This window comes from Kitasatospora sp. NPDC059722 (assembly GCF_042733235.1).
In the GTDB taxonomy this organism is placed as follows: Bacteria; Actinomycetota; Actinomycetes; order Streptomycetales; family Streptomycetaceae; genus Kitasatospora.
In genome coordinates, this window is sequence record NZ_JBHWGD010000008.1 from 11,110 (window position 1) to 68,780 (window position 57,671).

Annotated in this window: 46 protein-coding genes and 2 tRNA genes (1 of these 48 running past the window's edge); 15 read left to right on the forward strand and 33 right to left on the reverse strand. The window is 71.7% G+C overall.

Annotated features, from left to right (window positions below):
* Nucleotides 1-130 precede the first annotated feature (130 nt).
* The 6 genes from pdxS to pgsA form a co-directional block, all read right to left on the reverse strand.
* Nucleotides 131-1,042, reverse strand: coding sequence for a pyridoxal 5'-phosphate synthase lyase subunit PdxS (pdxS, locus tag ACFV4F_RS07005; RefSeq protein WP_360230125.1), 912 nt, complete (start codon nt 1,040-1,042; stop codon nt 131-133).
* 124 nt (nt 1,043-1,166) lie between these two features.
* Entirely contained in the window at nt 1,167-1,712 is a 546-nt protein-coding gene (locus ACFV4F_RS07010) for a hypothetical protein (protein WP_380438016.1), read from the reverse strand.
* A gap of 49 nt (nt 1,713-1,761) precedes the next feature.
* Nucleotides 1,762-2,124 (reverse strand): 5-carboxymethyl-2-hydroxymuconate Delta-isomerase, encoded by a 363-nt coding sequence (locus ACFV4F_RS07015; RefSeq protein WP_380438018.1) that lies wholly within the window; start codon nt 2,122-2,124, stop codon nt 1,762-1,764.
* A 60-nt stretch (nt 2,125-2,184) separates the two neighbouring features.
* Nucleotides 2,185-3,369: a glycosyltransferase family 4 protein gene (locus ACFV4F_RS07020; protein WP_363648673.1), complete on the reverse strand. Its 1,185-nt coding sequence runs from the start codon at nt 3,367-3,369 to the stop codon at nt 2,185-2,187.
* Between the two features lie 51 nt (nt 3,370-3,420).
* Nucleotides 3,421-4,419 carry a phosphatidylinositol mannoside acyltransferase gene (locus tag ACFV4F_RS07025; RefSeq protein ID WP_380500703.1) on the reverse strand — a complete coding sequence of 333 codons (999 nt, stop codon included), beginning with the start codon at nt 4,417-4,419 and terminating at the stop codon, nt 3,421-3,423.
* A gap of 16 nt (nt 4,420-4,435) precedes the next feature.
* The gene (gene pgsA / locus ACFV4F_RS07030) at nt 4,436-5,083 is read right to left on the reverse strand and encodes a phosphatidylinositol phosphate synthase (protein WP_329925087.1); all 648 of its coding nucleotides are present in this window, start codon (nt 5,081-5,083) and stop codon (nt 4,436-4,438) included.
* Between the two features lie 255 nt (nt 5,084-5,338).
* Here pgsA and ACFV4F_RS07035 point away from each other — a divergent pair, with 255 nt between their 5' ends.
* Nucleotides 5,339-7,387 carry an elongation factor G-like protein EF-G2 gene (locus ACFV4F_RS07035; protein ID WP_380500704.1) on the forward strand — a complete coding sequence of 683 codons (2,049 nt, stop codon included), beginning with the start codon at nt 5,339-5,341 and terminating at the stop codon, nt 7,385-7,387.
* On the opposite strand, the gene ACFV4F_RS07040 is transcribed toward ACFV4F_RS07035, so the two are convergent.
* Nucleotides 7,375-7,818 carry a thiol-disulfide oxidoreductase DCC family protein gene (locus ACFV4F_RS07040; RefSeq protein ID WP_380438113.1) on the reverse strand — a complete coding sequence of 148 codons (444 nt, stop codon included), beginning with the start codon at nt 7,816-7,818 and terminating at the stop codon, nt 7,375-7,377. The genes ACFV4F_RS07035 and ACFV4F_RS07040 overlap by 13 nt on opposite strands.
* A 199-nt stretch (nt 7,819-8,017) precedes the next feature.
* Here ACFV4F_RS07040 and ACFV4F_RS07045 point away from each other — a divergent pair, with 199 nt between their 5' ends.
* Nucleotides 8,018-9,667, forward strand: coding sequence for a hypothetical protein (locus ACFV4F_RS07045; protein ID WP_380438026.1), 1,650 nt, complete (start codon nt 8,018-8,020; stop codon nt 9,665-9,667).
* Between the two features lie 79 nt (nt 9,668-9,746).
* Here ACFV4F_RS07045 and ACFV4F_RS07050 read toward each other — a convergent pair whose 3' ends face one another.
* The 4 genes from ACFV4F_RS07050 to ACFV4F_RS07065 all read right to left on the reverse strand — a co-directional run bounded on the left by ACFV4F_RS07050 (nt 9,747) and on the right by ACFV4F_RS07065 (nt 14,220).
* On the reverse strand, nt 9,747-10,307 hold the full coding sequence (locus ACFV4F_RS07050; protein ID WP_380438028.1) for an HIT family protein: 561 nt from the start codon (nt 10,305-10,307) through the stop codon (nt 9,747-9,749).
* An 83-nt stretch (nt 10,308-10,390) separates the two neighbouring features.
* Entirely contained in the window at nt 10,391-12,370 is a 1,980-nt protein-coding gene (gene thrS, locus ACFV4F_RS07055) for a threonine--tRNA ligase (RefSeq protein ID WP_380500705.1), read from the reverse strand.
* Nucleotides 12,371-12,466: 96 nt separating this feature from the next.
* Nucleotides 12,467-13,633: a hypothetical protein gene (locus ACFV4F_RS07060; protein ID WP_380500706.1), complete on the reverse strand. Its 1,167-nt coding sequence runs from the start codon at nt 13,631-13,633 to the stop codon at nt 12,467-12,469.
* 32 nt (nt 13,634-13,665) lie between these two features.
* Nucleotides 13,666-14,220 (reverse strand): DUF4365 domain-containing protein, encoded by a 555-nt coding sequence (locus tag ACFV4F_RS07065; RefSeq protein WP_359973248.1) that lies wholly within the window; start codon nt 14,218-14,220, stop codon nt 13,666-13,668.
* Nucleotides 14,221-14,360: 140 nt separating this feature from the next.
* On the opposite strand from ACFV4F_RS07065, the gene ACFV4F_RS07070 reads away from it, so the two are divergent.
* On the forward strand, nt 14,361-15,128 hold the full coding sequence (locus ACFV4F_RS07070) for an exonuclease domain-containing protein (protein WP_380438034.1): 768 nt from the start codon (nt 14,361-14,363) through the stop codon (nt 15,126-15,128).
* A gap of 65 nt (nt 15,129-15,193) precedes the next feature.
* On the opposite strand, the gene ACFV4F_RS07075 is transcribed toward ACFV4F_RS07070, so the two are convergent.
* From ACFV4F_RS07075 to ACFV4F_RS07085, 3 genes are all read right to left on the reverse strand, one after another.
* Nucleotides 15,194-15,265: transfer RNA gene (locus ACFV4F_RS07075), tRNA-Val, on the reverse strand.
* A 212-nt stretch (nt 15,266-15,477) separates the two neighbouring features.
* Nucleotides 15,478-15,549, reverse strand: a tRNA-Val gene (locus tag ACFV4F_RS07080).
* 78 nt (nt 15,550-15,627) lie between these two features.
* Nucleotides 15,628-16,098, reverse strand: a complete 471-nt coding sequence (locus ACFV4F_RS07085) for a TIGR02611 family protein (RefSeq protein WP_380500707.1) — start codon at nt 16,096-16,098, stop codon at nt 15,628-15,630.
* Nucleotides 16,099-16,293: 195 nt separating this feature from the next.
* Between ACFV4F_RS07085 and ACFV4F_RS07090 the strand changes: the two genes are divergently transcribed.
* Nucleotides 16,294-16,707, forward strand: coding sequence for an SsgA family sporulation/cell division regulator (locus ACFV4F_RS07090; RefSeq protein ID WP_030056266.1), 414 nt, complete (start codon nt 16,294-16,296; stop codon nt 16,705-16,707).
* A 160-nt stretch (nt 16,708-16,867) separates the two neighbouring features.
* Here the strand turns inward: ACFV4F_RS07090 and ACFV4F_RS07095 are convergent, their stop codons facing one another.
* The gene (locus tag ACFV4F_RS07095) at nt 16,868-17,992 is read right to left on the reverse strand and encodes an LLM class flavin-dependent oxidoreductase (protein WP_380438038.1); all 1,125 of its coding nucleotides are present in this window, start codon (nt 17,990-17,992) and stop codon (nt 16,868-16,870) included.
* 336 nt (nt 17,993-18,328) lie between these two features.
* Between ACFV4F_RS07095 and ACFV4F_RS07100 the strand changes: the two genes are divergently transcribed.
* The 5 genes from ACFV4F_RS07100 (at nt 18,329) to ACFV4F_RS07120 (ending at nt 22,943) form a co-directional block, all read left to right on the forward strand.
* Nucleotides 18,329-20,365, forward strand: a complete 2,037-nt coding sequence (locus ACFV4F_RS07100; protein ID WP_380438040.1) for a radical SAM protein — start codon at nt 18,329-18,331, stop codon at nt 20,363-20,365.
* Nucleotides 20,366-20,565: 200 nt separating this feature from the next.
* Nucleotides 20,566-20,961: a winged helix-turn-helix transcriptional regulator gene (locus tag ACFV4F_RS07105; protein ID WP_380438042.1), complete on the forward strand. Its 396-nt coding sequence runs from the start codon at nt 20,566-20,568 to the stop codon at nt 20,959-20,961.
* A 104-nt stretch (nt 20,962-21,065) separates the two neighbouring features.
* The gene (locus tag ACFV4F_RS07110) at nt 21,066-21,428 is read left to right on the forward strand and encodes a DUF1304 domain-containing protein (RefSeq protein ID WP_380438044.1); all 363 of its coding nucleotides are present in this window, start codon (nt 21,066-21,068) and stop codon (nt 21,426-21,428) included.
* 223 nt (nt 21,429-21,651) lie between these two features.
* Nucleotides 21,652-22,317: a hypothetical protein gene (locus ACFV4F_RS07115; protein ID WP_380438046.1), complete on the forward strand. Its 666-nt coding sequence runs from the start codon at nt 21,652-21,654 to the stop codon at nt 22,315-22,317.
* A gap of 176 nt (nt 22,318-22,493) precedes the next feature.
* Nucleotides 22,494-22,943, forward strand: a complete 450-nt coding sequence (locus ACFV4F_RS07120; protein ID WP_380500708.1) for a barstar family protein — start codon at nt 22,494-22,496, stop codon at nt 22,941-22,943.
* Nucleotides 22,944-22,954: 11 nt separating this feature from the next.
* Here the strand turns inward: ACFV4F_RS07120 and ACFV4F_RS07125 are convergent, their stop codons facing one another.
* From ACFV4F_RS07125 to ACFV4F_RS07175, 11 genes are all read right to left on the reverse strand, one after another.
* Nucleotides 22,955-25,348: an ATP-binding protein gene (locus ACFV4F_RS07125; RefSeq protein ID WP_380500709.1), complete on the reverse strand. Its 2,394-nt coding sequence runs from the start codon at nt 25,346-25,348 to the stop codon at nt 22,955-22,957.
* 165 nt (nt 25,349-25,513) lie between these two features.
* Nucleotides 25,514-26,749 carry a multiple monosaccharide ABC transporter permease gene (mmsB, locus tag ACFV4F_RS07130; RefSeq protein ID WP_380438052.1) on the reverse strand — a complete coding sequence of 412 codons (1,236 nt, stop codon included), beginning with the start codon at nt 26,747-26,749 and terminating at the stop codon, nt 25,514-25,516.
* A gap of 3 nt (nt 26,750-26,752) precedes the next feature.
* A complete protein-coding gene (mmsA, locus tag ACFV4F_RS07135; RefSeq protein WP_380438054.1) occupies nt 26,753-28,300 on the reverse strand; it encodes a multiple monosaccharide ABC transporter ATP-binding protein in 1,548 nt (515 codons plus the stop codon).
* Between the two features lie 100 nt (nt 28,301-28,400).
* Complete coding sequence (gene chvE, locus ACFV4F_RS07140; RefSeq protein WP_380438056.1) at nt 28,401-29,495, reverse strand: multiple monosaccharide ABC transporter substrate-binding protein; 1,095 nt, start codon at nt 29,493-29,495, stop codon at nt 28,401-28,403.
* Between the two features lie 371 nt (nt 29,496-29,866).
* Complete coding sequence (locus tag ACFV4F_RS07145; RefSeq protein WP_380500710.1) at nt 29,867-31,045, reverse strand: S1 family peptidase; 1,179 nt, start codon at nt 31,043-31,045, stop codon at nt 29,867-29,869.
* A 166-nt stretch (nt 31,046-31,211) separates the two neighbouring features.
* A complete protein-coding gene (locus tag ACFV4F_RS07150; protein ID WP_380500711.1) occupies nt 31,212-32,165 on the reverse strand; it encodes a LysR family transcriptional regulator in 954 nt (317 codons plus the stop codon).
* 283 nt (nt 32,166-32,448) lie between these two features.
* Nucleotides 32,449-33,216 carry a sensor histidine kinase gene (locus ACFV4F_RS07155; RefSeq protein WP_380500712.1) on the reverse strand — a complete coding sequence of 256 codons (768 nt, stop codon included), beginning with the start codon at nt 33,214-33,216 and terminating at the stop codon, nt 32,449-32,451.
* Nucleotides 33,217-33,218: 2 nt separating this feature from the next.
* Nucleotides 33,219-33,974 (reverse strand): response regulator transcription factor, encoded by a 756-nt coding sequence (locus ACFV4F_RS07160; protein ID WP_380500818.1) that lies wholly within the window; start codon nt 33,972-33,974, stop codon nt 33,219-33,221.
* 318 nt (nt 33,975-34,292) lie between these two features.
* The gene (locus ACFV4F_RS07165; RefSeq protein WP_380500713.1) at nt 34,293-35,300 is read right to left on the reverse strand and encodes an ABC transporter permease; all 1,008 of its coding nucleotides are present in this window, start codon (nt 35,298-35,300) and stop codon (nt 34,293-34,295) included.
* On the reverse strand, nt 35,297-36,865 hold the full coding sequence (locus ACFV4F_RS07170; RefSeq protein WP_380500714.1) for a sugar ABC transporter ATP-binding protein: 1,569 nt from the start codon (nt 36,863-36,865) through the stop codon (nt 35,297-35,299). The genes ACFV4F_RS07165 and ACFV4F_RS07170 overlap by 4 nt, the downstream gene beginning before the upstream one ends.
* Nucleotides 36,862-38,007 (reverse strand): substrate-binding domain-containing protein, encoded by a 1,146-nt coding sequence (locus ACFV4F_RS07175; protein WP_380500715.1) that lies wholly within the window; start codon nt 38,005-38,007, stop codon nt 36,862-36,864. The genes ACFV4F_RS07170 and ACFV4F_RS07175 overlap by 4 nt, the downstream gene beginning before the upstream one ends.
* 346 nt (nt 38,008-38,353) lie before the next feature.
* Between ACFV4F_RS07175 and ACFV4F_RS07180 the strand changes: the two genes are divergently transcribed.
* The 6 genes from ACFV4F_RS07180 to ACFV4F_RS07205 all read left to right on the forward strand — a co-directional run bounded on the left by ACFV4F_RS07180 (nt 38,354) and on the right by ACFV4F_RS07205 (nt 46,765).
* Complete coding sequence (locus tag ACFV4F_RS07180) at nt 38,354-39,835, forward strand: arabinofuranosidase catalytic domain-containing protein (RefSeq protein ID WP_380500716.1); 1,482 nt, start codon at nt 38,354-38,356, stop codon at nt 39,833-39,835.
* A 494-nt stretch (nt 39,836-40,329) separates the two neighbouring features.
* Nucleotides 40,330-41,361: a LacI family DNA-binding transcriptional regulator gene (locus tag ACFV4F_RS07185; protein ID WP_380438074.1), complete on the forward strand. Its 1,032-nt coding sequence runs from the start codon at nt 40,330-40,332 to the stop codon at nt 41,359-41,361.
* 330 nt (nt 41,362-41,691) lie between these two features.
* Entirely contained in the window at nt 41,692-43,389 is a 1,698-nt protein-coding gene (locus ACFV4F_RS07190; RefSeq protein ID WP_380500717.1) for a ribulokinase, read from the forward strand.
* Nucleotides 43,386-44,057 (forward strand): L-ribulose-5-phosphate 4-epimerase, encoded by a 672-nt coding sequence (locus ACFV4F_RS07195; protein WP_380500718.1) that lies wholly within the window; start codon nt 43,386-43,388, stop codon nt 44,055-44,057. Before ACFV4F_RS07190 ends, ACFV4F_RS07195 begins: the two co-directional genes overlap by 4 nt.
* 12 nt (nt 44,058-44,069) lie before the next feature.
* Complete coding sequence (gene araA / locus ACFV4F_RS07200; RefSeq protein ID WP_380500719.1) at nt 44,070-45,575, forward strand: L-arabinose isomerase; 1,506 nt, start codon at nt 44,070-44,072, stop codon at nt 45,573-45,575.
* A 134-nt stretch (nt 45,576-45,709) separates the two neighbouring features.
* A complete protein-coding gene (locus ACFV4F_RS07205) occupies nt 45,710-46,765 on the forward strand; it encodes an aldose epimerase family protein (RefSeq protein ID WP_380500720.1) in 1,056 nt (351 codons plus the stop codon).
* A 102-nt stretch (nt 46,766-46,867) separates the two neighbouring features.
* Here the strand turns inward: ACFV4F_RS07205 and ACFV4F_RS07210 are convergent, their stop codons facing one another.
* The 7 genes from ACFV4F_RS07210 to ACFV4F_RS07240 form a co-directional block, all read right to left on the reverse strand.
* Nucleotides 46,868-48,967: a beta-galactosidase gene (locus tag ACFV4F_RS07210; protein ID WP_380500721.1), complete on the reverse strand. Its 2,100-nt coding sequence runs from the start codon at nt 48,965-48,967 to the stop codon at nt 46,868-46,870.
* A 70-nt stretch (nt 48,968-49,037) separates the two neighbouring features.
* Entirely contained in the window at nt 49,038-50,786 is a 1,749-nt protein-coding gene (locus tag ACFV4F_RS07215) for a cellulase family glycosylhydrolase (RefSeq protein WP_380500722.1), read from the reverse strand.
* A gap of 53 nt (nt 50,787-50,839) precedes the next feature.
* Nucleotides 50,840-52,348 (reverse strand): glycoside hydrolase family 43 protein, encoded by a 1,509-nt coding sequence (locus ACFV4F_RS07220; protein ID WP_380500723.1) that lies wholly within the window; start codon nt 52,346-52,348, stop codon nt 50,840-50,842.
* A gap of 109 nt (nt 52,349-52,457) precedes the next feature.
* The gene (locus ACFV4F_RS07225; protein WP_380500724.1) at nt 52,458-54,227 is read right to left on the reverse strand and encodes a cellulose binding domain-containing protein; all 1,770 of its coding nucleotides are present in this window, start codon (nt 54,225-54,227) and stop codon (nt 52,458-52,460) included.
* 169 nt (nt 54,228-54,396) lie between these two features.
* A complete protein-coding gene (locus tag ACFV4F_RS07230) occupies nt 54,397-54,528 on the reverse strand; it encodes a hypothetical protein (protein ID WP_380438090.1) in 132 nt (43 codons plus the stop codon).
* A gap of 111 nt (nt 54,529-54,639) precedes the next feature.
* Entirely contained in the window at nt 54,640-56,625 is a 1,986-nt protein-coding gene (locus ACFV4F_RS07235; RefSeq protein ID WP_380500725.1) for a beta-galactosidase, read from the reverse strand.
* A gap of 27 nt (nt 56,626-56,652) precedes the next feature.
* Nucleotides 56,653-57,671, reverse strand: the 3' portion of a protein-coding gene (locus tag ACFV4F_RS07240) for a LacI family DNA-binding transcriptional regulator (protein ID WP_380500726.1). It continues 10 nt past the right edge of the window; 1,019 of the gene's 1,029 nt are visible here — the last part of the coding sequence; the start codon falls outside the window, past its right edge; the stop codon is at nt 56,653-56,655.

Here is a 57,671-nt window from a genome sequence, read left to right on the forward strand (position 1 = left end):
GTATATTTTTTACTAAATAGTCATAATCTCTCTCTATTACTTGCACTTTAACCAGGGGGGGGTGTGGCGGCGCGCCCCCCGCCGCGCGCCGGGGCGGGGGGGCGCCCCGGCTCGGTGCGGGGGGAAGCGATTACCAGCCGCGGTTGGCGTAGCGCTCGGTCTCCGGCAGGGTGTCGCAGTTGATGCCGACCATGGCCTCGCCGAGGTTGCGCGAGGCGTCCGCGATGATCTTCGGGTCGTCGAAGAAGGTGGTGGCCTTCACGATGGCGGCGGCGCGCTTGGCCGGGTCGCCCGACTTGAAGATGCCCGAGCCGACGAAGACGCCCTCGGCGCCCAGCTGGCGCATCAGCGCGGCGTCGGCAGGGGTGGCCACGCCACCGGCGGAGAACAGCACGACCGGCAGCTTGCCGAGCTCGGCGACCTCCTTGACCAGCTCGTACGGGGCGCGCAGCTCCTTGGCGGCGGCGTACAGCTCGTTGTGGTCCAGGGCGCGCAGCTGGCCGATCTCGTTCTTGATCTGGCGCAGGTGGCGGACCGCCTCGACGACGTTGCCGGTGCCGGCCTCGCCCTTCGAGCGGATCATGGCCGCGCCCTCGGCGATGCGGCGCAGGGCCTCGCCCAGGTTGGTGGCGCCGCAGACGAAGGGGGTGGTGAAGGCCCACTTGTCCGAGTGGTTGACCTCGTCGGCCGGGGTCAGGACCTCGGACTCGTCGATGTAGTCGACACCGAGCGACTGCAGGACCTGGGCCTCGACGAAGTGGCCGATGCGGGACTTGGCCATGACCGGGATCGAGACCGCCTCGATGATCTCCTCGATCATGTTGGGGTCCGACATGCGGGCGACGCCGCCGTCCTTGCGGATGTCGGCCGGGACCCGCTCCAGCGCCATGACGGCGACAGCGCCGGCGTCCTCGGCGATCTTGGCCTGCTCGGCGTTGACCACGTCCATGATCACACCGCCCTTGAGCTGCTCGGCCATGCCGCGCTTCACCCGGGCGGTGCCGATCTGCGGCTGGTCTGCGGTGGTGGGGGTGGTGGACACGTGAGACCTCACTCGAAGATGAACCAGTGCTATCGCCCTATGGTAGGCGCATGAATTGACGCATCCATGCGCCACCAAGTCCAGCCCGCCCCACCGGATGCGACAAACAGGCCCTATCCGGACGTCAGGCCGGAGCGCCCTCCGGGGTGAGCGCCGGAGGCGGCGCGTCGTCCATCTCGAAGGCCATCGGGAAGGGCGCCTTGCCCGCCAGCCGGAAGTACCGCACCAGCCGGTGCTGGCGCACAGCCCGGGCCGCCCGCACCGCGTCGTTGTGGAACCGGCGCGCCATCGGCACCCGCCGCACCGCCGCCGTGAGGTCCCTCACGGCCTCGTCGCCGCCCGGCTCCGCCACCAGCGCCGCCACCTGTTCCGGCTCGGCCAGCACCGCCCGCAGCGCCAGGCTCAGCTGGCTCTCCGCCACCTCGCGCTGCTCGTCGTCGGCCTGCCGGGCCGCGTGCGCCGCGTCCAGCAGCAGCAGCGACGCCGCCGGGTCCAGCAGCGACGAGGTCGCCAGCTCCATCGCCACCGACGCCCGGCGGACCAGCTGCGCGTCCAGCGCCGCCCGGGCCGCGTCGATCCGGGCGTGCAACCGGTCCAGCCGACCGGCCGTCCAACTCAGGTACATGCCGAACAGCACCACGGCCACGCCGGCCCAGATCCACGTAGTCACGGGCCGCTACGTTACCGGGCCGGAGAAACGTGGAACGCAGGCCGCCCGGTCAGGCGGCGGTAGCGTTCCGGTAACTCCCCCGGTCGATGTCCTCGACGTTCACCGCGGTGAACAGCCGGGTGCCGGCCGGCGGCGTGACGTGCGCGGCCAGCAGCGCCAGGACGCCCTCGCTGAGCGCCGCCTTCGCCTCCGGCGTGCGGCCCGGGAAGATCTGGAACTGGACGTACACCTGGGCGTCGGCGCCCTCGCTCTCCCCCACCACGAACTCGTCGTTGGCCCGGAAGAGCGTCTTGCACGCCTCCGGCTTCGCGTCGATCGTGCTCACCGCGAGCCGGTTGATCGCCAGGCCCAGCGCCCGGCGGTCGAAGGCACCGGCCAGGCCGGCCGAGTAGTCGACGGAGATCTGCGGCATCGTTGCCCCCATGGGTCACGGCAGTACGGACGCCCGACCCTAACCCCGCTCACACCCGGATCAGTCCCTGGCCAGCCCGAACCGGCCCCGCCGCCCGCTGCGCACGTCCTCCTCGACGACCGCAGCCGCGCCCGCCGTCACCGTCTCGTACACCGCGAGGATGTCCGCGCCGACCGTCGACCAGTCGAAGCGCCGCACGTGCCGCGACGCCGCCTTCCGCAGCTCCTCCAGCCGCGCCGGGTCCCCCAGCAGCCGCAGCGCCGACTTCGCCAGCGCGTCCGCGTCCTCGACCGGGAACAGCTCGCCCGCGTCACCGCCGTCCAGCACCTGCTTGAACGCGTCCAGGTCGCTCGCCAGCACCGGCGCGCCCGCCGACATCGCCTCGACGAGGATGATCCCGAAGCTCTCGCCGCCGGTGTTCGGCGCCACGTACAGGTCCACGCTGCGCAGCAGCCGCGCCTTCTCGCGGTCGCTCACCATGCCCAGGAACTCGACCTGCGCCCGCACCTCGGGCGCGAGGCCCGCCACGGCCTCCTCCTCGTCGCCCTTGCCCGCCACCAGCAGCCGCACGCCCGGCCGCTCGGCCAGGATCCGCGGCAGCGCCGCCAGCAGCGTCGGCAGGCCCTTGCGCGGCTCGTTGATCCGCCCGATGAAGCCGATCGTGCCCGGCTCGCCGGCCGCCGCGCCGCCCGTCCAGCGCTCGTCCGGCTCGGCCTCCGCGAAGAAGCCGACGTCCACGCCGTTGGGGATCACCACCGCGTCCCCGCCCAGGTGCTCGACCAGCGTGCGCCGCGCGTACTCCGACACCGCGATCCGGGCCCGCATCTTCTCCAGACCGGGCTGGAGGATCGGCGAGGCCGCGATCATCGCCCGCGAGCGCGGGTTCGACGTGTGGAACGTCCCCACCATCGGCCCGGACGCCGACCACGCGGCCAGCATCGACAGGCTCGGCGAGGCCGGCTCGTGCACGTGCAGGATGTCGAACCGCCCGTCGTGCAGCCACCGCCGCACCCGCGCCGCCGACAGGATCCCAAAGCTCAGCCGCGCCACCGAGCCGTTGTACGGCACCGCCACCGCCCGCCCGGCCGAGACCACGTACGGCGGCAGCGCCTCGTCGTCCTCCGCGGGCGCCAGCACCGACACCTCGTGTCCGAGGCCGATCAGGTGCTCGGCCAGGTCCCGGATGTGGAACTGCACCCCGCCGGGGACGTCCCAGTCGTACGGGCAGACGATGCCGATCTTCACGGGTTCCTCATGCTCCTTCGCGTGCTCCGGTACGGCAGCGGGCCCGGCGTCTCAGGACCCGGTCGCCTCCGCCGCGGGCTCGCCGGCCGGCTCCGGCGCGTCCCCGCGCACCGGCAGGACCCGCTCCCCCACCTGCTCCCCCGCTGTCCCCCCAACCGTCTCACGGACGGGAAGGTCGGCCAGCCAGAAGCGCTGCAGCATGTGCCAGTCCTCGGGGTGCTTCGCGATCCCCCGCTCCCACACGTCCGCCATCGCCTGCGTCATCGCCAGCGTCCGCTCCTTGCGGTCCCCCTCCGCCGGCACCGGCACCTCCGGGTGGATCAGCGCCCGCAGTAGCGGCCCGTCGTACCAGAGCGTCACCGGCAGCAGCGCCGCCCCCGTCCGCTGGCACAGCGCCGCGGGACCGGCCGGCATCCGCGTCGCCTCGCCGAAGAACGACACCTCGATGCCCGCCTCCGACAGGTCCCGGTCCCCCACCAGGCACACCAGCCGCCCCTCGCGCAGCCGCCGCGCCAGGGTGCCGATCACGTTCACCCCGCCGCCGGTCAGTGCCAGGACCTCCATGCCCTGGCCCTCCCGGAACTCCACGAACCGGTCGAACAGCCGCTCCGGCTTCAGCCGCTCGGCGACCGTCGTGAACGGATGGCCCTGCTGCGCGACCCAGGTGCCCGCGAGGTCCCAGTTGCCCATGTGCGGCAGCGCTATCACCGCGCCCCGGCCGGCCTCCAGCGCCCCGCGCAGGTGCTCGAAACCCTCCACCCGCACGTCCCTGGCAATCCGCTCCCGGCTCCACACCGGCAGCCGGAACGACTCCATCCAGTACCGCAGGTACGAGCGCATCCCCGCCCGCGACAGCGCACGCAGCGCCACCTCGTCCAGCCCGGGACGGACCCGCCGCAGGTTCGCCTCCAGCTGCAGCACCCGCTTGCCGCGCTTGCGCCACGCGTAGTCCGCCAGCCGGTCGAACAGCGCCCGCGCCACCCGCTCGGGCAGGTGCTTCAGCACCGCCCAGCCCAGCGCGTACGCCCAGTACACCAGTCGGTCCGTCACCGCAGGACGCCCCCCATCAGCTCCCGGCCGCCACACGGTCGGCCTCGAACGCCTCGCGGCGCACGGTCAGCATCCGCTGCAGCACCGTGATCAGGCTGCCCACCGCGACCAGCCACAGCGCCACCGGCAGCAGCCACTCCACGTACGGCACCCCGAACTCGTGCAGACCCGCGACCCCGGCCGCCACCAGGCTGGCCACCAGCCGCTCGGCCCGCTCCACCAGCCCCGACACGTCGCACGGCAGGCCCTGGCTCTGCGCCCGCGCCTTCGTGTACGACACCACCAGACCGCTCGCCAGGCACACGATCGCCACCGCGCACAGCAGGTTGTTGTCGCCCTTGCCCGCGTACCACATCGCCAGACCGCCGAAGATCGCCGCGTCGGCGACCCGGTCCAGCGTCGAGTCCAGGAACGCGCCCCACTTGGTGCTCCGGCCCAGCTGGCGCGCCATGTTCCCGTCCACCAGGTCCGAGAAGATGAACAGCGTGATCGTGATGGTGCCCCAGAAGAACTCCCCGCGCGGGAAGAACACCAGCGCACCGGCCACCGAACCGGCGGTACCGATCAGCGTCACGGCGTCCGGGCTCACGCCCAGCCGGATCAGGAACGCGGCGAACGGGGTCAGGACACGTGTGAAGAAGGCACGCGCGTATTTGTTGAGCATGGCCTTCCCGACCGCTCCGATCTCCCTGGTACCCGCCTGGCGCAACACGCGCGGCAGACGGCCGGACGGATCAGCCCGCCCGGCGCACCCATCGTAGCCACGCCGACGACACGCTCCGGCGCACGCACCGCCCGACGGCGCACCGACCGACCCGCACACGCGCACCACGATCGGCCGCCCGCACGACACGCGCCCCGGCGAGACCCGACCCTAGACTTTCGAAAGACAGCCTCGGCGCCACGGGAGGAGACCCCGATGCCCGACCGCAGCACCGCACGAGCCGGCCAGGCCCCCAACGTCACCGGCCCCCGCGACCTGCGCAACGTCGTCCTCATCGGCTGCAGCGGTGTGGGCAAGACCACCCTCGCCGAAACCCTCGCCCTCACCGCCGGCGCCACCGGCCGGGCCGGCCGCGTCGCCGACGGCACCACCGTCTCCGACCACGAGGACATCGAGCACCAGCAGCAGCGCTCCGTCCAGCTCGCGCTGCTCCCCCTCGAATGGCGCGGCACCAAGATCAACCTGATCGACCCGCCCGGCCACCCCGACTTCGCCGCCGACCTGCGCGCCGCCCTGCACGCCGCCGACGCCGCCGTCTTCGTCGTCTCCGCCACCGACCCCGTCACCGCCCCCACCCGCGCCCTCTGGCGCGAGTGCGCCGCCGAAGGCATCCCCCGCGCCGTCGCCGTCGCCAAGCTCGACCTCGCCCGCGCCGGCTTCGACGACATCCTCACCGCCTGCCACGACGCCTTCGAGCTCGGCCCCGACACCCTGCGCCCGCTGTTCCTGCCCGTCCACCACGACGGCCACCCCGACGGCAGCGTCGACCTGCTCACCGGACAGACCTACGGCGACGCCACCCCCCTGCCCGACACCGCACCCGCCCGCGAGAGCCTCGTCGAAGCCATCTCCGGCCAGGACGACGCCCTCATGGAGCGCTACCTCGCCGGCGACACCCTCGACACCGACGCCCTCGAAGCGGGCATGCGCCGCGAAGTCCTCGCCTGCACCCTCCACCCCGCCGTCCCCACCAGCGAGAACGGCCTCGGCGCCGCCGAACTCCTCGACCTCATCGCCCACACCTTCCCCGACCCCACCGAACGCACCCGCCCCGGGCCCGCCTGCGACCCCGACGCCCCCCTCGCCGCCCAGGTCATCCGCGTCACCGGCGACGCCTACGTCGGCCGCATCAGCCTCCTGCGCGTCTACGCCGGCACCCTGCGCCCCGACACCCGCATCCACCTCACCGGCCCCGCGCACCCCGCCGACCAGGACGGCGACGAACGCGTCACCGCCCTCAGCAGCCCCTTCGGCAAACTCCAGCGCCCCGTCCCGCACGCCGTCGCCGGCGACCTCGTCTGCGCCGCCAAACTCACCACCGCCCGCGCCGGCGACACCGTCCACGACCCCGGCCACCCCGTCGAACTCGACGGCTGGACCCTCCCCGAACCCCTGCTGCCCATCGCCGTCGAAGCCCACAGCAAGGCCGACGACGACAAGCTCTCCCAGGCCCTCACCCGGCTCACCGCCGAGGACCCGGCCCTGCGCCTCGAACAGAACCCCGACACCCACCAGCTCGTCCTCTGGTGCACCGGCGAGGCCCACGCCGACGTCGTCCTCGACCGCCTGCGCACCCGCCACGGCGTCCACGTCGACACCGTCGAGCCCAAGGTCGCGCTGCGCGAGACCTTCGGCAGCGCCGCCGCCGGCCACGGCCGGCTCGTCAAGCAGTCCGGCGGCCACGGCCAGTACGCCATCTGCGACCTCGAAGTCGAACCCCTCCCCGCCGGCTCCGGCTTCGAGTTCCAGGAACACGTCGTCGGCGGCGCCGTGCCCAAGCACTTCATCCCGTCCGTCGAGAAGGGCGTCCGCGCCCAGCTCGCCAAGGGCGTCGCCACCGGACACCCGCTCGTCGACGTCCGCGTCACCCTCACCGACGGCAAGGCCCACTCCGTCGACTCCTCCGACGCGTCCTTCCAGACCGCCGCCGCCCTCGCCCTGCGCGACGCCGCCGAACACGCCGTCATCCGCCTGCTCGAACCCGTCGCCGCCGTCAGCGTCCTGCTCCCCGACGACTACCTCGGCGCCGTCCTCGGGGACCTCTCCGCACGCCGCGGCCGCGTCCTCGGCAGCGACAACGCCGGCCCCGGACTCACCCTCCTGCGCGCCGAGGTCCCCGAGCTCGAACTCACCCGCTACCCCCTCGACCTGCGCTCCCTCACCCACGGAACCGCCGAGTTCAGCCGCGCCTACCTGCGGCACGAACCCATGCCCGCCGCCGTCGCCGAACGCTACGACGACTGAACGGCCTGCCGGTTCGGCAGCGCGCACGCCGGCGTACCACCCGGCATCCGGTGCCGGTTCCTCGCCACCCAGCGGTACACCACGCCCACCACCGGCCGCACCGGAGCCAGCGTCAACAGCGCGCCCAGGTACGCCCACGCGCCGCCCGACCGCATCAGCAGCCGCGCCACCGCCTGCGCACCCCCGTACACCCGCCCCGCCGGAGTCACCCACAGCACCTCGCGCTCCGCACGCTCCCAGGTGACCTCGCCCGCGCCACCCGCCCGCGCGTCCAGCGCCGCCAGATCGGCGAACTGGAACGGCACCGCCTCCCAGCCCCCCGACGCCAGCGTCTGCCGCAGATACCGCTCCGCCCACCCCAGGCACGACGAGCAGAACGCGCAGTCCCCGTCGAAGACCAGCACCGGATCCTTCACGGCAACCCCTTCCATCGCAGTCACGATCATCCTGCACCCACGCCACCGGACCGGAACCACCGGGTATCGACACCGGCGAAGCTGGGCATCATGCCTCTCGAACCAACGCGGCAGCCAACGCGGCCCGATCGTGACGGTACTTCAGACGATCATCCGCGCAGCACCACCACGGCACGGTAACCTGCCGCTGACAAGGGGAGGAGGGGACACCACCGTGACCACACTCGACATGACCCCGGGTGCGCAGATACCCCGGACCGACGCCGGCCCGCAGACCGCCGTCACCCAGGCGCTCTCCTCCGCGGCCTACCGGGACGGCGAGATCGAACCCTTCGTCGAGAAGATCGGCGCCGCCACCTACAAGAAGCCACGCTTCCGGCTGTTCCGAGCCAATCTCGGCGAGGCCTTCAGCACCGCCGTCATCGCCCGCGCCCTCGGCGCGACCCGCAAGCCCATCGTGCCCTCCTTCGGCACCGACACCCGCCAGATCGTCGAACACTGCCTCGCCGCCCAGGAGTTCCGCGGCAACCGGGACCGCCAACTCACCACCATCACCGTGGTGTTCGGCCTCCTCGCCCTGCCCGGAAGCCTCATCTGGCTGGCCGCGTTCTACCTCCGCACCTGGCTCCTCAAGGACAAGTCCCGCCAGAACGAGGTCTACGGCGGCCTCGCCCTCCTCGCCGCCGGCGCCGTCGCCGTCCTCCTCGCCCTGCGCCCCCCGGCCGCCGGACTCCTCGGCCTCTACCTGCGCATCACCATGATCGCCCCGGTGATCGGCTGGTTCCTCGCCAAACGCATCGTCCTGCGCTCCACCCGCGAACTGCGCGCCCGCTGGCAGGCCCTCGTCGAGGGCAACGCCGTCGCCGCCACCGTCGCCAAGGCCGTCCCCCGCGACGACCTCGACAAGAAGGCCGTCGACCTGCGCGACAAGCTCGGCCGCCTCGAAGCCGAGCAGGAGACCAACGTCCAGCACTACGCCGGCCCCAAGGGCATCCTCGGCGTCGGCCGCCGCTGGGGCGAATGGCGACTCGTCGACGTGCTGCGGCCCGCCGAGGGCCACAGCGACTTCCGCGCCTTCCACCCCTGGGACCTCGTCCGCAAGATCGGCGCCCACCTCAAGGGGCTCTCGATCAGCGAGGTCGCCAACAGCGGCATGACCAACGTCTCGATCAAGCAGTGGGCGGTGCTCGAAGTCGGCGAGAACGCCGACGAGATCTCCCGCCCCGCGGGCGCCGACATGGACGGCGACCGGATGCGCGACTTCGCCGTCCAGACCATCGCCGACAAGCAGACCTTCTCCGGCGGCGGCGCCCGGCACTACCTCGCCACCCAGTTCATCACCTTCGACGGCAAGCTGATCATCACCTTCACCGTCACCGTCACCCTGCTCGCCAACACCCTCACCGTGACGGTCGCCGGCTACGCGCTCGGCCCGGTCGCCGGCGTCTTCGGGGACAAGCCCGCCCCCAAGGAGAAGACGATCCAGAAGACCGGCAAGTTCTGGGAGGAGCGGACCGTCCAGCTCCCCCTGATCGACAACGACGAAGTGGTGCGCCAGGCCCTGCGCGCACCCCTGGTCCGCATCCCCGGGCTGCTCGCCTGGCTCGGCGGCGGCATCGGCCTGCCCGAGCCCTTCGGCTTCCGGCACGCCTGGGCGAACCCGCCGTGGAGCAGCCGCTTCATGACGGACAACGCGCTCAACGCCTCCGTCCCGGTGCTCAGCGCGGTCCACGCCGCCACGCTGGAGTTCCTGGAGGAGCACGACCTCGACACCGAGCGCTTCTTCAAGAACCGCACCTCGATCATCAAGTCCGAGGCGCAGGGCACCCGGCCGTACAAGGTCGACCAGTTCGACGCGGGCTGAGCGATCGGCCGGGCGACACGACGGAGGGGCCCGTCACCGGTACTCCCGGTGACGGGCCCCTCCGCTCACGCGCGTCCGCTCAGTCCTGCGGCCAGACCTCGGCCAGCATCTTGCGGGTGTCCGCCAGCAGCTGCGGCAGCACCTTCGTGTGCCCCACCACCGGCATGAAGTTGGTGTCCCCGCCCCAGCGCGGCACCACGTGCTGGTGCAGGTGCGCCGCGATCCCCGCCCCGGCCGCCGCGCCCTGGTTCATCCCGATGTTGAACCCGTGCGCGCCGGAGGCGGCCCGCAGCGCGGTCATCGCCTTCTTGGTGAACCCGGCCAGCTCGGCGGTCTCGGCCTCGTCCAGGTCGGTGTAGTCCGCGACGTGCCGGTACGGGACCACCATCAAGTGGCCGCCGTTGTACGGATAGAGGTTCAGTACCGCGAAGACGGACGTGCCGCGCGCGACGACCAGCCCGTCCTCGTCGCTCAGCGACGGGATCGAGCAGAACGGGCAACCGTCGTCCGGAGCCGGGCCGGTGGGCTTGTTCTCACCCTGGATGTACGCCATCCGATGGGGGGTCCACAGGCGGCGGAAGCCGTCCGGCTCACCGACGCCCCGCTGCAGTTCCGGCTCAGTCGTCATGCTGATCAGCATATTCGCCCGAGGCCCCCTGCAAAGCCGCGCGGGGCAGACTCCTCAGGAGCCTGCCCCGCGTCGGGGTCAACCGGACTGCGACGTCACACCTGGATGCGGTTCTTCACCGCGTCCACGATCTCCGCGACGGCGTCCGCGACCAGCACGCCGTTCTTCTGCTCGCCGTTGCGGTAGCGGAAGGAGACGGCCCCGGCCTCGATGTCGTCGTTGCCGGCGATCAGCATGAACGGAACCTTGCTCTTCTGGGCGTTCCTGATCTTCTTCTGCATGCGGTCGTCCGAGGTGTCGACCTCGACCCGGATCCCGTGCTCCTTCAGCTCGGCCGCGACCTCCAGCAGGTACGGGACGTGCTCGTCGGTGATCGGGATGCCGGTCACGGTGACCGGGGCCAGCCACGGCGGCATGGCGCCGGCGTAGTGCTCCAGCAGCACCGCGAAGAAGCGCTCGATCGAGCCGAACAGCGCGCGGTGGATCATGACCGGCCGCTGACGCGAGCCGTCCGCCGCGGTGTACTCCAGGTCGAAGCGCTCCGGCAGGTTGAAGTCCAGCTGGATGGTGCTCATCTGCCAGGTGCGGCCGATCGCGTCCTTCGCCTGGACCGAGATCTTCGGGCCGTAGAAGGCCGCGCCACCCGGGTCCGGCACCAGCGGAAGGCCCTGCTTCTCGGCCACGGCCGCGAGGACGCGGGTGGCCTCCTCCCAGGTCTCGTCGCTGCCGACGAACTTCTCCGGGTCCTTGGTCGACAGCTCCAGGTAGAAGTCGGTCAGACCGTAGTCGCGGAGCAGGTTGAGCACGAAGGTCAGCGTGGAGTCGAGCTCCTCCGCCATCTGCTCGCGGGTGCAGTAGATGTGCGCGTCGTCCTGCGTGAAGCCGCGGGCCCGGGTCAGGCCGTGCACGACGCCGGACTTCTCGTACCGGTACACCGTCCCGAACTCGAAGAGGCGCAGCGGCAGTTCACGGTACGAGCGGCCGCGCGCGTCGAAGATCAGGTTGTGCATCGGGCAGTTCATCGGCTTGAGGTAGTAGTCCACGCCCTCGTCGAGCTGCATGGGCGGGTACATGCCGTCCGCGTACCAGTCGAGGTGGCCGCTCTTCTCGAAGAGCTTCCCCTTGGTGGCGTGCGGGGTGTAGACGAACTCGTAGCCCTCTTCCTCGTGCCGCTTGCGCGAGTAGTCCTCCATGGCGCGGCGGATGATGCCGCCCTTGGGGTGGAAGACGGCGAGGCCGGAGCCGATCTCCTCGGGGATGGAGAAGAGGTCGAGCTCGTTGCCGAGCTTGCGGTGGTCGCGCTTCTCGGCCTCGATCAGGAAGTCGAGGTGGGCCTTCAGCTCGTCCTTGCTCGGCCAGGCGGTCCCGTAGATGCGCTGGAGCATGGGGTTCTTCTCGCTGCCGCGCCAGTAGGCGGCCGCGTTGCGCATCAGCTTGAACGCCGGGATGTGCCGGGTGCTGGGCAGGTGCGGGCCGCGGCAGAGGTCGCCCCAGCACTGGTCGCCGCTCTTGGCGTCCAGGTTGTCGTAGATGGTGAGCTCGCCGGCGCCGACCTCGACGTCGGCGCCCTCGCCGGCGGTGGCGGCGGAGCCCTTGAGGCCGATCAGCTCCAGCTTGTACGGCTCGGCGGCCAGCTCCTCACGGGCGGACTCGTCGGTGACCACGCGGCGGGAGAACTTCTGCCCGCGCTTGATGATCTCCTGCATCTTCTTCTCGATGGCCTTGAGGTCATCGGGGTGGAAGGGCTTCTCGACGTCGAAGTCGTAGTAGAAGCCGTCCTTGACCGGCGGGCCGATGCCGAGCTTGGCCTCGGGGAAGAGCTGCTGCACGGCCTGCGCCATGACGTGCGCGGTGGAGTGGCGCAGGATGTCCAGGCCGTCCTTGCTGCCGATCGCGACCGGCTCGACCTCGTCGCCGTCCTGGACGGCGTAGGCGAGGTCCTTGAGCTGGCCGCCGACGCGGGCGGCGATGATCGAACGGTCGTCGGCGAAGAGCTCGGCGGCCGTAGTGCCCGTGGTCACCACGCGCTCTTCCCGATCGGGTTCGCGGTTGATGATTACCCGGACGTCCGTCACCGGTCTCTCCTGACGTGCTGGATTAGAGGACGCAACACTGCGCTGCGCGTGACGATGGTACCGAGAGCGCCGCCCCCACCGTCCACCGACGGCGATCTAGCCGCCTTCTCCCCCGTCCGTCAGTCCCTTGAGCAGCCGCTCTCGGTCGCCCTCGTCCCATCCGCACAGCTCAAGGCCCTGCGGCCGGGTGAGCCGGCGGAAGCCGCCGCGGCTCTCCAGCCGGCCCGCGACCCGCACCGGGACGCCCGCGAGGTGGGCCTCGGCGGCGAGCCGGTAGTCGGGGTCGGGCAGCCGGACCTTGAGCTCGCGGACCTCGGCGCCGCCGAGGATCCGCAGACGGACGGTGCCGGGGCCGGTCGGGTCGGCGCGCTTGAGGCGGACGACGACGCCGACGACGGTGACGGCGACGGCGGGCTCGATGCGCTCCAGGAGTTCGGCGGCCTCGGCGAGGGCGGGCAGGTCGCCGGGCGAGAAGTCGAGGACGACGCGGCGCTCGCCGAAGCCGCCCGGTGTGCCGGCGGCGGCCGACCAGGCGACCGCGAGCTGCGCGGCGGTCGCGCCGCGCACGAGTTCCTCGACGGACTGCACGAGCTCGCGGCTGACCCCGGCCTGGACGGCGTTCTCGAAGGCCTCCGGCCCGCCGCTGACCCGCCGGTAGTCGACGGCGTCGCGCAGTGCCTCCAGCGCGCGGACGAGGGTGGTGACGGCGGCGCGCCCCTCGGGGGCGGGGGTGTAGGCGGTGAGGCCGGCGCCCTGTTCGACGACCAGGACGCGGTCCAGGAAGTCGTCGGCCCAGGTGTCCAGCCGGGCGCCGAAGTAGGCGGCCCTGGTCCGTCCGGCCTTGGCCCCGGCGGCGAGCATGGCGCGGGCCGCCCGCCCGAGCCGTTCGGCGTCCTCCCAGGGCGCGGTGCCGGCCGGTCCGGGCACGTCGCGGTGCCAGCGCAGTTCGTCGCCGGGCACGGAGAGGGCGAGCAGGATCGAGCGGGCGGAGGGGCTGTGCGAGCGGGACAGGGCGGTGACGGCGTCGGTGAGGAGGTCGACCGCGTCGTCGAAGCCGTCGCCGGCGGGGACGAGCAGGCTGGTGCCGGGGTCGTCGTCCGGGGGCGTCCAGCGGCCGTACCGGGCGGCGGGGCCGCCGCGCCGCACCCAGCCGTGCCGGGCGAGCAGGGTGGCGAGCACCGCGGGGTCGACGGTGGCCGGGTCGGGCAGGCCGCCGCCGGGCAGGACTCCGTCGGGCTCGCCCGGTGCGTGGGGTGGTGTCATGGGTGCGGCTCCTCCCGGCCGGGGCCGGGCCGTCACGGGCTGCCGCCCGCGCCGACCCTGGCCATGATGTCGCACAGCGCGCGGTCGTCGAAGACCTTCGTGGTGGGCACCCGGACGTTGGTGCGGCGCTGCCCGGTGACGGGGTGGCCGGCCAGGTTGACCCAGTAGCAGCAGTGCCGCAGTTCGAGCGCGTCCGGCCGGGCCGCCAGCCAGTGGTCGACCCGGCGCGGCAGCAGCATGACGACGAGGATCCGGGGCACCGCGACGCGGGCCCGGGCGAGCTTGCGCAGGTGGTCGTTGTCCAGGGTGAAGCTGAAGAACGGCCCGGCCGGGTCGGGCGCGATCTGCTGGGTCGCCTTGAGCTGGATCTTGATGGTGACCTCGTCGTCGACCTCGTGCGCCCGGGAGCCGTGGCTGACCTGCCAGTCGATGCCGTTGTCCGGGAAGGGCTGGGAGAGCGAGCAGCCGGCCGCCGCGGCGACCGCGTGCAGGTAGCCGACCTGCAGCGTCTCCATGCAGGCCGTCACCGCGAGGTTCCCCCGCAGGACCGCCGCCGCCTCGTCGGGCTGCGGCTGTGTCAGCGCCATCGCCCCTAGCCTCCCCCCGGGCCCGCCACCCCCGGGAGCGGCCCAAGGCCAGGATCCCCGGCCCGGCCTGCGCCAAACGGTTGAGCGGGCGTCAGAACCGGGTATCACCGGGGTGCGGACCGCACGTCTGAGGGGCAGTCATGCAGCACTACTGGTACACCGGCCCACTCGCCTCCTTCGACACCGAGACCACCGGCGTGGACGTCGAGCACGACCGGATCGTCTCGGCCGCCCTGGTCGTCCAACTCGCCCCGGGCGCACCCGTGCAGACCGAGACCTGGCTGGCCGATCCGGGGGTCCCGATCCCGGACGGCGCCCGGGCGGTGCACGGCATCACCGACGACCACGTGCGCGCGCACGGCCGTCCGGCCCGCGCCGTCGTGGCGGAGATAACCCGGGCCCTGGCCGCGCAGGCCAGGGCCGGGCGGCCGGTGGTGGTGATGAACGCGCCCTACGACCTGACGCTGCTGGACCGGGAGTTGCGCCGCCATCACGGCCTCCCGCTGACGGGCGGGCTGGGCGCGGCCGGACTGGTGGTGCTGGATCCGCGGGTGCTGGACAAGCACGTGGACCGCTACCGCAAGGGCCGCCGGACGCTGACCGACCTGTGCGCGCACTACGGCGTCGAGCTGGCCGGCGCGCACGACGCGGCGGCGGACGCCTCGGCGGCGCTGGCGCTGACGCGGACGATCGGTTCCCGCTACCCGGCGGCGCTGGGCGGGCTCACGGCGGCCGAGCTGCACCTGCGTCAGGCGATCTGGCACGCGGCGCAGGCGCGGGGGCTGCAGAACTGGTTCGACCGGTCCGGGACGCCGGAGCGGGTGGACCTGTCCTGGCCGCTCCGGCCGGCCAGGTGCGGCTGCGGCAGGCGCTTGGAGCCGGAGCACGGCTGCGAGGCGGCGGCGTAGCGGCCGGCTCCGAACGCGCCGCAGGACCTGACCGGTATCCCGATCAGGGCCTGCGTGCTGTCCGGTGGGCGATACTGGGATCGAACCAGTGACCCCTTCGGTGTGAACGAAGTGCTCTCCCGCTGAGCTAATCGCCCGGGCAACGAGAAGAACTGTAGCACCATTTGGAGCCGGTCGTACAACTCGCCCCTTCCGGGGCCGGCCTGGCCGAACCGCAGAACCGGTGCTCCGCGCGGAAGGTGACTGGGGCTCAGGTGCATTCGCGCGGGCACTTCCGGCGGGATTCCGGAAATACATGTGAGGCCCAGCCGATAATCGGCTGGGCCTCACATATCACAATGCATTCCGGTGGGCGATACTGGGATCGAACCAGTGACCCCTTCGGTGTGAACGAAGTGCTCTCCCGCTGAGCTAATCGCCCGGGTGCAGGGAAAACATTACCGCATCCCGGAGGGTGGTCCGAACACGCCGCCCGGCGGGGGCCGCTCCCCGGATCGGCTCAGCTCTCGTCCGCCGTCCAGGGGACGGTCAGGCCGTAGCGCGCGAAGTACCAGCCGCCGACCCCGACGAGCGCGGCCAGGCCGAGGGCGGTGAGCGTCAGGTTCCGCCGGCGGACCCGCGGGTCCAGGGCGCGCCGGGCGGCCTCGTTGACCTTGCGGCGGGTCCACCGCAGGGCCAGTTGGGCCCAGGCGAACTCGGTGGCCCACACCCCCATGCCCAGGAAGATCACAACCCAGCCGGGACCGGGCAGCGGCAGCATGACCACGCCGAGGACGACGACGGTGAGGCCGACCAGGAAGATCACCGCCCGCCAGGCGAGGTGGAGCGGACGGGAACGGCGGATGAACGCGGGCGCCCGCGAGCCGGATGCCCGGCCACCCTCGGGGGCCGTCCCGCCGGCCGTGCCGTTCGACATGATCGATTCACCCGTTCCCGTGTTCCCGCCGGTCTTGTCGTTTCGCACAGTCATGCCAGGAAAGTAACCGAGAAGCGGCCCGGTAATGCCGGGCAGGGGCACTCGGGGAAGATTCCGCAATGCGCCGTAAGGGGTACGACTCGGCCCCGAATCGGGACAGAGGGGTTTACATCGGGCTTGGAGGTGGGATGGTCCGTTCGCCGACGTGCGATTCCCCGAGCGCACACTGAGCGAAAGGCCATGGCGCTTATGAACACCACGGTCAGCTGCGAGCTGCACCTGCGCCTCATCGTGTCCAGCGAGTCCTCACTGCCCGTCCCCGCGGGCCTGCGCTACGACACCGCCGACCCCTACGCCGTGCACGCCACGTTCCACACGGGCGCCGACGAGACCGTGGAGTGGGTGTTCGCCCGAGATCTCCTCGCGGAGGGGCTGCACCGACCCACCGGTACCGGCGACGTCCGGGTGTGGCCGTCGCGCAGCCACGGGCAAGGGGTGGTCTGCATCGCGCTGAGCTCTCCGGAAGGAGAAGCCCTGCTGGAGGCCCCTGCCCGGGCGCTTGAGTCGTTCCTCAAGCGGACGGACGCCGCGGTGCCCCCCGGCACCGAACACCGCCACTTCGACCTCGACCGGGAGCTGTCCCACATCCTCGCCGAAAGCTGATCCCACCCGGAGGCGGTCACGCCCCGCCGACGGCGGGGCCGCACCCCCTGCCGTCATCGCAGCCGTCCTACTCGGGGGCACGGCAGCAGACTCAGCCGCGCACGACGCGGCCTCGGGGCCGGTGCCGGCCCGCTCCCACAATGCGGGCCGGCACCGACGGTCAGAGTGCTTTCACCTCCGGCAGAACCTGGTCACAGAAGAGCTCCAGGGTCTGCCGAGCTTCGGGGAGCGGCATCGCGCCGAAATCGATCTGCCAGAGGATCTCGTCGACGCCGCCGATGTGGTCGTTGAAGGCGCGGATGCGGTCGATGACCGTGGCCGGCGAGCCGGCGATCGCGCCGCCTTCGGTGTAGAGCTTGGAGGGCTGCAGCCCGCGCAGCATCCAGCCGAAGCCGGAGTAGCCGCGGTAGGCCGAGGACTCCCGCCGGTCCCACGGGCTCACGGCCTCCGCCCAGACGTCCAGGTAGCGCCGCAGGTAGGTCTCGGCGATCTCCTCCGCACGCTCGTCGGTCTCCGCGACCACCAGCGGCAGGCTGGCCGCGACCCGGGGCCGCAGCCCGGAGGCGCCGTGCGCCGCCTCGAAGGCGTCGCGGTAGAGGGTCAGCTGGTCGCGGAACTCGTGCGGCGAGATCATCGGCGTGATCAGCAGCCCCAGCCCCTCGGTGCCCAGCCAGGTGAAGCTCTCCGGCGTGCGCACCGCGGCGCCCCACATCGGCGGATGCGGCTGCTGGGTGGGCCGGGGCCGGCCGGTCACGTCGCGGTAGGAGAAGAAGGGCGTCTCTTCGCTGACCTTCTCTTCGGTCCAGATCCGCCGCACCGCGCGGATGGTCTCGCGGTAGCGGTCGACGCTCTCGTCCATCGGTACGCCGAGCGAGTCGAACTCGTCCGGCAGGTACGCCCGGGCGAATCCTACGTCGAGCCGGCCGCCGCTGATCGCGTCCAGCTGGGCGGCGTCCGCCGCCAGCTGGATGGGGTGGTGGAAGACCGGGAGGACGCACCCAGTGATGAGCCTGACCGTGTCCGTCCGGGCGGCCACCGCGGACAGGAAGCCCAGCGGGCTGGGGCAGTAGCCGCCGTAGTGGTGGAGATAGTGCTCGGTCATCTTCACCGAATCCAGACCGCCCGCCTCCGCCCGGACCGACAACTCCAGCGCGTCGCTGAAATAGTCCTGCGGAGATTTCGTCTCCGGCGTACAGTCGGGGAGAAAAGAAAGCCCGAAGCGCACCGATACCACACTCCCTATAGCAGCCGGATTTCCACCAGATGAATCTCGGGGGTTCGTCACCCGATCACTCCGGGGCCAGTCGGCACGCCACCGGGTGTTTCGCCGCTGACGCTACATCGGGCCACCAGGGTCGTCAATAACGACCAGCATTCGGGATCGGGGCTCAAATAAAGCTCAAATCCCCCGGTATCCTCGGAGATACCTACGGTGCTGGGAGTGCGTTATTGACGTCGCTATTCGGGGCTGGAAATGTTGGCATCCGCTGGCGGCTTATGCGGCCGTGGCCTTACGCCGACGTGAACGGCGGAGGAACACGGGTGTGGTCTCCATGGGCGCACGAGCGGGTCGTTCCGGCGCGCAATGTCCATCATGAACGACTTCTATGGATGTGTAGCCATGACCTCCACCATCGACACACACGCTGCTGCCGACGCCGGCGGGCAGCCGGCGCCCGACCGGCGGAGATCCGTCCAGCTCGTCGAGTTCACCGCCATGCAGGGGGTCCGGTACAGCGTCACCCTCGGGTACCTAAAGGCGACCGCGATGGCCGACCCCGCCCTCGACGCGGCCTGCGACTTCCGGATCAGCGTGCGCGAGCAGAGCGGCGGTGAGCAGGCGACGAAGGAACTGCTCGACACCTGGGACGAGCCGTTCGTCGTCGCGCTGACCGTGTTCTTCTGGAACCGCGCCCAGTCCCTGGAGCTCGCCCGCCAGGTGAAGGAACGCTGGCCGGACTGCCGCGTCGTGGTCGGCGGCAACGACGTCAGCTACCAGCAGGAGCCCCTGTTCGCCGAGGCGCCCTGGCTGGACGTGCTGGTGCACGGCGAGGGCGAACTGCGCTTCCGCGACCTGCTGCACACCTTCCTGACCGACGGGGACCTCGCCGCGGTGCCCGGCATCAGCTACTGGTCCGACGGCGCCGTCGTCACCAACCTGGACGCGGACCGCATCACCGACCTCGAACAGGTCGTCTCGCCGATCCTCACGCCGGTCTACTCCGACGAGGAGATCACCGGCTCGTCCATGATCGTCTACGAGACCAACCGCGGCTGCCCGTACGGCTGCGCGTTCTGCTACTGGGGCGGCGCGACCAACTCCAAGGTCCGCCAGTTCGACCTGGAACGGATCTTCGCGGAGCTGGACCGGCTGATCCGGCTGATGCCCGTGGACGCGACGCTGTTCATCGCGGACGCGAACTTCGGCATTCTGGCCCGCGACCGGGAGATCGCCGAGCGCATCGTCGAACTCTGCGAGCGCTACGACAAGCGGCTGATCATCAGCACAAACTGGGCGAAGAACAGCAACGACCGGATCGTCGAGATCGCGAGCATGCTGCACGCCGCCGACCTGACCGGTGCGATCACGCTGTCCGCCCAGTCCTTCGACGCCGACGTGCTGAAGATCGCCAACCGGGCCAACATCCGCACCAACCACTACCGCCGGCTGCTGTCCCGCTTCCGCGAACTCGACATCCCCACCTACACCGACCTGATCTGGGGCCTGCCCGGCGAGACGTTCGCCACGTACCTCGACGGCATCGAGGAGGTGCTGAGCGCCGGCGGATCGCCAGTGATCTACCCCCTGCTGCTGCTCAACAACACCGACTACTCACGCGAGGCCTTCAAGGACGAGCAGCAGCTGAAGACGCGCTGGATGCCCGCCGACATCACCAACCCCGAACTCGTCGCCGACGTCGTCATCGGACACTCCGCGATGACCACCGAGGAGTGGGTGCGGGGCATGGAGTTCCGGGTGTCCATGACGCTGTTCCAGAAGATCCTGCTGCGCTGCGCGTTGCGCGTCCTGCACTCGACCACGGGCGTTCGCATGGTCGAACTGTGCCAGCAACTCTGGACGTTCATGCTGGAGCACTGTGCCGACCCGTTCATGCGCGCCGTCGCCCGCGACGTCTCCGCGGTCTACCGGGATCCGTCCGTCCTGGACGTGGCGCTGCTCAAGACGATCATCGGCAGCCAGGCCGTCGTGCCCGAAGAGGTGCACTACCAGGCGCTGTTGTGCCGCGCCGTCCGCACCGAACGCGCCACCGCGGACCTGCTCGACGCGGCGGTCGACCACCTGTGCGCCTGGCTGGCCGGCTCCGGGCACGAGGTCGACCGGGCTCTGGTCGACAGCGCGCTGACGCTCGACATCGCGGCGACGACGATCCTGCGCGCGAGTCTGCGCGGTGACCTCGCCGAGGCGGAGTTCGCCGTCCCGAGGCGGGGGTGGGACCTGCTCGTCGAGTCCGGTGACGTGCCGTCGGGTCTCGACGCGAGCAACCAGGGAACCATCGTGCGCGGCACGGTGTGGCCGCCTTCGCGCTGGGTCGACTTCCCGATCAGTGTCTACGCGCTGTCCATCTGGCACGGCACCGGCCGGCCGCTGCACGACCTGCTGTTCGCCCTGCCGGACCCGCTGCCGGCCGTCGCGTAGCCGGCGTGCACCCGGGTGAGGGGGACTCCGGGCGCTGGGATTGACAGCACTTTGTTATCGCGAACATCATGGTCACATCAGGTGCATCGCGCGCATCGGGTGCATCTTGCGTATCACGCACATCACGCACATCACGCGCAGCCTTGCACACCCGCGCTTTGTGCAAGGCTGCTGCGGTGTCCCGTGAACGTTGGGGGACCATGACCACCGAACGACCCGTTTACCGCTCCGACGGCGCCTGCCGCGCGATCCTCGACCAGCTCACCGACAAGTGGTCGATGACGGTCATGGCGGTCCTCGACGAGCCCAGACGGTTCAACGAGATCAAGCGCCGCATCGACGGCGTGACCCAGCGGGTCCTGACCCAGACCCTGCGCCGGCTGGAGCGCAACGGGATGATCACGCGCCGCGTGCTGCCGACCTCGCCGGTCGGGGTCGAGTACTCGCTGACACCACTCGGGGAGTCCCTGCGGGAACCGTTCGGCGAGTTGTACGCCTGGACCGTCGCCCACACGGACGCGATCCGGGAGCACCAGGTGGAGTACGACCGGAGAGCACTCGGCCACGAAGACCAAGGTGCTTCAGTATCAGGGTAATTGATGGGCCCTCATCGACCTGATTGTGCGTCACTTTTGACTGCGGGGGCGCGTTCGCCTCGCAGCCGGTCAGGTGCTCGCCGCGGCAGCGTAGGATGCCCGGTATGTCCACAGTTGCCGTGATTGCGGTTGTCGCGCTCGCCCTCCTGCACGTCTACATCCTGGTCCTGGAGATGTTCCTGTGGACCACTCCCCGGGCCCGGGCCTCCTTCGGGACGACCGAGGAGTTCGCGGTCTCGACCAAGGCGATGGCCGCCAACCAGGGCCTGTACAACGGCTTCCTGGCGGCCGGACTGCTCTGGGGCGCCTTCGCCGGCGACCCGGTCGGGTTCCAGGTGCGGGTGTTCTTCGCGTCCTGCGTCGCCGTCGCCGGCGTGTTCGGCGCCGTGACGTCCTCCCGGAAGATCCTCTTCGTGCAGACCGTGCCGGCGCTGGTCGTGCTGGTCCTGGTGCTCCTGGCCCGCTGAATCCCCGCTCACTGAACACCCGAACGACCGTCCACCGAGGGGTGCCTCTCCCGAGAGGCACCCCTCCGGCTTTCTCGCGACCACATTTCTCACGACCGGGTGTCAGTTCCGCCCGCCGGGCGGCTGTGATCCGACCGAGAACCCACTGATACGGGCGACCGATCTCCTTGGGGGCACCGGGGCGAATGGCCCCCGGTCACCCCGAACAGCCAAGGAGCACGTGTTGTCCACCGCTCTTGACCCGGCACCCGCGCCCGACGCGGGACGCCCGAAGAAGCCCGGCACCTCGAAGCGCCGCCGCGCCATGATCGTCGCAGGTATGGTGCTCGCCCTCATGGGCGGTGCCGTCTCGACCGCGAACGCGGTCGTGCCGCAGCCGGTCTACTGCCCGCAGAACTGCTGGCAGGAACGCAACCCTCCGAACGGCGTGAACTGGGGGGACTGGCAGGACGCCAACAGCGCGACGGCGTTCTGGGCCAACTACAACATCGACTGGGGCAACACCACGTTCGGCTACCGTGACCTCTCCCCGCAGTGGGGTCACGGGTGGCCCGCCCAGGTTTACGGCGGCACGTGGTACGCGTACTTCGAGCCGAACTACAGCGCGGACCGGTTCATCTACTACGGCGGCACGTTCAACGACTACGGCGGCAACCTCACGGCCGAGGAGCGAGCGCATGGCGTCGGTGGCGCGCAGGCTTGGGCCACCCAGGGGTACGGCCAGTCCGCGAACAGGGCCCCCTACGTGGAATACGACATGGACGTCTACACGCAGGCGAACCCCCCGGGGGGCCGCAACGCCCGGCGGATCGTCCGCAACCCGAACAGCGGCAACGTCTACGTGACGTTCGACCACTACAACACGTTCCACTACCTGGGCCGCTGGTAGGCCCTCCGGCCAACAGGGGAGGGGGGGGGGGGGGCGGGGGGGGGGGGGGGCGGGGCCCCCCCCCCCCCCCCCCCCCGCCGCACCTCCCCGCCGCACCTCCCCGCCGCACCTCCCCGCCGCACCGCACCACTGCACCACTGCACCACTGCCCCGCCGTACCAGAGAGAGATGATGGGATGACCGACACCGCAGTCTGGATCCGATCGCTGACGGATCACGAGCCGTCCAGTGCGACGTGGAGGTCCGTCGACGGCTCCCGTTGCCGCACCAGTCAGGGCATGTTCGCCGAATGGGCGGCCGCACTCGGCTTCCCGGGCTACTTCCGCTGCAACTGGGACGCCTTCTACGACTGCCTGCGGGACGTGGTGTCGAGGGCCGGCACGACCGGCGGGGCGCCTGCGCCGGCGACCGTCGTCGTCCGGGAGGCCGGTGCTCTCCTGGCCGACGAACCGGCGGCCCTGGGCGTCCTCATGGGCATCCTCGCCGGCCACGCGGACGTCGCCGCTGCCGATGGTGAGCCGGCCCTGCTCCTGCTCCTCGACGACGCGCCGGAGCAACTGTCCGACCTGGGGCGGCGCCTGGCGGCGGTCGGATTGGTGACCGAACTCCTGGCGCCGGACGCGTAGCTCAGCCGCGTTCAGCCGCGCAGCTTGTAGCCGAAGCCGCGGACCGTTTCGATGCGGTCGCGGCCGATCTTGGCGCGCAGCCGCATCACCTGGACGTCCACCACGTGGGTGTCACCGGACCAGGCGTAGCCCCAGGCCCGCTCCAGCAGGATCTCCCGGGTGAGCACCGTACCGGGGGAGGCGACGAACTCGCGCCACAGCTTCAGCTCGGTGGTGGTGAGGTGGACGCGCTCTCCGTCCCGGTACACCTCGAGTGACGCGGGGCAGTACACCAGGTCGCCGAAGCGGAGCGCGCCGCTGCCCGGCCCCCGGTGGCCCGGTGCCTCGGGGACGGTCGGGGCGTCGTCCCCGGGCTCGGTGCCGCCGTCGGTGTCGGCGGTGGCCAGGGCGAAGCCGACCGCCTGGCAGGGGGTGCTGTGCGCGCCGCCGTCGGCGAAGGCCTTCGCGTACGGCGCTTCGCCCAGCGCATCGATCAGGGCCCGCTCGCACCGCGCGTGCTGTTCGGCCAGCTGCGGTCCGAAGGCCGCGATCGAGCTGCCGGCGTCGCGCCACCGGGCGTCCGCCGCCCCGAGCAGCCGGGCAGCCCGCTCGGGGGTGCCGCCGGCGGCAGCGGCCCAGGCGAGCAGCTCCAGCATCCTGGCGAGCATCGCGTGGTCGTGGAAACCCCGCATGCTCTCCAGCGCGGCCCTGACCAGGGCCTCGGTCCGCTCCCGGTCGCCGCGGTCCCAGGCGTGGTGGCCGAGGGCCATCTGCACCTGGGCCCGCCCCCACCGCTCACCGCTCGCCTCGGCGGCGGTGATGACCAGACCCCCGGTCTCCGCTGCCCGGGGGTCGTCGGCGTACGCCTGGACACCCGCCAGCGCGATCAGCCAGGAGGCGGCCTCGCGCTCGTCGCCCAGCTCCGTCGCGGTGGTCCGAGCCCGCTCGTACCGGCAGATGCTCTCGTCCGGCCGCCCCCGGTAGTGGGCCGAGACCCCGCGCAGGCCGCTCGCCTGGTTCCGGGCCCACGGGTCGTCCAAGGACGCGCCCAGCGCGTCGGCTTCGTCCAGCCAGCGGTCGGCCGTCGCCAGGTCGCCCTGGGTCTGCGCCACCCAGACGGCGGAGAGGAGCGCGCGGGCCCGCTCGTGGCTGGGCTCGGCGGAGGCGGCGAGGGCCCGCTCGAACTGGCGGCGCCCCTCGCTGAGGAAGCCGCCGGTGCACCAGTGCCAGCACAGGGCGGCGACCAGGGCGAACCGGGGCCGCGGATCTCCGTCGTGGTCGAGGGCGGCGAGCAGGTTGGTGTGCTCGGCGCGCAGCCTGGCCAGCTTCTCGGCCTGGCCCGGCCCGTACCACGTCCGGTCGACGTCGCGGGCGAGGGCGAGGAAGAAGTCGCGGTGCCGGCAGCGCAGTTCGTCCTGCTCGCCGGACTCCGCGAGCCGCTCGCGGCCGTACTCCCGGATGGTCGACAGCAGCCGGTAGCGCGGCAGGCCGTCGCGCTCGTAGGTCAGGACGACGGACTGGGCGACCAGCCGGTCAAGGAGGTCCAGCACCTCGGCCTCAGCGATGCCGTCGCCGGAGCAGACGACCTCGGCGGCCTCCAGGCTGAACCCGCCGGCGAAGACGGTCAGCCGGTCCCACAGCAGCCGCTCGGCCGGGGTGCACAGCTCGTGGCTCCAGTCGATCACTCCGCGCAGGGTGCGGTGGTGGGCGGGGCCGGTCCGGCTGCCGCCGGTGAGCAGCGCGAAGCGGTTCTCCAGCCGGTCCGTCAGCTGTCCGACGGTGAGCGTGCGCAGGCGGGACGCGGCCAGTTCGATCGCCAGTGGCAGCCCGTCCAGGTCCGCGCACAGGCGGGCGAGCGCGGGGCGGTCGGCCTCGTCGACTCGGAAGTCCGGTCGGACGGCGGTGGCGCGGTCCCGCAGGAGTTCCACCGCCTCGTCCTCCGGGAGCGGTGTGAGCGCGAACACCTGCTCGCCCCGGACGTCCAGGGTGTGCCGGCTGGTGGCGAGGATGCGCAGTTCGGGAGCGGCGGCCAGGAGTGTGGTGGCCAGCTCGGCGCAGGAGTCGATGAGGTGCTCGCAGTTGTCGAGCACCAGCAGGGCCCGCCGTTCGGCCAGGTAGCCGGCGAGCCGGTCCAGTGCGGGCAGGGCGCCGAGGTCGGGTACCCGCAGCGCGCTCGACGCCACGGCCGCCACGGCGGAGGCACCGTTCACCGGAGCGAGGTCCACCAGCCAGACCCCGTCCGGGAAGGCCGCACGGACCGTGGCGGACACCTCCAGTGCCAGCCGCGTCTTGCCCACACCGCCCATGCCCGTGAGCGTGACCAACCGCCGGGTGTCCAGCAGACGGCGGATCTCGTCGATCTCCCGATGCCTGCCCACGAAGCCGGTGAAGGGGGCGGGCAGGTTTCCCTGCTCAGCAGCGATCACCCTGGTCTGCCTCTCTCCTGCGCGGATCCGGAACTCTCTCCCGTGCGGATCCGGAGCCAGTCTGCACCGGGGCCCGACCTGCCACGTTCCCGCCGCGTTACGGACACGTGGCAGGGCGGGCGCGGTGTGGGAACACCGCGCCCGCCCTCTCGCCCCCGGCCCGGGTCAGGAACCGGCCCGGCGCTTGTTGTAGACGTCGAAGCCCACCGCCGCGAGCAGCACCAGGCCCTTGATCACCTGCTGGTAGTCGGTGCCGACACCGACCAGCGACATGCCGTTGTTCAGCACGCCGAGCACCAGGCCGCCGATGATCGCGCCCATCACGGTGCCCACGCCGCCGCTGGCGGAGGCGCCGCCGATGAAGGCGGCGGCGATCGCCTCCAACTCGAAGTTGATGCCGGCCTGCGGGGTGCCGGCGTTGAGCCGCGCGGCGAAGACCAGCCCGGCGAGCGCCGCGAGGACGCCCATGTTGGTGAAGGCGAGGAAGACGACCCGCTTGCTCTTCACCCCGGACAGCTTGGCCGCGGCCTCGTTGCCGCCGATGGCGTAGGTGTGCCGCCCGATGATCGAGTTGCGCATCAGGTAGCCGAAACCGACCAGCAGGGCGCCGAGGATCAGCAGGACGATCGGCACACCGTGGTAGCTGGCCAGTAGCAAGGTGAACACGAGCACGGCCGCCGTGATCACGGCGAGCTTGGCCAGGAACAGCCCGAGCGGAAGCACCTCCAGCCCGTACGAGGCGGTCTGGCGGCGGCCGCGCACCTCCTGGAGGACGGCGACGGCCAGTACCGCGAGGCCCAGCAGCAGGGTGAGGTTGTGGTAGTTGGTGTGCGGGCCGACCTCGGGGAGGAAGCCGCTGCTGATGCTCTGGAAGCCCTTGGGGAACGGCGCGACCGACTGGCCCTGCAGCAGGATCTGGGTGCCGCCGCGGAACAGCAGCATGCCCGCCAGGGTGACGATGAAGGACGGGATGCCGAGGTAGGCGATCCAGAAGCCCTGCCAGGCGCCGGCGAGGGCGCCGACCACCAGCGCGGCCAGCATGGCCACCGGCCACGGCACGTGGTGCTTGACCATCATCACCGCGGCCGCGGCCCCGACGAAGGCGGCCAGCGAACCGACCGAGAGGTCGATGTGCCCGGCGATGATGACGATCATCATCCCGATCGCCAGGATGAGGATGTAGCCGTTCTGCTGGATCAGGTTGGTGATGTTGAGCGGCTGGAGCAGGATGCCGTCCGTCCAGACCTGGAACAGCAGCACGATCAGCGCGAGGGCGACCAGCATGCCGTACTGGCGCACGTTGCCGCGCAGCGCGCGGGCCAGCACGCCGCCGAGGGAGGGGCCGGGACCGGCCTGCGGTGCCTTCGGGGACGAATCCGGGATGATCTCGGTCGGGGCCATGCCTCACACCTGCTCGTTGCTGGATGCGGCGCTCATGGTCATGAGCCGCATGAGGGATTCCTGGGTGGCGTCGGCCCGGGCCACCTCACCGGTGATCCGGCCTTCGGCCATGGTGTAGATCCGGTCGCACAGGCCCAGGAGTTCGGGGAGTTCGGACGAGATGACGAGCACGGCCTTGCCCTCGGCGGCCAGCTCGGCGATGACGGTGTAGATCTCCGCCTTCGCACCGATGTCGATGCCCCGGGTGGGCTCGTCGAGGATGAGGACCTCCGGCTCGGCGAAGATCCACTTGCTGAGGACGACCTTCTGCTGGTTGCCGCCGCTGAGCGTGCCGGTCCGGGTGAACACCGTCGGGGCCTTGATGTTCATGGTGCGCCGGAACGATTCGGCGACCTTCGCCTCCTCGTGCCGGTCGACCCGGCCGTTCCTGGAGACCTTTCCGAGCGCGCTCAGCGAGATGTTCCGGCTGATGTCGTCGATGAGGTTGAGGCCGAAGTGCTTGCGGTCCTCGGTGACGTACGCGATGCCGTGCGCGATCGCCTCGGGCACCGTCCGGGTACGGATCTCCCGGCCGTGCAGCCGTACCCGGCCGGCGGCCCACCGCCCGTACGAGCGGCCGAAGACGCTCATCGCCAGTTCGGTGCGGCCGGCGCCCATCAGGCCGGCGATGCCGACGATCTCACCGCGCCGCACGGTCAGCGAGGCGCCGTCCACCACCATCCGCTGCTGGTCGATCGGGTGCCGGACGCTCCAGTCCTCGACCTCGAAGGCGACCTCTCCGATGTCGGGGGTCCGCTCGGGGTAGCGGTGCTCCAGGTCGCGGCCGACCATGCCGCGGATGATCCGGTCCTCGGAGATGCCCCCGGGGCCGATCCCGATGGTCTCGATGGTCCGCCCGTCGCGCAGGATGGTCACGGCGTCCGCGACCCGGGCGATCTCGTTCAGCTTGTGCGAGATGATGATGCAGGAGATGCCCTGGGCCTTGAGTTCGAGGATCAGGTCGAGCAGCTTGCGGCTGTCCTCGTCGTTGAGCGCGGCGGTCGGCTCGTCCAGGATGAGCAGCTTGACCTTCTTGGCCAGGGCCTTGGCGATCTCGACCAGCTGCTGCTTGCCCACGCCGAGGTCGGCGACCCTGGTGTGCGGGCTCTCGTCCAGGCCGACCTGCCGCAGCAGGTCGGCGGCGTGGGTGAGCGTCCGGTGCCAGCTGATGATGCCCCGGGTGGCGTGCTCGTTGCCCAGGAAGACGTTCTCGGCGATGGACAGGTACGGCACCAGGGCCAGTTCCTGGTGGATGATGACGATGCCGCGCTGCTCGCTGGCCCGGATGTCCTTGAACCGGCAGGGCTCGCCCTCGAAGAGGATCTCGCCCTCGTAGTCGCCGTGCGGGTAGACGCCGCTGAGCACCTTCATCAGGGTGGACTTGCCGGCGCCGTTCTCGCCGCAGACGGCGTGCACCTCGCCCGCGCCGACGGCCAGGTTGACCTCGGAGAGTGCCTTGACGCCGGGGAACGACTTGCTGATCGACCGCATTTCGAGAACGGGTCCAGCCATGGTTGTGCTTCCGTATCGTTCGGGGGCGGTGCGGTGGCCACGGGTTCTCCGGCCCCGCACCGCCGGTCGGGAGCCGGGCCCGCCGGGCGGGCCCGCCGGACTACTTCAGCTGGTCGGCGGTGTACTGACCGCTGTCCACCAGGACCTGCCGGTAGTTGTCCTTGTCGACGCTCACCGGCTGGAGCAGCTGCGCCGGGACGGTCTTGGCGCCGTTGTCGTACTGGCTGGTGTCGTTGACCTCGGGCTTCCCTCCGGTCAGCACCGCGTCGCCCATCTGGGCGGCGGCCTTGGCCAGCTGGCGGGTGTCCTTGTAGACGGTCTGGGTCTGCTCGCCCGCGATGATCGACTTCACCGAGGCCAGCTCGGCGTCCTGGCCCGTGACCACGGGCAGGGACTTGGCGGTGCCGTAGCCGACGCCCTTGAGCGAGGAGAGGATGCCGATCGAGATGCCGTCGTACGGCGAGAGCACGGCGTCGAGGTGGGCGGAGGTGTAGGCCTTGCTCAGGAGGTTGTCCATCCTGGACTGCGCGAGACCGCCGTCCCAGCGCAGCGTGGCGACCTGGTTGAAGTCGGTCTGGCCGCTCTGCACGACCAGCTTCTTCTGGTCGATGTACGGCTTGAGCACGCTCATCGCGCCGTTGAAGAAGAACGTGGCGTTGTTGTCGTCCGGCGAGCCCGCGAACAGCTCGATGTTGAACGGGCCCTTGCCGTCCTTGAGCCCGAGCTTGTCGACGATGTAGCCGCCCTGGAGGACGCCGACCTTGTAGTTGTCGAAGGTCGCGTAGTAGTCGACGTTCTTCGTGCCGCGGATCAGCCGGTCGTAGGAGATGACCGGGATGTGCGCGTCGGCGGCCTTCTGCAGCACGTTGGTGAGCGAGGAGCCGTCGATGGCGGCGATCACGAGCAGCTTGGCGCCCTTGGTGATCATGTTCTCCACCTGGGAGACCTGGTTCTCCACCACGTTGTCGCCGTACTGGAGGTCGGTCTTGTAGCCCTTGGCCTGGAACTCCTTGACCATGTTGTCGCCGTCGTTGATCCAGCGTTCCGACGACTTGGTCGGCATGGCGATGCCGACGAGACCGCCCTTGGCGTCGCCCTTGCCCGCGCCGTCACCGACGCCGTTGGCGCTCTGGCCACAGGCTGCCAGGGAGAGGGCGAGACCCGCGGCGACGAGGCCCGCTGAAAGCTTCCGCACAGTTCCTCCAGTGATGTTCCGCGACCGGCACGGCGCCGCCCGGCAGCCGGGCGGCCGGGCGCGGTCGAGCGGGAGCCGGCCGGGAGCGGTCCTCGTGCCGAGGGAAGTGGATCCGCAGGGCTCCGGCCTGGCGTGAAATGTAGTGTTAACGCTCACAACGGTGGCGTCAAGGGGCTCCGGATCACCGTTGGATCGCAGTGCCCCGTTGGCCGCTCCGTGTGAACGCCCACTGCTGGAGGGAGAGTTGTCCGGATGGCCGGGGTGTGAATTTTAGGTGAATGCTTGGTTTCGCGCGGGCCTCAAAGCGGGCCTCAAAAGAGTGCCCGCCACCCGCCGGCGGACGGGAGGCGGGCACCCGCTCGGAGGGGCGGTCAGCCGGTGGCCAGGGAGAGGCCGTAGGCCTGGAGGATCGGGTTGACCGGCTGGAAGTAGGTGGTGCCGCCGGAGGTGCAGTTGCCGGAGCCGCCGGAGGTGACGCCCTGTGCCTGGCTGCCCGAGATGAACGAGCCGCCGGAGTCGCCGGGCTCGGCGCACACGGTGGTGCGGGTGAGCCCGGAGACGGAGCCTTCGGAGTAGTTGACGGTGGCGTTGTACTGTCGCACGGTGCCGCAGTGCCAGCCCGTGGTGGAGCCCGACCGGCAGACCGAGGAGCCGATGGGGGCGACCGCGGATCCGGAGACCGTCACCGTGCCGCCCGCGTAGTCGTTCACCTGCGGCTGGGCCGTCCAGCTCGAATCGGCCTGGACCCACGAGTAGTCGTTGCCGGGGAACGTCGAGCCCTGGAAGGTGCCGATGGAGGAGCCGTCCGGGGCGGCGGCGCTGGAGCCGGCCTGGCCGCAGTGGCCGGCGCTGACGAAGCCGGGCTGGCCGTTCGAGGTGACCGGGAAGCCGATCGAGCAACGGGCCGCGCTGTCGATGAAGTAGGCGTCGCCCCCGCGCAGGTCCGCCAGTGGCGCGGGGGAGTCGGACGCCGGCTCCACCCAGACGAGGGCGCGGTCGACACCTGCCTCGCGGAGGAACGCCTCGGTGCGGCCGGTGTCGGTGGACTGGACGACGACGGTGTTCGCGGCGACGTCCACGTACCAGAGGGGGGATGCCTCGGGGGTGGTGCTGCCCGCGGCGCGGTCGAGTGCGTCCTTCGCGCCGTCGAGTGCGGCGAGGCTGTGCCGGACGACGGTGGCGCTGCCGCCGTGGGCGGTGATCTCGCGGGCCGCGGAGGCGTCGGTGGTGGCGACGGTGAGGGTGGCGTCGGACCCGCTGACCCAGGCGCCCGCCCAGCGTTCGCCGAGCGCCTGCCGGAGCGCTTGCTGCACCGAGGCGGCGCGGGCTTCGTGGGCGAGACGGGCGCCGGCCTCCTGGGGGGTGAGGCCGAGGTCGCGCTGGAGTGCCCGGAGCAGGGGTGCGGCGGGCGGGGCCGCACCGCCCTGAGGGGCCGCCAGGGCGGCGGCTATCGCGGTCCCGTTCGGGTGGGCGCCCGCCGGCGCCACGGTGGCGACCAGGGCCACGGCCGTCAGGGAGCACGCGGCAACGGCCGCGCGGAGTCGGAGCATTGGGGTCTCCTCGGAGTGGGGGTTGCCGGAACTCTAAGGTGCGGATGCATACGTTCGGGACATGTCAAAAACCCCCTGCGTCGGCGTTATGGACCTGTTCGGCGGACCAGTGAAATTCGGCGGACCGGTGAATTCGACGGGCCGGTGAAGGCGGGGCCACGTCGGGTCAGGGCGCCAGGTGGGCCCTTCGTCGCAGCCATGCCGCATACGCCGGATTCAGCGCCGCGGCGTCCGCGTGCACCGCCCTGGCGTGGCCGACCACCTCGTCCGCGAGTCCCCACGTCGGCGAGTACGGCACCCAGCCGATCACCTGGCGCCAGCTCAGCTCCGGCGGATCCAGCGGAACCGTCACGACCCCGTCGGTCGGCGGGAACGTCGCCCGGCACAGGGACACGGCCCGGCCGGTCCGGACGAGGTGGAGGCACGAGGCCGCATCGGCCTCGTAGACCGGCGGGGGCAGGAAGCCCGCCCGCACGCAGGCGGCCGCGAAGCACTCCGTGAAGCAACCGCCCCCGGGCGGCAACGCCCAGCGCTCACCCGCGAGTTGCCCGAGGTCCAGTTCACGTGCCCGCGCCAGCGGATGGTCCTGGGAAAGCACGGCGAACACCGGGTCGACGGCGACCTCCTGCCACTCCAGCCGTTCGTCGCCCATCACCTTCTGGTGCCCGCAGAGTCCGGTCAGCACGAGGTCCAGCCGCCCTTCCACCGCCCGGCTCACCAAGTCCGATGTCGAGCTGGACGATTGGGTGCTCAACGCCATCTCGGGCCTGGCCGCCGCCAGGCGGTCGACCAGGGCGCCCAGGAGCGGCCCGTGGGTCGCCCCCACGCGCAGGCCGCCCGTCTCGCGCGCCGTGTTCGCGAAGCGGACGGCATCTTCCTGCAGTTGGCGCATGGCGGGCAGGAGCACCTGGCTGCGCTCCAGCACCAGGACGCCCAGTGCGGTCGGCCGCACACCCTCTCTGCCGCGCTCGAAGAGCCGGCCGCCGAGCGCGTTCTCGATGCGTTTCAGCTGGGTGGAAAGCGCCGATTGGGCGAGTCCGAGACGGTCCGCCGCCTTGGTGACGCTACCGGCATCGCCGATGGCCCGGATCATCCTGAGATGACGAAACTCCAACTCCATGGCCGCAGAACTATACGGCAGGAAAATGGAGGGACGTGAATCCTCCGGGTGAAGATTCGGAGGGCGGGTCCGAAGTCTCAATTCCGGGCCACTGGGGGGATTTCAGGAACGCGGCAAGGCTCTTCCGGTCGCCGTCCGGGGGAAGACGGCTGCCATGCCTTTCCAGCCCGGGGGGAATGCGGGAATGGAACCGGCGTGACCGGAAGAGCCCCTGCGTTGTGTCCGCGAACCGATTACATCACGGGCGGGCGGGGATTAATCTCAGAGTTCGATCAGAATCACCTCAGGATTCGATCGGCGGCCGGGCCGGCAGTCGAACGGTGAACCGCGCGCCGCGTTCGGACGGCTCGATCCGCACGGTGCCGCCGTGGGCGTCGACCAAGGCCGCGACCAGGCTCAGACCGAGCCCGCTGCCGGGGGCCGCCCCGTGGGGCCCGCTCCCGTCCTCGAGGCCGGCCGGTGAGCCGTGGGCGCGGAAGAAGGGCTCGAAGACGCGGTCATGGAGGGCCGGGGGAATCCCGGGTCCGTCGTCGGCCACGTCGATGCAGGCCCAGTGCGCCTCGTGACGCAGCCTCACCGTCGTGCGCGTGCCCGGGGGTGTGTGATGGTGCACATTGACGAGGAGGTTGCTCAGCACCTGCCGGAGGCGGTGCGGGTCTCCCTGGACCAGGTGACGCCCCTCGTCGATGACGCAGGAGACCGGCCGGTCCGGGTGGCTCACCCGGGTGTCCGCCACCAGCTCGGTGCAGAGTTCGGCCAGGTCGACGGCGACGCGTTCCAGGGGCCGCCGCTCTCCCAGGGTGGAGAACAGCAGCAACTCGTCGACGAGGGCGGCCATCCGATGGGCTTCCGCCTGCACCCTCGCCATGGCCCGGCGGAGGGCCTGGTGGTCGTCCAGCCCGCCGAGGAGGCCCAGTTGGGCGTAGCCGGCGATCGTGGTGAGCGGTGCGCGCAGCTCGTGGCTGACGGTGGCCAGGAGGTCGCGCAGCTCCTCGTCGGGCCGCCTTCCCCGCCGGCCTTCGTCTCCGGACGCTTCGGACGGCGTCGTCACCGTCACTCCGCTTGCCGGGCGTGGTCGGCGCGGAGCGCGTAACCGACGCCGCGCACCGTGCGTATGAGTGTCTGGCCGGTGTCGCCGAGCTTCCGCCGGAGGTAGTAGATGTACGTCTCCACGACGCCGGTGTCGCGTTCGAAGCCGTGGCCCCAGACGTTGGTGAGGATGTCCGCCTTGGTCACGACTTCCTCGGGGTGCTCCATGAGGTACCGCAGCAGCAGGAATTCCGTGGCCGTCAGCCGGACGGGCACTCCGTGCAGCCAGACGTCGTGGCTCTTGCGGTCGATCTCGACGCCGCCCGCCTTCAGACGGCGCGGGGCGGTGTAGTCGAGTGAACGGCGCAGCAATGCGTGGAGCCGCGCGGCGACCTCGTTCAGGTCGAAGGGCTTGGTGACGTAGTCGTCACCGCCCAGCGTGAGGCCGTGGATCCTTTCGCCCACCGAGGTCCGTGCACTGAGGAACACCACGGGGGTCTGCACGTCGGATTTCCGTAGCCGGTCGCAGACTTCGAAGCCGTCCAGATCGGGCAGCAGGACGTCGAGCAGGATGATGTCGTGCATCCGCGCCAGGCCCAGCGTCAGGCATTGCTCGCCGGACGCCACGGCGTGCGGATCGAATCCGAGGAACCGCAAGCCGGTGGTGAGCATGTCCGCGGCTCCGGCGTCGTCCTCCGCGACGAGAACGCGCGGCCGGAATGTGGAAACGGTGGAATACACAGGTGCTGGCCCCAGGGTGCTGTCCGGCGCTGACGGCATCACGCTAGTTGAATGTTAACGCAAACATCCAGCCCGGGGTCCGGGGCCCGGGGCCTGGGGTACAGGGCCCGGGGTCCGGGGCCCGGGGCCTGGGGTACAGGGCCTGGGGTGCGGGGCCTGGGGGACGGCCTGGGGGACGGTGCCGCTGGGGCGGGGTACCGGGCCCCGGCCCGGCGGCACCCGTGCGTGGTGCGAGCGCTCAGCCCGCGGGCTGGGGTGCTTCGCTCCGCGGACACGGCGAAACCCCCGCCGGGCCTGGGCGGGGGTGCGCCGGGACGCCCGGAGAACGCCGGGGGCCGTCGGCGGTCCGGGGCAGGTTCAGGAGCGCCTCGCCACGTGTCCGGCGCGCAGGCGGTCGGCCGTGATGGCCAGGCCGAGCACGCAACCGAGCACGATGTTGGTGTAGTTGGAGTTGATCTGGAGGGTGGTCAGTCCGTTGTTGATCAGCTCCAGCAGGACGGCACCGGCGACGATGCCCACGACGCGGCCCTGCCCCCCGGTCAGGCTGACCCCGCCGATGACCGCGGCCGCGATCGCCGAGAGCTCCCAGCCGACGCCGACACCGCTGGCGGAACCGACCCCCATCCGGCCCAGCACGAGCATTCCGGCGAAGGCCGACACGAGGGAGGAAGCCACGTACATCGACACCACCCGCCGGCCGCCGCGGATGCCGGCCAGCCTGGCCGCCTCGGGGTTGCCGCCGACCGCGTAGACCTGCCGTCCCGCGTAGGTGCGCTCCAGGAAGAACCACGCGGCGGCGGTCACCACCGCGAACAGCACCAGCGGCACCGGGATCTGGGCCAGGTAGCTCTGGCCGACGTCGCCGAAGAAGGGGGAGATGCCGACGATGGAGGTCCCGGACGTGATCGCCAGGGTCACGCCCTGCGCCACCGTGTACGTGACCAGCGTGACGACGAACGGCGGCATCCGCAGCCGGGTGACGGCCAGGCCGTGGAGCAGCCCGACCAGTCCGGCGACGGCCAGGGTCGCCAGGACCGCCACACCGGCGGGCAGGCCGGCCCGGACGTCGAACCAGGACATGAGGATCACGCTGGTGCCCAGCAGGGCGCCCACCGACAGGTCGATTCCGCCGGTCAGGATGACGAGCGATTCGCCGATCGCGATCAGTCCGTACTGGGCCAGGTCGGCGCCCATGCCCTGGAGGTTGACCGCGCTCGCGAAGGTGTCCCGGGCCAGCGCGAGCGCCGCGAACACGGCGACGCAGGCGAGGACGACTCCCACTTCGGGCGTGTCGACCAGGACGCGCAGCCGGTTCCGGGCCGGTGCGGGCGCCTCCTCGTGGGCGGGGGCGGTCTCGGTGGTCATGCGTGTCCCTCCGTGCTCGCCGACGGCTGCGGCCGACTGGTGGCCGCCGTCATGATGCGTTCCTTGCCGAACCGATCGCGGGGCAGGTCGGCGACGATCCGTCCGTGGGCCATCACCAGGATCCGGTGGCAGATCCTGAGCAGTTCCTCCAGTTCGGACGAGGCGGCCAGGACGGCCAGACCGTCCGCCGCGGCCCGGTCGACGAGCCGGTAGATCTCGGCCTTGGCCCCCACGTCCACGCCGCGGGTGGGCTCGTCGAGCAGCAGGACGTCGGGGGCGGCGTGCAGCCACCGGCCGAACACGACCTTCTGCTGGTTGCCGCCGGACAGGTCGCCGATCGGCTGCTCCTGGCTGTGCAGCCGGACTCCCAGGCCGTCGACGATCCGTTGTGAGCGTGCACGGTCGCCGCCGGGGGTGAGCACGCCGTGCCAGGAGTCGCGCCGCAACGTGGCGAGGGTGGCGTTCCAGCGCACCGGGTGCGACAACAGCAGGGACTGCTCCTTGCGGTCCTCCGGCACCAGGCCGACGCCCGCGGCGACGGCGTCGGCCGGGTGGCGCGGGCGGAAGCGGCGGCCGGCCAACTCGACCTCGCCGCCCGTGCGGGGTTGCGCACCCATCAGGGTGTGCAGCAGCCGGCTGCGGCCGGAGCCCATCAGCCCGGCCACGCCGACGATCTCGCCGGCCCGAAGTTCCAGGTCGAGCGGGCCGAGACCGTCCGCGGTGAGCCCCCGTGCGGTTAGGACGGTGCGGGCCGTCGCCGGGACGGCCGGCGCGGTGGTCTCCCGGGCGAGTTCGCCGCCGACCATCTCGCGGATCATCCGCGCCTCGGTCGCCTCGGCCGGGCCGAGGTCGGCGACCAGGCTTCCGCCGCGCAGCACGAGCACGCGGTCGGCGATGTCCCGCACCTCGTCCAGACGGTGGCCGATGAACAGCACCGCGCCGCCGTCCGCGGCGTGCCGCCGCGCGAGGGCGAGGACCTTTCCGGCCTCGACCGGCCCGAGCGAGGAGGTCGGCTCGTCCAGGATCAGGACCAGCGGCCGGTTGCCCCAGGCCTTGGCGATCTCGATCATCTGCCGCAGCGGGACGGGCAGCCGCTCCACGGACCGGTCGACGTCGACGCCCTCGACGCCGATCTCCGCCAGCAGTTCACGGGCCTCGCGCCGGGTGCCGGCGCGGTCGAACAGGGCCCCGCGCAGCGTCCCCGCACCCTGCCTGGCGCGGGTGCGTCGGCCGAGCAGGAGGTTCTCGGCCACGCTCAGCCGTCCGACCAGGGGGAACTCCTGGGCCACGAGGCTGACGCCGAGGGCCTTCGCGTGGTCGGGGCGGCCCGGCTGGAGGGGCCGGTCCGCGATCAGGACCTCCCCGGCGGTGGGGGAGACGGTACCGGACAGCACGCCCATCAGGGTCGACTTCCCGGCGCCGTTCTCCCCGACCACGCAGGTGATCTGGCCCCTCAGGAGGTCGAGTTCGGGGAGGTCCAGCACGGTGACGGGCCCGTAGCTCTTGCGCACCGCGCGCAGGGACGCGGCCGGCCCGCCGCTGGTGGAGTCGGTCGCCCTGGTCATCCGGTGATGCCGAGCTGGGACTGCTTGGCCCGGAAGGCGTCGAGGTTGCCCTGGGTGACGACGCCGACGCCGGAGCTCAGGGTGCTGCCGTCGGATTCCAGGAACGGCCTGACGACGGCCATCGTCGCGTCCTTGCCGAGCACCTTGAGCGCGGCCAGCAGGTAGGCGCCGGTGTAGCCCTGCTGGTAGGGCGACTGGACGACGGTGGCCTGGATGACGCCCTGCTGGATGAACGTCAGGGTCTGGGCGTCGCTGTCGTCGGAGATCACCTTGACCTTGCCGGTCCGGCCCGCCGCCTGCACCGCCTGGGCGGCCGAGGGACCGTCGTAGGAGTACACGCCGTAGAGGCCGGTCACGCCGGGGTCGGTCTGGATGGCGGTCTGCGCGTTGGTCAGGGCCTTCGCCGCGTCCATGTTGTCGGCGAGCTTGTTGGCGACCTCGATGCCGGTGCCCTTCAGCGCGTCCTCGAAGCCCTGGATGCGCTCGACAGCGTTGGAGGCGGTCAGGGAGCCGACCAGCACCACCACCTTGCCCCGGCCGCCCAGTGCGGCCTTCATCGCCTCGCCGGCCCGCTTGCCGGCCTGGTAGTTCGGGGTGCCGAGGTAGAGCGCGGCACCGTCCTCGGCGGGCAGCGGCGAGTCGATGGCGAGGACCGGGATGCCGGCCGAAGCGGCGGACTGGATCGGCGACTTGACGGCCGTCGGGTCGATCGCGGAGAGCGAGAAGGCGGAGATGTCCTGTCCGCGCAGGGTCTGGAGGATCGACAGCTGCTGGTCAAGCCGGCCGTTCGCCGGGGCCTGGAAGGTGCCCTTGGCCCCGAGGTCGGCGAGCCCCTTGGTGAAGCCGGCCTTCCCGGCGTTCCAGTAGTCCACGGCGACGTTGACCACCATGGCCAGGTCCAGCTTGGACAGGTCCTTGTCCTGGAGCGCGGCCTTGAGCGCGGCGTCGAGGCGGCCGAGGTTGTCGTCGTTGAAGGTGATGTCGCCCTGGATCGCGGGCGCGGCGCCGGAAGCGCCGGAATCGCCGGCGGCGGCGGAGCCACCGGCGCCCTGCTTGCTGCAGCCTACGGCCAGGGCCAGGACGACGACCGCGGCGGAGGCGACGCGGGAGGCTCTGGACCACCGTCGGAAGGGTGCGCGCATGGATGGTTCCTCTCGATCTCTGCCGGCGGGTGGGAGAGCCGGTGGGAGGCGCGGCGAGTCCGCGCGGACGATCAGGTGTACCGGTGTTGGAGTGTGAGCGCTCACATCGCCCAGCGTCAACCACCGTGCAGCTGCTGACGGATGACGATCCATCGGTTCACGTCCGGCGGTGCCGGTCGCGTTGGTCTGAATCCGTCGAAACCCTTGACGGGGCTCGGTCGGTGAGGGCACTGTCACCGGTCCAGGAACCCTCCACCTCCCGCCCGGGCTGAAGTGTGTCGCTGCGGGCGGGATTGTTAGCGCTCACTTTCCTGTGGCCGCGCTCAACGATGAGCAGGGAGACCCCATGAGTGACAACAACAGGACGACCCGAGGAAGCGGTGCACTGCGCCGCCTCGCCCGAGCCGGGGCGGCCCTCGCCGTCCTCGTCGGCGCCCTGGCCGGCGCCACCGCGACGAGCGGTGTGGCGCAGGCGGCCGCACAGGGCCCGTGCGACGTGTACGCCGCCGGCGGCACGCCCTGCGTGGCCGCGCACAGCACCACCCGCGCGCTGTACTCCGGCTACGGCGGGCCGCTCTACCAGGTCAGGCGCGCATCGGACCAGGCGCTCCGGGACATCGGCGTGCTGGGCACCGGCGGCTACGCCGACGCGGCCGCGCAGGACGCCTTCTGCGCCGGCACCGCCTGCGTGATCACCGTGATCTACGACCAGAGCGGTCGGCGCAACCACCTCACCCAGGCGCCCGGTGGCGGGGCCGCGTCCGGGCCGGACAACCTCGCGGACGCGACCCTGGCGCCCACCACGCTGAACGGTCACCGGGCCTACGGCGTGTACGTGGCGCCGGGCACCGGCTACCGCAACAACCACACCTCGGGCATCGCGACCGGCGACCAGCCCGAGGGGATGTACGCGATCCTGGACGGCACGCACTACAACGGCGGTTGCTGCTTCGACTACGGCAACGCCGAGACGAGCAGCAACGACACCGGCAACGGTCACATGGAGGCCATCTACTTCGGGAACATCAAGGTCTGGGGCTACGGCACCGGTCCGGGCCCCTGGGTGATGGCCGACCTGGAGAACGGCCTGTTCTCCGGGGAGGGCGCGGGCTACAACGCCAACGACCCGACGGTGAACCACCGCTACCTGACGGCCATGGTCAAGGGCGCGCCGAACCAGTGGGCGATCCGCGCCGGTGACGCCCAGTCCGGCGGCCTGTCGACCTTCTACTCCGGACCGCGCCCGAACGTGGCGGGCTACAACCCGATGAACAAGGAGGGCGCGATCATCCTCGGCATCGGCGGCGACAACAGCAAGGGGGCCCGCGGCACCTTCTACGAGGGCGTGATGACCTCGGGCTACCCGTCGGAGGCCACCGAGAACGCCGTCCAGGCCAACATCGTCGCCGCCGGATACGCGAACTCCACGGCCACCACGGGGGCGTTGCGCGGCACCGGTTCGGGCAAGTGCCTGGACGTCCCGAACGCCTCCGCCACGGCCGGGACGCAGGCGCAGATCTACACCTGCTGGGGCGGGGCGAACCAGACCTGGACGCGCACCGCCGACGGACAGCTCACGGTGAACGTCGCCGGCAGCACGCTGTGCCTGGACGCGTACGGCGGCGGGACGGCCGACGGCACCAAGGCGGTGACCTGGCCCTGCAACGGCGGTGCCAACCAGCAATGGCGCTTCAACGCCGACGGCAGCGTCACCGGCGTCCCGTCCGGCCTGTGCCTGGAAGTCGCCGGGGCGGCCGTCACCGATGCCACGGCCGTCCAGCTGTGGACCTGCTGGGGCGGCGACAACCAGAAGTGGACCCTCGGGTAGCACCCACCCCGGCCGGGCCCGGGCTCCTCGCGCCGGCGGAGCCCGGGCCCGCCCCCTGTAGGTCCAGGGGGGCGGGGGAGCGTGGGAAGCGGCGGCCGTGCCGGAGAGGGGCGGGCGTGCGAACGTCCTTGCCCGGGAGCGGTGCGGGTATCGCCGAGTGGCCGATGAGCCCGGCCGAAGCAGTGGAATCGGTGCCGGTCCGCGTCGAGGTCCGCTATGCCGACGGCCGTGTGGCAGCGCTCACCAGCCCGATCGTTCCGGGCTGCGCACGACTCCGCGCGTCCGGTCACCGAACGCGACCGGCCGACCCGATAGGGCGACGATCTGCGACATCTGCCTCCATGGCGGGCTTGTGAGCGCTAACTTGGCAGTATCGGCAGGTGTCGGCGCCCTGAAGGGCTGGTATGAAGGGGAGCCGCCTGTCGAACCGAAGGTGACGGATTGGCCTGGACCTGGTCGCGTACTGTGGTCCAGAGCCGAGGAGGGGACTGCCAGTGGGAACCGACAGCACCGGGACTGAACAGCGCCAGCCCGTGATGGCGGACGTGGCGAAACTGGCGGGTGTCTCCCACCAGACGGTGTCCCGGGTGCTCAACGGCGCCCCGCACGTCCGGCCCGACACCCGGGACCGGGTGCTGGCGGCCATACGGGAGCTGGACTACCGGCCCAACTCGGCCGCTCGCGCGCTGGTCACCCGCCGCTCGCAGACGCTCGGCGTGGTCAGCTTCGACTCGACCCTCTACGGCCCCGCGTCGATGCTGGACGGGATCGAGCGCGCCGCGCGGAGCGCCGGGTACTTCGTGAGCGTGACCAGCCTGCGCTCCCTGGACGGCCGTTCGGTCCAGGAGGCCGTCGACCGGCTGCGCGACCAGGGAGTGGAGGGCGTCGTCGTGATCGCGCCGCAGACCTCCGCCGTCAGCGCGGTGGCCCGGCTCTCCAGTTCCGTGCCGCTCGTCGCCGTCGGGTCGGGCAACCAGACGCAGGTGCCCATGGTGTCGGTGAGCAACCGCTTCGGTGCCGGCGAGGCCACCGGACACCTGCTCGACCTCGGCCACCGCACCGTGCACCACGTGGCGGGGCCGGCCAACTGGCTGGAGAGCCAGGACCGCGAGGAGGGCTGGCGGCTCACGCTGAAGGCGGCCGGGGCCCCCGTGCCGGAGGTGCAACGCGGCGACTGGAGTGCCCGCTCGGGCTACCAGGCCGGTCTGCGGATCGCCGGGCTGCACGACGTCACCGCCGTCTTCTGCGCCAACGATCACATGGCCCTCGGCCTGCTGCGCGCCCTGCACGAGGCCGGCCGGTCGGTCCCCGAGGAAATCAGCGTGGTCGGCTTCGACGACATCCCGGAGGCCGCCTACTTCACCCCGCCGCTGACCACCGTCCGGCAGGACTTCGGGGAACTCGGCCGCAAAGCCCTGGAACTGCTCGTCGGGGAACTGGAGGGCGTGGCATCCTCCCAGACCCATGTGCAGATCGCCCCGGAGATGGTGCTGCGCCATAGCGTCGGCCCCGCCGGGCGCTGGTGATCCGGTAGCCGGAGCGAGGGGCGGCGCACCACGCCGGGGCGCGGTCGTGCGCTCGACCGCCCCTCGGCTCCGGGCCCTGCGGATGAAACCTGCCTTGACAGCGCATATGTTAACGCTAACAATTCCTGTGAGCGCTAACAAACCGCGCTCCTCAACTCCGCCGGCGGGCAACGACATCGCCTCCGTCCGTCCGCCGGCGGTCCTCCTTCCGCCCTCCTCCGACGGAGCCGGCGGAACGGAGCCTGTCGCCGGTGCGCTCCGCCCTGCCCCGGATTTGGACCGCACCGGCGACAGGCGACAACACCGCCCTCCCGCACGAAGGATGAGGAAGTGACCGTGATTCCTGTCGCCCGGGACTCGGAGGGATACGTCGTCGGCATCGACTTCGGCACCCTCTCCGGCCGCGCCGTGGTGGTCCGCGTGCGCGACGGTGAAGAGGTCGGCACCGCCGTCCACGACTACCCGCACGCCGTCATCGAGCGCGAGCTGCCCGGCACCGGCCGGCCGCTCCCGCCCGACTGGGCGCTCCAGCACCCCGCCGACTGGCGCGCCGTGCTGCGCACCGCCGTCCCGGCGGCGCTCGCCGACGCCGGCATCGATGCCGCCCAAGTCATCGGCATCGCCACCGACTTCACCGCCTGCACGGTCCTCCCGGTGCTCGCCGACGGCACCCCCCTGGCGGAGACGGCCGACTGGGCGCCGTACCCGCACGCGTGGCCCAAGCTCTGGAAGCACCACGCCGCCCAGGGCCAGGCGGACCGGATCAACGCCCTGGCGCACGCCCGCGGGGAGAAGTGGATCTCGCGGTACGGCGGCCGGATCTCCGCCGAGTGGCAGTACGCCAAGGCCCTGCAGGTCCTGGAGGAGGACCCGGCAGTCTACGCCGCCTGCGCCCGCTGGATCGAGGCCGCCGACTGGATCGTCTGGCAGCTCACCGGAGCCGAGAGCCGCAACACCTGCACCGCCGGCTACAAGGGCATCCACCAGGACGGCAGTTACCCGAGCGAGGACTTCCTGGGCGCGCTCCACCCGGGCTTCGTCGACTTCGCGCGCACCCGCCTGGAGCACCCGCTCGCCCCGCTCGGCTCCCGGGTCGGTTCCCTCACCGCACAGGCGGCGCAGTGGACCGGTCTGCCCGAGGGGATCGCCGTGGCGGCCGGCAACGTCGACGCCCACGTCGCCGCGCCCGCCGCACGGGCGGTCGACAACGGCCAGCTCCTCGCCATCATGGGCACGTCCACCTGTCACGTCGTCAACGGCGCCACGCTGGCGGAGGTCCCCGGCATGTGCGGCGTCGTCGAGGACGGCATCGTCGCCGGCTCCTACGGCTACGAGGCCGGCCAGAGCGCCGTCGGCGACATCTTCGCCTGGTGGCTGCGCCAGGGCCTGCCCGCCGACTACCTGGCCGAGGCCGAGCGGAACGGCGAGGACCCGCACCAGCTCCTCACCCGCAAGGCCGCCGCCCAACCCGTCGGCGCCCACGGCCTGGTGGCGCTCGACTGGATGAACGGCAACCGCTCCACCCTGGTCGACCACCACCTCTCCGGAGTGATCGCCGGGCTGACCCTGGCCACCCGCCCCGAGGAGATCTACCGTGCCCTGCTGGAGGCCACCGCCTTCGGCACCCGCGTCATCGTCGAGGCCCTGGAGCTGGGCGGCGTCCCCGTCACCGAGTTCGTCGTCACCGGCGGCCTCAAGAAGAACGAACTGCTCATGCAGATCTACGCCGACGTGCTGCGCCGCCCGGTGTCGGTCGCCGAGTCGGAGCAGGGGCCGGCACTCGGCTCGGCGATCCACGCCGCCGTCGCCGCCGGGGCCCACCCCGACGTCCGGACCGCGGCCGCCGCCATGGGCCGGGTGCGCACGGCGGCGTACCGGCCGGACCACACCTCCGCCGACGTGTACGACCGGCTCTTCGCCGAGTACCGGGCCCTGCACGACCACTTCGGCCTCGGTGCCGACAAGCTCCTGCACCGCCTGCGCGCCATCCGCAACGCCGCCCTCACCCCATCGAGCGAGGCCCTGTGAACGCGACCACCGACCTCATCCGCCAGCAGGTCAGCGAGCTCCACCAGGAACTCGTCCGCTACGGCCTGGTGGTCTGGACAGCGGGCAACGTCTCCGCCCGGATCCCCGGCGAGGACCTGCTCGTGATCAAGCCGAGCGGCGTCCCCTACGACGAGCTGTCGGCGCAGAACATGATCGTGTGCGACCTGGACGGCAACGTCGTCGAGGGCGACCACTCGCCCTCCTCCGACACGGCCGCCCACGCCTACGTCTACCGCCACATGCCCGAGGTCGGCGGGGTGGTCCACACCCACTCCACGTTCGCGTGTGCGTGGGCCGCCCGGGGCGAGGCCGTGCCCTGCGTCCTCACCGCCATGGCCGACGAGTTCGGCGCCGAGATCCCGGTCGGCCCCTTCGCACTGATCGGGGACGACTCGATCGGCCGGGGCATCGTGGACACGCTCAAGGGCCACCGCTCGCCCGCCGTCCTGATGCAGAACCACGGCGTCTTCACCGTCGGCAAGGACGCCAAGGCCGCCGTCAAGGCCGCCGTGATGTGCGAGGACGTGGCCCGCACCGTCCACATCTCCCGGCAGCTCGGCGAGCCGCTGCCGATCGCCCAGGCGGACATCGACAGCCTCAATTTCCGCTACCAGAACGTCTACGGCCAGCCCCCGAAGGCCCGGTAAGGAGTCACCCCCATGACGTCACTCGCGGGACGCGAGATCTGGTTCCTGACCGGCAGTCAGGGACTCTACGGCGAGGAGACGCTGCGGCAGGTCGCGGAGCAGTCGCAGCGGATCGCCGGTGCACTGGGTGCCGACCCAGGCCTGCCGGTCGAGATCGTCTGGAAGCCCGTCCTCACCGATGCCGCCGCCATCCGCCGCATCTGCCTGGAGGCCAACGCCGAGGACCGGTGCATCGGCCTGATCGCCTGGATGCACACGTTCTCCCCGGCGAAGATGTGGATCGCCGGCCTGGACGCCCTGCAGAAGCCGCTGCTCCACCTGCACACCCAGGCGAACGTCGAACTGCCCTGGCAGTCCATCGACATGGACTTCATGAACCTGAACCAGGCCGCCCACGGCGACCGAGAGTTCGGCTACATCCAGTCGCGCCTCGGCGTCGCCCGCAAGACCGTCGCCGGACACGCCACCGACCCCGCCGTGACCGCCCGGATCGCCTCCTGGGCCCGCGCCGCCGCCGGCCGCGCCGAACTGCGCGGCCTGAAGCTCGCCCGCTTCGGCGACAACATGCGCGACGTCGCCGTGACCGAGGGCGACAAGGTCGAGGCCCAGCTCCGCTTCGGCGTCTCCGTCAACACCTACGGCGTCAACGACCTGGTCGCGGCGGTGGACGCCACGGCCGACGCCGAGGTCACCGAACTCGTCAAGGAGTACGAGGACAGCTACCACCTCGCGGCCGAGCTGCGGGTCGGCGGGGAGCGCCACGAGTCGCTGCGCTACGCGGCGCGGATCGAGCTCGGCCTGCGGGGCTTCCTGGAAGAAGGCGGCTTCAAGGCCTTCACCACCAATTTCGAGGACCTCGGCGGGCTGCGGCAGTTGCCCGGACTGGCCGTGCAGCGGCTGATGGCCGACGGCTACGGCTTCGGCGGCGAGGGCGACTGGAAGACCTCGACGCTGCTGCGCACCCTCAAGGTGACCGCCACCGGCCTGGCCGGCGGCACCTCCTTCATGGAGGACTACACCTACCACCTGGAACCCGGCCACGAGCTGATCCTCGGCGCGCACATGCTGGAGGTCTGCCCGAGCATCGCGGCCACCACCCCCTCCTGCGAGATCCACCCGCTCGGCATCGGCGGTCGCGAGGACCCGGTCCGCCTGGTCTTCGACGCCGAGCCCGGCCCCGCGGTCGTGGTCGGCCTCGCCGACCTGGGCGACCGCTTCCGGCTGGTCGCGAACGACGTCGACGTCGTCGAGCCGCCGGCGCCGCTGCCCAACCTGCCCGTGGCCCGCGCCGTCTGGAAGCCGCGTCCGGACCTCCACACCTCCGCCGAGGCGTGGCTGACGGCCGGTGCGCCGCACCACACCGTGCTCTCCGGCGCGCTCGGCACCGAGGAACTGGAGGACCTGGCCGAGATGCTCGGCGTGGAGCTCCTGATGATCGACGAGGACACGTCCATCCGCCGGTTCACGAAGGAGCTCCGCTGGAACCAGGCCTACCACCGCCTGGCCCAGGGGTTCTGACCCGCCGACTCCCCGCCGCCCGGCGGCCCCGCCGACGACGCCCGCCCGCACGGCGGGCGTCGCCGTCCCCGCACCGCACCGAACGCAATGGAGTAGGACCCGTGCCGAGAGACGCCCTCATATCCCACGGCGAAGTGACGGTGACCCAGGAGCCCGCCGCGGCACTGCCGGACGGTCGGCGGATCACCCGATGGACCTTCGGGGCGCCCGAGGGCGTGACGGTGGAGGTGCTGAGCCTGGGTGCCCGCCTCCAGGCCGTGCACGCGCCGGACCGGGACGGGCGGCGGTGCAACGTCGTCCTCGGCTGCGAGGACGTCGAGGACCTGCTCGGGGAGGCCGCGTACTTCGGAGCGACGGTCGGCCGCTACGCCAACCGGATCGCGGGCGGGGTCCTGCCCCTCGACGGTACGAGGCACCGGCTGGCGGTCCAGGACGACGGCCACGCCCTGCACGGCGGGCCGGACGGCTTCGCCACACGGCTCTGGGACGGCGTGGCGGTCCGGGAGGGCCGTCGGGCCGGGGTCCGGCTGCGGCTGCACAGCCCTGACGGCGACCAGGGGTTCCCGGGCGCCCTCACCGCCGAGGTGATGTACCTCCTCGACCCGGCCGGTGACCTCTTCATCGTCTACCGCGCCGCCGCGGACGCGCCGACGGTCGTCAACCTCACGAACCACGCGTACTTCAACCTGGCCGGCGAGGGCTGCGGAACGGTGCTCGACCACCTGCTCCAGGTCGAGGCCGCCGGGTACCTCCCGGTGGACGGGGAACTGATCCCGCTGGGGCCCGTCCTGCCCGTCGCCGGCACGCCGTTCGACCTGCGCGAGTCCCGGACGACCGCGGACCGCGTCGCCGACGGACACCCGCAGATCCGTCGGGCCGGCCAGGGCTTCGACCACACCTGGGTGCTCGGCGGGAGGGGCTTCAGGAAGGCCGCCGTGCTGAGCCACCCGGCCAGCGGTCGGCGGGTCGAGTGCTTCACGATGGAGCCGGGGCTCCAGGTCTACACCGGGAACCACTTCGACGGCTCGCTGACCGGCCGCTCCGGCCGCCCGTACCCCGCCTACGCGGGCATCGCGCTGGAGACGCAGCACTTCCCGGACTCACCCAACCGGCCCGAGTACCCGTCCACCGTGCTGCGCCCGGGGGAGGAGTACGGCTCGATGACGGTCTACCGCTTCCTGTCCGAGTAGGAGGGCCCGGGCAGGAGGGTCCGAGTGGGAGTACCCGAGCGGGAGCACCCGGGCGGGTGGTGAACGGGGGCGGTGGGCTCGGCGGAGCCCACCGCCCCTTTGTCAGCGGGCGACGAACACCCGCACGTCCCAGGCGTTCAGGGAGACCGACCCTCCGGACGCCACCGCGGTGCCGTCCAGGACGTCGGTCAGCTCGACGGGCGCCCGGACGTCGGCGGGCTGCCAGCTCCAGTTGTGGACCACGTGGACGCGGCGTCCGTCCGGGGAGGTTCCGGTCGTCGCGGTGACGGAGGCCGGCAGGTCCCGCCAGCCGCTCGCGGGAACCGGAGCCAGCCAGGCGGCCAGCTCCCGGGCGAGGTCGCGGCCGGGCACGGTGCCCACGCAGGTGACCCGGCCCTCGCCGTGGCGGCGGGTGGTGACGGCGGGCCAGCGGCCGAAGTGGGGGTGCTCGTAGCCGGCCAGCACCGTGGCGTCGGTGGCCGTGAGGCCCTCCACCCAGCGGGTGGCGGTGGCGCCCGCCGGTAGCTCCAGCGGACTGCCCGGGGCGGTGCGCAGCGGGAGGTCCGAGGTCAGGTTGCTGAATTCGTCGTACCGGACGCCGGCGGCGGCCGCGAGGCGCGGCGGGGCGGTCTCGTGGCGGGCCCGGGCCTCGTGGTCGGCGTAGCCGGTGCGGGGGCCGAGGACGAGGTGGCCGCCGGCCTCGGCGTAGGCGGCGAGCCGGTCGAGCAGGGAGTCCTCGGCGAGGTAGAGCCCGGGGACGACCAGCACGGGGTGGCGTCGCGCGGCCTCGGCGGGTGCGAGGCCGTCGTGGAGCTGTCGGGCGTGCAGGATCCGCACCTGGCGGCCGGCCTCGAACGCGCCGCGGTAGAAGGGGTCGAAGATGCGGTGGTAGGAGGCCGGATCCGGATCGCCGTTCGTCCGCGCCAGCGGCGGGTACTTCTGCATGAGCCATTTGCTGGGCATCGAGTAGACCATCGCGATGTCGGCATCGGGCTCGATCCCGGCGACCAGCGGCCCCGCGGTCTCGAACTCGGCTCCGAGCCGGGCGAGTTCGGCGTAGACCCGGCCGGGCTTGCCGCTGTGCGGCAGGATCCCGCCCCAGTACGTCTCGGCGCCGAAGTGCAGGGTGTGCCAGTGCCAGTACTCGATCATCCGCGCACCGCGGGAGACGAGTGCCCAGGCGGCCTGGCGCCACTGGCCGTCGAAGGCCGGCCGGTTCTCCGAAGTGCCGCTGATGGCCTGGGCGTTGGTCTCGGTGACGAGGAACGGTTCCTGGCGCGAGGAGAAGATCCGGTCGGCGCTCTGGTACAGGGCCCACACGCCGGTGGTCTTCCACCACTGCTCGTGGTCGTCGGGCGTGGTGTCGGGCAGTGCGAGGGCGTCCTGCATGTCGTAGTACGGGTTCCCCGCGGTGACGTCCAGGGCGTCGGTGATCTCGTCGTCCTCCATCGCGGGGTGGTTGTAGGCGAGGCAGGTGGTGACGAACTGGTCGGGGCGGGCGTACTCGCGGGTGATCGCGGCCTGCCAGGCGATGAACTCGGTGGTCTGGCGGGCCTGGAACGCCCGCCAGGCGACGTCGTACTGCGGCTGCTGGTTGTCGTCGGGGTGCCACAGGTCGGCCCAGGTGGAGAGCCGGTGCGACCAGTAGACCAGGCCCCACTCCCGGTTGAGGGTCTCCACGTCGCCGTAGGTGTGGCGCAGGTGGTCGACGAACCGCTGGAAGACGCCGTGGTTGTGGGGCAGCCGGAGACCGGGTTCGTTGTCGGCCTGGAAGCCGATGACGGCGGGGTGCGCGGCGTGGCGGTCGAGGATCGCCCGGGTGACGCGTTCGGCGTGGTAGCGGAAGGCGGGGTGGGAGAAGTCGGCCTCCTGGCGGGCGCCCCAGCCCATGCGCTGCCCCGTCGCCCGGTCGCCGGCGATCTCGGGGTACTGCCGGGCCAGCCACGGCGGCACGGCGTAGGTGGGGGTGCCGAGGACGACCGCGATGCCGCGTTCGTGGGCGCCGTCGAGGACGGGGGTCAGCCAGTCGAGCTCGAACCGGCCGTTCTCCGGCTCCCAGGTCGACCAGACGGACTCGCCGACCCGGATGACGGTGAACTTCGCCCCGGCCATCAGGTCGAGGTCTTCCTTGAGCCGTTCGTACGGCTGGTACTCGTGGTAGTAGGCGGCGCCGAACAGCACGCGCGGGGGCAGCGGGAACATGGGTGCACCTCGGAAACGTGAAGAGGCCCCGGCCGGCGGGAGGCGGCAGCCGGGGCGGGAGGGACCGGGGTCAGGAGGCGGTGCCCGTCACCGTGGTGCCGGACCTGGTCACCTGGTAGCCGACGGTGGCGCCGCTCCAGAAGTGGAAGGTGAGCGTCGCCGGCGTGCCGTCCTTGAGCGCGTTGAGGAAGTCCGGCTTGAGGACCAGGGCGTTGCCCGCGTAGTCCGGCGCGAAGGCCGTGTTGAACGCCTGGAACGCGGTCCAGCTCGACGAGCCGGCGTTGGTGCCGTCGGCGTACTTGGCCTCCATGGTCGCGAGTTGGTCACCGTTGAACCGGGTGGGGATGGTGAGCGCGGTGCTGGTCCCGGTCGCGGCGGACACCACCGGCTTGTCGAAGGAGATCACGTGGAGCTGCCAGGGCTCGCCCTGCGAGTACTGGACCTGGAGGGTCGAGTTGACGCCGTAGGCGCGGTCGCCGGCCAGCCGGGTGAGCGCGTCGGAGGTCAGCGTCAGCCGGTCGCCGTTCAGGGTGTAGTCGAGGTAGGGGATCAGCGGCATGTCGCCCTGCCACAGTCCGGCGAACCACTGGCCGTTGCGGTTGAGCGTGATGGTCTGCGCCGCGATCGGGCCGGACTTCGGCACGAAGACGTTGTCGGTGGAGGCCGTGCCCGAGCGGGTGGCCCAGGACGTCTTGACCAGGGCCATCAGGTCGGGCTCGCGCCACTTAAGGGCGGTGCGGTCGAGGTAGTTGCCGTCGTCCCAGAGGGCGCTGGTGACACCGTTGAGCCGGGCCTGGTAGTTGACGTCCTCGTAGTACTTCAGCAGTTCGCCCTGCTCGACGGTGTTGGAGTTGGGCTCGCTGAGCAGTCCGTACTCGCCCAGGTAGACCGGTATGCCCTTGCCGACGAACTCGCTGTGCATCAGGGCGAAGGTGTCGGCCTGCATCTTCTGGGTCTTCGCGTCGAAGCTGGTGCCGCCCGCGATGTTCACGCTGAACGGGTAGTAGCCGTAGTAGTGCACGGTGGCGACCAGGTTGCGGTCGTGCAGGGAGGCGATCTCCGCGTTCAGGTCGTCCATCAGGGGCTGGGACGGGGTGCAGCCCTGGGTGGGCAGGACGAGCAGACGGTCCTTGTTGCCGCCGCCCGAGTTGCGCACGATGGTGACGAACGAGGTGTTGAGCTCGTTCATGTACGTGGTCTTCTGGGCGTCGGTCGCGTTGTTGAACTGCGGCTCGTTGACGCTCTCCATGAGCAGCTTGCGCGGCTCGTCCTTGAACGCGGCGGCGATCTGCTGCCAGGTCGAGTTGAACCGGGCCATCACGTTGTCGTGGTCGGTGGAGATGTCGGCGATCCACTTCCACGAGTCGTGGTGGACGTTCATCTCGACGTAGAGGCCGTCTGCGAGCGCGAGGTCGATCACCTGCTTCACCCGGGCCAGGTAGGTCGCGTCGATGGTGTAGGGGGCGGTGGCGGACTGGTGGGTGTACCAGGTGACCGGGATCCGGACGCTGCGGAAGCCCTGGGACCGCAGGTGGTCGAAGAGGGCCTTGGTGGTGAGCGGGTTGCCCCAGGAGGTCTCGTCGGGGATGGCGTCCAGGGTGTTGCCCAGGTTCCAGCTGGGCTGCATGGCGGCCACGGCGGCCATCGGGTCCCGGGGGGCCAGCCGGAAGAGCGATGCCGACTGGTCACCCTGGTGGTCCTGTTCGGCGAAGGCGGTGCCGCCGGCCACGCTGGTCGTGGTGAGCAGAGCCACCAGGAGGGCGGCCGACCGGCCGAGGCGGCGGCCGTGCGGCCGGGCGCTGCGCTGGGAGACGTTCATGGCGTGATCTCTCTCGTGAGTGGTGGGGGTGGTGTGGTGGTGCTGACGGCCGGTCATGACGACGGTTGGGGCTCGTAGTCGAACCGGTCGAAGTGGACGGTGCCCGCCGCGGCGTACATGCCGATGACCCGGCCGGTGAAGCCGCCGGCCACCTCGGTGGACAGGTACCGGCCTTCGAGGGTGGCGAGCGCGGTGAAGGTGCCGTCCGCGTCCTCGATGCCGAAGGAGAGGGCGTCCGGACCGCCGCGCGCGTCGCGCGGGGTCAGCGGGTCGATGTCGACGCCGAGCACCACCGGGCCGGCCGGCACCGGGCGGGAGGCGACCTCGGCGCGCACGGAGCCGATCCGGGCGATCACGGTCACCCGGCCGTCGGCCGCCTCGATCTCGTAGTGGTGCTCCTCGTCCAGCCGGACGGCCAGGCCGCCGCGGCCGTCGGCCGGGTCGATCAGGGTGCGGGCCCGGCAGACGAGGTGCTGCTGGCGGCGGCCGACGAACACCGCGTCGTTCTCGTCGAGGGAGGCGCCGGCGGCCCGGAGGGTCAGCCAGCCGGATCGTTCCTTCGTGGAGCAGAGCTGCTCCGGGCGCTCGCGTACGGAGATCCACTGGGGGTGCAGTTCGGCCTGCTCGAAGTCGTCCCGGGACGGTACGGCGGCAGCGGGGTACAGCGGCCAGCCGGGGGCGGGGAGTTCGGTGGTGAGCGGGCCGACGACCGGCCAGCCGTCCACCCACTCGACCGGAGCGAGGAAGGTCTCCCGGCCGAGCACGTGCCAGCCGGGGGTGCCGCCACGCGGCCGGACGCCGAGCAGCACCATCCACCAGGAGCCGTCGGGGGCCTGGACCAGGTCCGCGTGGCCGGTGTTCTGGATCGGCCGGTCGGTGCTGCGGTGCGTGAGGACCGGGTTGTCCGGGCACGGCTCGAACGGGCCGGTGGGCGTGGAGCCGCGGGCGATCGACACACCGTGGCCGCGTTCGGTGCCGCCCTCGGCGATGAGCAGGTACCAGTACGCGCCGATCCGGTAGAGGTGCGGCGCCTCGGGGGCCTTGCCGCCGGTGCCGGACCAGATCCGCCGCGGCTCGCCGAAGGTCTCGCCGGTCGTCGGGTCGAGCCGCACCTGGGAGACGCCGGCGACGGTGCACCAGCAGGTGCCGTCCTCGTCCCAGGCGAGGTCCGGGTCGATGCCGGGCACCCCGGGCGCCGGGACCGGGTCGGACCACGGGCCGGCCGGGTCGGTGGCGGTGACGATCACGTTGCCGCCGCCGCCGACGATGGTGACGATGAGCCAGAAGCGGCCGTCGTGGTGGCGCAGGGTCGGCGCGTAGATCCCGGCCGAGGACGGCACCTCGGGCGCCAGGTGCAGCTGGCTCGGCCGGTCCAGGGCGTTGCCGATCTGGGCCCAGTTCACCAGGTCGCGGCTGTGGAAGACGGGGATGCCGGGGAAGTACTCGAAGCTGGAGCAGACGAGGTAGTAGTCGTCGCCCACGCGGCAGACGCTGGGGTCGGGGTGGAAGCCGGGGATCACCGGGTTGGACGCGGTGCCGGTGGGCTGGGGCTGGTCTGGCACGTGGTCGGTTCCTGATTCGTGAGGAGGTGGTTCACGCTCGGGGGAGGGGGTGTCGCCCCGGGCCCTGGGCCCTAGAGAAAGTCGGGGCCGGGGCGCCACCGGTTCGGGGCTAGCCGATGGCGCAGGTCGCGCCGTTGAGCCAGAAGGCGGTCGGGTTAGCGTCGCTGCCGGACCAGGTGGCCTTGAAGCCCCACTGGGCGCTTCCGCCCTGCGGGATGGCGGCGTTGAAGGAGGCGTTCCCGGCGTTGACGCTGGGGCCGCTCTGCTTCACCGAGGCGTTCCAGCTGCTGGTGATCGCCGTGTCGCCGGCGAAGTTGAAGCCGAGGTCCCAGCCGTTGACCTGGCCGAGCCCGTTGTTGACGACGGTGACGGTGCCGATCACGCCGCCCGGCCACTCGTTCCTGTTGTAGACGACCCGGCAGCTCGCGCTGGTCGGGTGCATCTGGACGACCGTGATGCCGTAGGCGGGAACGGTCTGGCTGGTCGGGCTGCCGCTCTGCGCCGTGCCGATCGAGTTGCCGTTCTTGAGGTAGGAGTAGACGGTCGGGGTGTCGGAGGAGGCGGTGAACCCGGTGTACGAGAGGTTCACGGTGGCCGCGTTGTTCGGGTCCTTGTTGATCAGCATGACGGCCACGTCGCCGTTGGCGCGGCGCACGGCGTGCGCGGAGAGCAGCGAGGACGAGCCGGCGGCCTTGACCAGGGTGTCGCCGGGCGCTCCGAGCCTGCTGATCATCTGGGTGCCGTAGTAGGCGGGGAAGGGGGTGTTGAGGGGCGGCTCGCAGCTCGCGCCGCTGGAGACCATGCCGTAGTCGTTGTACTCGGTGGCGCCCTCGACCTGGCTCAGGTCGGTGCAGTCGACGCCGTTGTGGAGGGCCCACCAGTCGACGTTGAACGCGCCGTTCTCCATCCAGGTGAGGTACGTGTCCGGCGCGAACAGCCCGTTCGGGGAGGTGTCCCGGTAGGTGGTGGTGTTCGCCTCGGTCACCGCGATGCCGACGTTGGGGGCGTTGGTCCCGGCGTACTGGTTGATCAGCGAGCGCACGGTGCCGGCGATGTTCGGGATCAGGGCCTGCGGCTTGGTGAGCAGGTCGGCCGGGCTGGCTCCGCCGGGGTAGGTGTGAACGATCACGAAGTCGACCTTGGAGCCGGCGATCGACAGGACCGTGTGGTTCCAGTCCATGCTGTCGCCCGGGCCGACGACGCCGTCCGGCCAGCCGCCGGGGGTGGTGAGCACGGCGCCGATCTTGATGTTCGGGTCGGCCGCCTTCATCGCCGAGACGTACTGGACCAGGTTGGTCGCGTAGGTCGTGGCGCTCTTGCTGCTGTGGGTGTCGTACTCCCAGCCGCTGCCGTTGCTGTACTCCCCGTTGCCGTAGACCTCGTTGCCGACCTCCCAGTACGTGATGCCGTAGCCCTTGGTGACGTTGGCGTACTTGACCCAGTCGGCGGCCTCCTGGGGCGTGCCGGAGCCGTAGTTCACGGTGATGATCGGCTGCGTTCCGGCGGCGTGCATGGTGCCCATGAAGGCGTCGAAGCCGGTGTTCGGGGCGACGTACGCGCCGCCCGAGGCGGTGCCGGTCTGCCAGTGGTAGACGTCGGAGTGGCTGCCGCCGGGGTAGCGGACGGCGCCCATGCCGGCGGTGCGGAGCAGGCTGGGGGTGGCGGAGTCGTTCATGGCGGCGTCGAAGACGGCGGTGTTGATGCCGACGCCGGTGGCGGGGATGGTGGCGAGCTGCAGGGCGGCGTCGACGGACACCGACACGGAGCTCGCGGCGTGGGCGGGCGGCGCGACGGCGGCGATCGCGCCGGTGACCGCGAGCGACAGGGCCGCGGCGGCGGCGATGACGCGATCACGACATGTTTGTGCTGACCAGTTCATGCGTCCCTCCAGGGTGGTGGGGGTACGTGGTGTTCGGGTGGGGGATCGAACTCCCGCGATCTGGACGGCGGGCCCGGCGCGGCTGCGTGTGATCGGGCCCGGACGCGAAGCGTGTTCCGTACGGATGCGGACCGGCGCGGTGGGGAGCGCGCGGTCGCCCGGTGCATGGTCAACTCCCTTCGGCGGCCCTCCTGGTGAGGCGCAGCAGGACGGCGGACGGTGCCGTCGGCAGGGTCACGGTGAGTTCGGCCCGGTCCGGGTGCCAGGCGGCGGTGGCCCGGCTGGAGGCCGGGTAGAGCACCTCGGTGCGGACGTCGGTGCCGAGCAGGTGGCCTTCCTCGGTCGTGCGGAGGGAGGGGGAGGGTGAGCGCTCACAATGTAGTGAGCGCTCACAACTGCGTGAAGTGAGCGCTCACAACGCGCGCAGGACCGCGCAGCCGCCGGCGGGCACCCGGCTCAGGGTGGCACCCGTGAGCAGGTCGTGGGCCGGCTGGGGGAGCGGTACGGCCTCGGCGCTGTGGTTGAGCAGCAGGTGCCAGCTCCGGCCGTCCGGCGCGTGGCGGGTGACGACCTCGACGCCGGCCGGCAGGCCGGGCAGGTCCGGGGTGACGCCCGCCTCCGTGAGCAGCCGCCCCACCAGGGTGGCGTAGCCGGCGTCGTCGAGGCGGGTGGAGAGGTACCAGCCGTGGCCGGATCCGAAGGTGTGCCGGGTGAGCGCCGGGCTGCCGGTCAGCATGCCGTGGGTGTAGGCGGCGACGGCCTCGGCGCCCTCGGTGCGCAGGGACTCGCTCCAGGAGGAGCCCGTCGAGCCGTCGGAGAGCGCGAGCTCCTCGCCCTGCGCCAGCGGGCGGTGCTCCTCGACCCGGATGCCCAGCGCCTCGCGCAGCGGTGCGGCCGGGTAGCCGCCGAGCCGGGCGTGCAGGTGCTCGTCGACGGCGGCGCCGAAGTGCTGGAGGAGCAGGGTGCCGCCGTCGGCGACGTACCGGCGCAGGTTCTCGGCGCCCGCGTCGGTGAGCAGGACCAGGGCCGGGGCGAGGACGACCCGGTAGCGGCTCAGGTCGTGCTCGGGGTGGGCGAAGTCGACCGTCAGTCCGGCGTCCCACAGCGCCCGGTGGGCGCGGCGCAGCGCGGGGTAGTACTCGAGCTCGCCGGACGGGAGTCCGTCGACCTGCATCGCCCACCAGGCGTCGGAGTCGTGCAGCACGGCGACCTCGGCCCGGACGGTGGAGCCGGCGAGCTCGCCGAGCCGGGCGAGGTGCTCGCCGAGCGCCGTCACCTCGCGGAACGTGCGGCTGTCGGGCCCGGCGTGCGGGACCATCGAGGAGTGCCACTGCTCGGCGCCGGCCCGGGACTGGCGCCACTGGAAGAACAGTGCGCCCTCCGAGCCGCGGGCGACGTGGGCGAGCGAGTTGCGCAGGATGTCGCCCGGCTCCTTGGGGAGGACGCGGTCGCCGGCGTAGACGGTGTTGGTGCCCGATTCCATCAGCAGCCAGGGGGCGCCGCCGGCGAGGGAGCGGGCCCGGTCGGCGTCGAAGGCGGCGTGGGCGGCGGCCTCGACGCCGGGCCCGGTGGGGTAGTGGTTGACGGAGACCAGGTCGACCTCGCGGCCGAACGCCCACAGGTCGAGGTTCTGGTACCTGGGCAGCATGAGATTGGTCGTCACCGGCCGGTCGCTGTGGGCGCGGATCGCGTCGCGCTGCTCGCGGTAGGCGGCGAGGGCCTCGTCGGACCAGAAGCGGCTGTAGTCCAGGGCCTGGCCGGGGTTGCGGTGCCACTGGCTCTGGCGGGGCGGCAGGATCTGCTCCCACGAGGTGTAGCGCTGGCTCCAGAAGGCCGTCCCCCAGGCCTCGTTGAGGGCGTCGAGGGAGCCGTGGCGGGCGCGCAGCCAGACCCGGAACGCGGCGCCGGCGTGGTCGCAGTGGCACAGGGACACGTACTCGTTGTGCACGTGCCACAGGGCGAGGGCCGGGTGGTCGCCGTAGCGTTCGGCGAGGGCGTCGGCGATGCGGCGGGCGGCCCGGCGGTAGGCGGGGGCGGCGACGCAGTAGGTGTCGCGGCTGCCGTGGGTCAGCCGGGTGCCGTCGGGGCCGACGGGCAGGGCGTCCGGGTGGGCCAGGCTGAACCACGGCGGCGGCCCGGCGGTGGGGGTGGCCAGGTCGACGGCGACGCCGGCCGCGTGCAGCCGGTCGAGGTGGCCGTCGAGCCAGCCGAAGTCGTAGCGGCCCTCTTCGGGCTCCATCAGGGCCCAGGAGAAGACACCGACGGTGGCGAGGTTGACGCGCGCGTGGCGCATCAGCTCGTTGTCCTGCTTCCACACCTCGGCGTCCCACTGCTCGGGGCTGTAGTCCCCGCCGAAGGCGAGGCCGCCGAGGCGGTCGGTGAGCCGGCGGATGTCCATGGGGAGATGTTTCCTTCGGTAGGGGGGTCAACTGCGGTGCGGAGCCGGCGCGGTGCTTTCGCGGACCACCAGTTCCGGCGGCATCAGGAGGAGTTGGTCCTTCGCCTCGTCGCCCGCGGCGGACGCGGTGATCCTCGCCATGACCTGTTCGACGGCGACCTGCCCGAGGTCCTTCTTCGGACTGGTCACGGAGGTGAGCCGGGGTGCGTGCTGCTCGGCCAGCGCGTCGGGGCAGATGGCGATGACGGAGGCGTCCTCGGGCACGGTCCGCCCGCTGGCGCGCAGCAGGCTGAGCAGCGGGCCGATCGCGGCCTCGTTCTGCACGACGAACCCGGTGGTGTCCGGGCGGTCCGCGAGGATGCGGGCCAAGGTGCCCGCGGTGCTCTCGTAGGTGCCTTCGCAGGGCCGGTGGAGGAAGCGCAGGCCGCGCCGTTCGGCACGGGCGCGGAAGCCGTTCAGGGTGCGCTCGGCGTACCCGGCGTGCCGCCGGTAGACGCCGCTGCTGTAGCCGATGAAGGCGATGTCGCGGTGGCCGAGGTCGGCGAGGTGGTCGGCGCACAGGGCGCCGGCGGTGGCGAAGTCGTGGTCGACGCAGGAGAGTCCGGCCGGGTCGTCGGGCAGGCCGATGAGGGCGGCCGGGATCTCCTCGGCCCGCAGGACCGGGATCCGGTCGTCGTCGAGCCGGACGTCCATGAGGATGACCCCGTCGGCGAGCCCGGTGGCGGCGACCCGGCGGACCCCTTCGGGCCCTTCGTCGTTGGTGAGCAGCAGGACGTCGTAGCCGTGTTCGCGGGCCGCCACGGTGACCGCGATGGCGATCTCCATCATCGTGGGCACGTGCACCTCGGGGCGGAGCGGCACCACCAGGGCGATGATGTGCGAGCGCTTGCCGGCCAGGGCCCGGGCACCCGCGTTGGGGTGGTAGCCGAGGTCCGTGATGGCCCGTTCGACGCGGGTCCGGGTCTCGTCGGAGATCGGCCGCTTGCCGCTGAGGGCGTAGCTGACCGTGCTGGACGAGACGCCGGCGTGCCTGGCCACATCGGCGA

Bases quoted from the DNA above. Each gene is read 5' to 3' on its own strand.
- ACFV4F_RS07015 (WP_380438018.1), bottom strand. From the start codon at position 2,124: ATGCCGCAGATCTCCGTCGACTACTCGGCCGGCCTGGCCGGTGCCTTC.
- pgsA (WP_329925087.1), bottom strand. From the start codon at position 5,083: ATGCTCAACAAATACGCGCGTGCCTTCTTCACACGTGTCCTGACCCCG.
- ACFV4F_RS07035 (WP_380500704.1), top strand. From the start codon at position 5,339: ATGCCCGACCGCAGCACCGCACGAGCCGGCCAGGCCCCCAACGTCACC.
- ACFV4F_RS07040 (WP_380438113.1), bottom strand. From the start codon at position 7,818: ATGGAAGGGGTTGCCGTGAAGGATCCGGTGCTGGTCTTCGACGGGGAC.
- ACFV4F_RS07050 (WP_380438028.1), bottom strand. From the start codon at position 10,307: ATGCTGATCAGCATGACGACTGAGCCGGAACTGCAGCGGGGCGTCGGT.
- ACFV4F_RS07060 (WP_380500706.1), bottom strand. From the start codon at position 13,633: ATGACACCACCCCACGCACCGGGCGAGCCCGACGGAGTCCTGCCCGGC.
- ACFV4F_RS07065 (WP_359973248.1), bottom strand. From the start codon at position 14,220: ATGGCGCTGACACAGCCGCAGCCCGACGAGGCGGCGGCGGTCCTGCGG.
- ACFV4F_RS07070 (WP_380438034.1), top strand. From the start codon at position 14,361: ATGCAGCACTACTGGTACACCGGCCCACTCGCCTCCTTCGACACCGAG.
- ACFV4F_RS07085 (WP_380500707.1), bottom strand. From the start codon at position 16,098: ATGACTGTGCGAAACGACAAGACCGGCGGGAACACGGGAACGGGTGAA.
- ACFV4F_RS07090 (WP_030056266.1), top strand. From the start codon at position 16,294: ATGAACACCACGGTCAGCTGCGAGCTGCACCTGCGCCTCATCGTGTCC.
- ACFV4F_RS07100 (WP_380438040.1), top strand. From the start codon at position 18,329: ATGACCTCCACCATCGACACACACGCTGCTGCCGACGCCGGCGGGCAG.
- ACFV4F_RS07105 (WP_380438042.1), top strand. From the start codon at position 20,566: ATGACCACCGAACGACCCGTTTACCGCTCCGACGGCGCCTGCCGCGCG.
- ACFV4F_RS07110 (WP_380438044.1), top strand. From the start codon at position 21,066: ATGTCCACAGTTGCCGTGATTGCGGTTGTCGCGCTCGCCCTCCTGCAC.
- ACFV4F_RS07120 (WP_380500708.1), top strand. From the start codon at position 22,494: ATGACCGACACCGCAGTCTGGATCCGATCGCTGACGGATCACGAGCCG.
- mmsB (WP_380438052.1), bottom strand. From the start codon at position 26,749: ATGGCCCCGACCGAGATCATCCCGGATTCGTCCCCGAAGGCACCGCAG.
- mmsA (WP_380438054.1), bottom strand. From the start codon at position 28,300: ATGGCTGGACCCGTTCTCGAAATGCGGTCGATCAGCAAGTCGTTCCCC.
- ACFV4F_RS07145 (WP_380500710.1), bottom strand. From the start codon at position 31,045: ATGCTCCGACTCCGCGCGGCCGTTGCCGCGTGCTCCCTGACGGCCGTG.
- ACFV4F_RS07150 (WP_380500711.1), bottom strand. From the start codon at position 32,165: ATGGAGTTGGAGTTTCGTCATCTCAGGATGATCCGGGCCATCGGCGAT.
- ACFV4F_RS07160 (WP_380500818.1), bottom strand. From the start codon at position 33,974: ATGCCGTCAGCGCCGGACAGCACCCTGGGGCCAGCACCTGTGTATTCC.
- ACFV4F_RS07165 (WP_380500713.1), bottom strand. From the start codon at position 35,300: ATGACCACCGAGACCGCCCCCGCCCACGAGGAGGCGCCCGCACCGGCC.
- ACFV4F_RS07170 (WP_380500714.1), bottom strand. From the start codon at position 36,865: ATGACCAGGGCGACCGACTCCACCAGCGGCGGGCCGGCCGCGTCCCTG.
- ACFV4F_RS07175 (WP_380500715.1), bottom strand. From the start codon at position 38,007: ATGCGCGCACCCTTCCGACGGTGGTCCAGAGCCTCCCGCGTCGCCTCC.
- ACFV4F_RS07180 (WP_380500716.1), top strand. From the start codon at position 38,354: ATGAGTGACAACAACAGGACGACCCGAGGAAGCGGTGCACTGCGCCGC.
- araA (WP_380500719.1), top strand. From the start codon at position 44,070: ATGACGTCACTCGCGGGACGCGAGATCTGGTTCCTGACCGGCAGTCAG.
- ACFV4F_RS07210 (WP_380500721.1), bottom strand. From the start codon at position 48,967: ATGTTCCCGCTGCCCCCGCGCGTGCTGTTCGGCGCCGCCTACTACCAC.
- ACFV4F_RS07215 (WP_380500722.1), bottom strand. From the start codon at position 50,786: ATGAACGTCTCCCAGCGCAGCGCCCGGCCGCACGGCCGCCGCCTCGGC.
- ACFV4F_RS07225 (WP_380500724.1), bottom strand. From the start codon at position 54,227: ATGAACTGGTCAGCACAAACATGTCGTGATCGCGTCATCGCCGCCGCC.
- ACFV4F_RS07235 (WP_380500725.1), bottom strand. From the start codon at position 56,625: ATGGACATCCGCCGGCTCACCGACCGCCTCGGCGGCCTCGCCTTCGGC.